37 protein-coding genes and 2 tRNA genes are annotated in these 48,966 nt (G+C 37.0%); 23 read left to right on the forward strand and 16 right to left on the reverse strand.

The genetic code is table 11. From position 1 onward, the window contains the following. Nucleotides 1-342: 342 nt before the first annotated feature. The 3 genes from ACP6PK_RS15075 to ACP6PK_RS15085 all read left to right on the forward strand — a co-directional run bounded on the left by ACP6PK_RS15075 (nt 343) and on the right by ACP6PK_RS15085 (nt 1,575). A complete protein-coding gene (locus ACP6PK_RS15075; protein WP_426560431.1) occupies nt 343-933 on the forward strand; it encodes a hypothetical protein in 591 nt (196 codons plus the stop codon). Nucleotides 934-1,071: 138 nt separating this feature from the next. Further along, entirely contained in the window at nt 1,072-1,227 is a 156-nt protein-coding gene (locus ACP6PK_RS15080) for a hypothetical protein (RefSeq protein ID WP_426560433.1), read from the forward strand. Between the two features lie 201 nt (nt 1,228-1,428). After that, nucleotides 1,429-1,575: a hypothetical protein gene (locus tag ACP6PK_RS15085; protein WP_168186409.1), complete on the forward strand. Its 147-nt coding sequence runs from the start codon at nt 1,429-1,431 to the stop codon at nt 1,573-1,575. Nucleotides 1,576-1,616: 41 nt separating this feature from the next. Here the strand turns inward: ACP6PK_RS15085 and ACP6PK_RS15090 are convergent, their stop codons facing one another. Then, nucleotides 1,617-3,362 (reverse strand): hypothetical protein, encoded by a 1,746-nt coding sequence (locus tag ACP6PK_RS15090; protein ID WP_426560435.1) that lies wholly within the window; start codon nt 3,360-3,362, stop codon nt 1,617-1,619. Between the two features lie 561 nt (nt 3,363-3,923). Here ACP6PK_RS15090 and ACP6PK_RS15095 point away from each other — a divergent pair. After that, nucleotides 3,924-5,015: a metallophosphoesterase family protein gene (locus tag ACP6PK_RS15095; RefSeq protein WP_426560437.1), complete on the forward strand. Its 1,092-nt coding sequence runs from the start codon at nt 3,924-3,926 to the stop codon at nt 5,013-5,015. Between the two features lie 468 nt (nt 5,016-5,483). Here the strand turns inward: ACP6PK_RS15095 and ACP6PK_RS15100 are convergent, their stop codons facing one another. Further along, nucleotides 5,484-6,728: an FIST signal transduction protein gene (locus ACP6PK_RS15100; protein ID WP_426560439.1), complete on the reverse strand. Its 1,245-nt coding sequence runs from the start codon at nt 6,726-6,728 to the stop codon at nt 5,484-5,486. A 1,034-nt stretch (nt 6,729-7,762) separates the two neighbouring features. Between ACP6PK_RS15100 and ACP6PK_RS15105 the strand changes: the two genes are divergently transcribed. The 3 genes from ACP6PK_RS15105 (at nt 7,763) to ACP6PK_RS15115 (ending at nt 9,780) form a co-directional block, all read left to right on the forward strand. Beyond that, entirely contained in the window at nt 7,763-7,990 is a 228-nt protein-coding gene (locus tag ACP6PK_RS15105; protein WP_426560441.1) for a Calvin cycle protein CP12, read from the forward strand. A gap of 179 nt (nt 7,991-8,169) precedes the next feature. Continuing rightward, nucleotides 8,170-8,790: a DUF3177 family protein gene (locus ACP6PK_RS15110; protein ID WP_426560443.1), complete on the forward strand. Its 621-nt coding sequence runs from the start codon at nt 8,170-8,172 to the stop codon at nt 8,788-8,790. 690 nt (nt 8,791-9,480) lie between these two features. Then, nucleotides 9,481-9,780, forward strand: coding sequence for a DUF7734 family protein (locus ACP6PK_RS15115; protein WP_426560445.1), 300 nt, complete (start codon nt 9,481-9,483; stop codon nt 9,778-9,780). Here the strand turns inward: ACP6PK_RS15115 and atpC are convergent. After that, nucleotides 9,777-10,187 (reverse strand): ATP synthase F1 subunit epsilon, encoded by a 411-nt coding sequence (gene atpC, locus ACP6PK_RS15120; protein WP_426560447.1) that lies wholly within the window; start codon nt 10,185-10,187, stop codon nt 9,777-9,779. The genes ACP6PK_RS15115 and atpC overlap by 4 nt on opposite strands. A gap of 183 nt (nt 10,188-10,370) precedes the next feature. After that, nucleotides 10,371-11,825 carry a F0F1 ATP synthase subunit beta gene (gene atpD, locus ACP6PK_RS15125; RefSeq protein WP_426560449.1) on the reverse strand — a complete coding sequence of 485 codons (1,455 nt, stop codon included), beginning with the start codon at nt 11,823-11,825 and terminating at the stop codon, nt 10,371-10,373. A 98-nt stretch (nt 11,826-11,923) separates the two neighbouring features. Here atpD and ACP6PK_RS15130 point away from each other — a divergent pair, with 98 nt between their 5' ends. Then, nucleotides 11,924-12,049 (forward strand): hypothetical protein, encoded by a 126-nt coding sequence (locus ACP6PK_RS15130; RefSeq protein ID WP_256386615.1) that lies wholly within the window; start codon nt 11,924-11,926, stop codon nt 12,047-12,049. A gap of 558 nt (nt 12,050-12,607) precedes the next feature. Here the strand turns inward: ACP6PK_RS15130 and minE are convergent. The 3 genes from minE to minC form a co-directional block, all read right to left on the reverse strand. After that, nucleotides 12,608-12,892 carry a cell division topological specificity factor MinE gene (gene minE, locus ACP6PK_RS15135; protein WP_426560451.1) on the reverse strand — a complete coding sequence of 95 codons (285 nt, stop codon included), beginning with the start codon at nt 12,890-12,892 and terminating at the stop codon, nt 12,608-12,610. A 60-nt stretch (nt 12,893-12,952) separates the two neighbouring features. Beyond that, complete coding sequence (minD, locus tag ACP6PK_RS15140; protein WP_094674676.1) at nt 12,953-13,759, reverse strand: septum site-determining protein MinD; 807 nt, start codon at nt 13,757-13,759, stop codon at nt 12,953-12,955. A 497-nt stretch (nt 13,760-14,256) separates the two neighbouring features. Further along, a complete protein-coding gene (gene minC, locus ACP6PK_RS15145; protein WP_094674674.1) occupies nt 14,257-15,048 on the reverse strand; it encodes a septum site-determining protein MinC in 792 nt (263 codons plus the stop codon). Between the two features lie 447 nt (nt 15,049-15,495). Between minC and ACP6PK_RS15150 the strand changes: the two genes are divergently transcribed. Then, nucleotides 15,496-16,353, forward strand: a complete 858-nt coding sequence (locus ACP6PK_RS15150; RefSeq protein WP_426560454.1) for a GNAT family N-acetyltransferase — start codon at nt 15,496-15,498, stop codon at nt 16,351-16,353. Between the two features lie 219 nt (nt 16,354-16,572). Here ACP6PK_RS15150 and ACP6PK_RS15155 read toward each other — a convergent pair whose 3' ends face one another. From ACP6PK_RS15155 to ACP6PK_RS15165, 3 genes are all read right to left on the reverse strand, one after another. After that, nucleotides 16,573-17,145 carry a hypothetical protein gene (locus ACP6PK_RS15155; protein WP_426560456.1) on the reverse strand — a complete coding sequence of 191 codons (573 nt, stop codon included), beginning with the start codon at nt 17,143-17,145 and terminating at the stop codon, nt 16,573-16,575. Nucleotides 17,146-17,282: 137 nt separating this feature from the next. Then, on the reverse strand, nt 17,283-18,428 hold the full coding sequence (locus tag ACP6PK_RS15160; protein ID WP_426560458.1) for an AAA family ATPase: 1,146 nt from the start codon (nt 18,426-18,428) through the stop codon (nt 17,283-17,285). Nucleotides 18,429-18,754: 326 nt separating this feature from the next. Continuing rightward, a complete protein-coding gene (locus ACP6PK_RS15165) occupies nt 18,755-19,489 on the reverse strand; it encodes an SDR family NAD(P)-dependent oxidoreductase (protein WP_426560460.1) in 735 nt (244 codons plus the stop codon). Nucleotides 19,490-20,231: 742 nt separating this feature from the next. Between ACP6PK_RS15165 and ACP6PK_RS15170 the strand changes: the two genes are divergently transcribed. The 8 genes from ACP6PK_RS15170 to ACP6PK_RS15205 all read left to right on the forward strand — a co-directional run bounded on the left by ACP6PK_RS15170 (nt 20,232) and on the right by ACP6PK_RS15205 (nt 31,962). Next, complete coding sequence (locus ACP6PK_RS15170) at nt 20,232-20,432, forward strand: hypothetical protein (RefSeq protein WP_426560462.1); 201 nt, start codon at nt 20,232-20,234, stop codon at nt 20,430-20,432. A 759-nt stretch (nt 20,433-21,191) separates the two neighbouring features. Then, nucleotides 21,192-21,262: transfer RNA gene (locus tag ACP6PK_RS15175), tRNA-Ala, on the forward strand. A gap of 4 nt (nt 21,263-21,266) precedes the next feature. Beyond that, nucleotides 21,267-21,340 (forward strand) — tRNA-His (locus ACP6PK_RS15180). Nucleotides 21,341-21,442: 102 nt separating this feature from the next. Then, on the forward strand, nt 21,443-22,387 hold the full coding sequence (locus ACP6PK_RS15185; RefSeq protein WP_426560464.1) for a GNAT family N-acetyltransferase: 945 nt from the start codon (nt 21,443-21,445) through the stop codon (nt 22,385-22,387). Nucleotides 22,388-23,353: 966 nt separating this feature from the next. Beyond that, on the forward strand, nt 23,354-24,862 hold the full coding sequence (locus ACP6PK_RS15190) for a hypothetical protein (protein ID WP_426560466.1): 1,509 nt from the start codon (nt 23,354-23,356) through the stop codon (nt 24,860-24,862). Nucleotides 24,863-25,263: 401 nt separating this feature from the next. Then, on the forward strand, nt 25,264-25,575 hold the full coding sequence (locus ACP6PK_RS15195; RefSeq protein WP_426560468.1) for a hypothetical protein: 312 nt from the start codon (nt 25,264-25,266) through the stop codon (nt 25,573-25,575). A 375-nt stretch (nt 25,576-25,950) separates the two neighbouring features. Beyond that, a complete protein-coding gene (locus tag ACP6PK_RS15200; RefSeq protein ID WP_426560470.1) occupies nt 25,951-29,487 on the forward strand; it encodes an extracellular solute-binding protein in 3,537 nt (1,178 codons plus the stop codon). 921 nt (nt 29,488-30,408) lie between these two features. Next, nucleotides 30,409-31,962, forward strand: coding sequence for a gamma-glutamyltransferase (locus tag ACP6PK_RS15205; RefSeq protein WP_426560472.1), 1,554 nt, complete (start codon nt 30,409-30,411; stop codon nt 31,960-31,962). A 908-nt stretch (nt 31,963-32,870) separates the two neighbouring features. On the opposite strand, the gene gcvP is transcribed toward ACP6PK_RS15205, so the two are convergent. Both gcvP and gcvH read right to left on the reverse strand, forming a co-directional pair. Continuing rightward, nucleotides 32,871-35,717: an aminomethyl-transferring glycine dehydrogenase gene (gcvP, locus tag ACP6PK_RS15210; protein ID WP_426560538.1), complete on the reverse strand. Its 2,847-nt coding sequence runs from the start codon at nt 35,715-35,717 to the stop codon at nt 32,871-32,873. Nucleotides 35,718-36,461: 744 nt separating this feature from the next. Continuing rightward, complete coding sequence (gcvH, locus tag ACP6PK_RS15215) at nt 36,462-36,860, reverse strand: glycine cleavage system protein GcvH (protein ID WP_426560474.1); 399 nt, start codon at nt 36,858-36,860, stop codon at nt 36,462-36,464. Between the two features lie 106 nt (nt 36,861-36,966). Between gcvH and ACP6PK_RS15220 the strand changes: the two genes are divergently transcribed. Continuing rightward, nucleotides 36,967-37,788, forward strand: a complete 822-nt coding sequence (locus ACP6PK_RS15220) for an alpha/beta hydrolase (RefSeq protein ID WP_426560476.1) — start codon at nt 36,967-36,969, stop codon at nt 37,786-37,788. Between the two features lie 185 nt (nt 37,789-37,973). On the opposite strand, the gene mazG is transcribed toward ACP6PK_RS15220, so the two are convergent. After that, on the reverse strand, nt 37,974-38,771 hold the full coding sequence (gene mazG, locus ACP6PK_RS15225; protein WP_094671561.1) for a nucleoside triphosphate pyrophosphohydrolase: 798 nt from the start codon (nt 38,769-38,771) through the stop codon (nt 37,974-37,976). Between the two features lie 322 nt (nt 38,772-39,093). On the opposite strand from mazG, the gene ACP6PK_RS15230 reads away from it, so the two are divergent. After that, nucleotides 39,094-40,428, forward strand: a complete 1,335-nt coding sequence (locus ACP6PK_RS15230; RefSeq protein WP_426560478.1) for a sensor histidine kinase — start codon at nt 39,094-39,096, stop codon at nt 40,426-40,428. Nucleotides 40,429-40,821: 393 nt separating this feature from the next. Further along, complete coding sequence (locus ACP6PK_RS15235; RefSeq protein WP_426560480.1) at nt 40,822-41,694, forward strand: tetratricopeptide repeat protein; 873 nt, start codon at nt 40,822-40,824, stop codon at nt 41,692-41,694. 61 nt (nt 41,695-41,755) lie between these two features. Here ACP6PK_RS15235 and ACP6PK_RS15240 read toward each other — a convergent pair whose 3' ends face one another. Beyond that, complete coding sequence (locus tag ACP6PK_RS15240) at nt 41,756-41,845, reverse strand: DUF4896 domain-containing protein (protein WP_371357695.1); 90 nt, start codon at nt 41,843-41,845, stop codon at nt 41,756-41,758. 175 nt (nt 41,846-42,020) lie between these two features. Here ACP6PK_RS15240 and ACP6PK_RS15245 point away from each other — a divergent pair, with 175 nt between their 5' ends. After that, complete coding sequence (locus ACP6PK_RS15245) at nt 42,021-43,250, forward strand: NupC/NupG family nucleoside CNT transporter (protein ID WP_426560482.1); 1,230 nt, start codon at nt 42,021-42,023, stop codon at nt 43,248-43,250. Between the two features lie 187 nt (nt 43,251-43,437). Here ACP6PK_RS15245 and ACP6PK_RS15250 read toward each other — a convergent pair whose 3' ends face one another. Beyond that, nucleotides 43,438-44,964: an adenylate/guanylate cyclase domain-containing protein gene (locus ACP6PK_RS15250; RefSeq protein WP_426560484.1), complete on the reverse strand. Its 1,527-nt coding sequence runs from the start codon at nt 44,962-44,964 to the stop codon at nt 43,438-43,440. Nucleotides 44,965-45,578: 614 nt separating this feature from the next. On the opposite strand from ACP6PK_RS15250, the gene ACP6PK_RS15255 reads away from it, so the two are divergent. After that, nucleotides 45,579-47,273, forward strand: a complete 1,695-nt coding sequence (locus ACP6PK_RS15255) for an ABC transporter ATP-binding protein/permease (RefSeq protein WP_426560486.1) — start codon at nt 45,579-45,581, stop codon at nt 47,271-47,273. A 203-nt stretch (nt 47,274-47,476) separates the two neighbouring features. Here the strand turns inward: ACP6PK_RS15255 and ACP6PK_RS15260 are convergent, their stop codons facing one another. After that, nucleotides 47,477-48,445: a calcium-binding protein gene (locus ACP6PK_RS15260; RefSeq protein ID WP_426560488.1), complete on the reverse strand. Its 969-nt coding sequence runs from the start codon at nt 48,443-48,445 to the stop codon at nt 47,477-47,479. Between ACP6PK_RS15260 and ACP6PK_RS15265 the strand changes: the two genes are divergently transcribed. Further along, on the forward strand, nt 48,396-48,966 hold a 571-nt coding region (locus tag ACP6PK_RS15265; RefSeq protein ID WP_426560490.1), incomplete at its 3' end, for a hypothetical protein. The two genes, ACP6PK_RS15260 and ACP6PK_RS15265, sit on opposite strands and share 50 nt — an antisense overlap.

Genomic DNA, 48,966 nt, shown 5'->3' on the forward strand with positions numbered 1-48,966 from the left:
GATAATGGATAATGGATAATGGATAATGGATAATGGATAATGGATAATTACCTCTGGTTAAAAATCTAAGGGAATTGAATATTAAGGAAATAGTATTACTTGATAATGGATAGTGGATAATGAAATAACTCTCTAAATCTCTAACTTTCTAACTCTTTAATTATCAATTATCCATTGATAAAGGGAGACTTTTAACCAATATATTTAATGATTAATTATTCGGTAAGAGCTGTCTTGATAGGAACTCGTGAATAGGATGAATTTATAACTGGATTTCGGCTCAAACCTATTACCTAAAACTTGCTTCAATATTCAGTTTAATATTTTGCTAGGATTTTAATTATGTCTATAGTTGCTCTTTTTAAAAGCACATTTTTACTCAGCAGTCTAATAGTATTTGGGAATTATTCACAACCAATGCTTAAAGCATTTAATCATCCAATTAATCCCCAAAATAATAATGTATTACTCGCTGAAAAATCTACACCAGTCGCAACAGAATTACAGGAAATTTTGCCGAAAATAAAAGAACAAACTCAAGTGCCAATTTTGCTGCCTAGTAAATTATTAATTACAGGTACAGATAAAAAGATTTATATTGAGGGTAAAGGTACAACTAATGGTTATAAAATTACTTTAGCTTTTGAACCTAATTGTACTGGTAATGCTTGTTCAATTGGTTATTTTAGTGCTGAAAAGGGAGGTAAATCTTTAGAAGATGAATTTAGTAGAGAATTGAGTTTAGTACAAAATATTAAAGGATATTTTAGACCCTTAACTTGTGCTGCATCTTGTGCGCCTCCAATTATTGGCTGGGAGTATAAAGGAGTCTTTTATCGCATTTCTTTAAAAGGTGTTGGTCAAAGTCCTGAAATTGAAGGGGAAACTTTAGCAAAAATGGCTAATTCTGCAATTGAAGCGGGGGGAAGATAAGAGGTGTGGGAACTGTGGGAAGTGTGGGGAGAGCGAATATTGTATTCTCAAAATACCAACTTTTTGCAGCTCTAGTGACTGAAAAACTTACACTGTAATCTTTCCATTACTCAGACAAATAAGTAAAAAAAATTACTAATGAAACAACTTAGTCTATTTCCAGAATGGGAAGATGAAACTGCTAAAAGCTCTATCAATAACTACAATGAAAGAAAGCGCATAGAAACTAAATTTTCACATCTCATTCAAGAGGAACTAAAGTTAGGTAAACTGGTATCTTACTATTGGCAATAAATCTCTACCAATTCTAGGTTTATATAGATACAAAGAAGCCTTTGCATTTTCATTTGTTGCGGAATTTATAAAGATGAAAAAATTATAGCTGCTGTTGAAATAAAAGGAGGTATTGACCAAGCTGGTATTTTAGAGAGAATAGGTGCTGCAATTAAAAGTTTAAGTCGAGCGAAAACAATTAATGCTAAATCAAGAACACTTTTGATTTTACAAAGTTTTTCTATTATTCAAAAAGCAATAGATGACCTGAATAACCATCAACTTATTGTCAATCATTGGTTCACTGTTGAAGAAGTATTGGAAAATAACCAAAAGCAAAAAGAATTATTTGCAATACTAGATATTTAATCTTAAAAAAGCAAAACGCTACAATTTTTCTCAACTAAATTTTACCCATTAACTGCCGATGGTTGTTCATCAATAGGAATTCTAGGAAAGTTAGGTAAATCTATTGCTCCTAGTGAAAAGCCCTGTTTTTGTGGCACTTCTGATACTACATCTTCTTCTTCAAAAGGTTCAGACTCAAATACAGGTGGGTTCCAAGTTGGTAAATCTAGCTTACTACTGAATGGTTTTGTTTCTTCAACACTTTGCTCCACTTCCTCTCCAACTTCAGAAAACTCTTCTGCATTTATTTCGGGATCTATTTCTATTTCTGGTTCAGGTTGATACTCGCAAACATTCCACTTTCCTGTAGATATATTCCATGATATCCGTTCATGTTTAATTTCTGTGTTTGCTTCCTCTGCAAAAGTATCTACTTTTTTAGTTTCTGCTATGACCTTATTTTCTTCGAATCTTTCTACTTCCTGATATTGACTTTGTGCTTCAGCTAAATCATTTTCTATAACTACATACTCTCCTACTTCTGTATTTTCTAAAATATCTTTTTGGGATGCTTCGTCTACTAATTCATAATTAGGAACTTCACCTATTCTACTAAATGAGGGTAGAGTAGGATTTAATGTACTTTCGCTGACCTCAGCAAAAAAGTGATTCTCAGAAGTATTTTCTTCTGATGATGATACTTGTTGTGGTCTTGTCAAACCTTCAGGTAAATCTACTTTTTTGCCTAAATTAATCTTAGCAATAGTTGTTTCTTTCTTGTCAAGAATATATTCTTCTTCTTGTTGATTTTGTATCTGTGGAGACCAAGGTTGAACTGGTTCCGAATTTGTCAGAGGTAATATTTTCGTGTTAGTTTTAATAAAAGGATTCTCTTGTTTAGAAGGTTCTGATTGAGAACTTACCTCAGATGTTGTAACTGGAGATGTTTCTCCCTTTAAAGTTTCAGATTCAGAACTTACTTGAGATGCTACAATTGGAGATAGTTCTGTAGGTTTTTCTGTTGGTTGATTTGTGGTATCCATTCTCCCCGGCATTTCCAAGCATCTTTCTAAAGCTGCTTTAAACTGTAGAGTTTGCTGTTGCTGTCGGTATAATCTTGAGCGCAACTCTCGGCAACTATTTTCTAATTCCTGAAGATGATAACTTTGTTGGTTATAAGATTGTTTAGTTAAAGCACATTCTCTTTCCATTTGTGCCTGTTGTTGCTGACTATTTTCCCACCTATCTGTTAGAGACTCTACTAAAACTTCCTGGCGCTGAATAATTTGATTACACAATTCTAGTTTGTAGAATAGACGAGTTACCTGCTGTTGAGTTGCTGCTAATTCTCTAGTTCTTTCTTCTAGTAACTTTTCTTGATTTTCTAGAGTTTGCTGACATTCTTCTAAGGATGTTTCTAGTTCTGTAACTCGATTTACCAGTTCACGGTTACATTCATGCAAAGCTTCCATAAGATTTGCAGATTCTAGTTCTTCGGTAGAATCTTTTGTCAAAACTACTTCAACTCCTGGAACTTCCTGGGACTTTATTTGGGGTTGATTTTGATTAGCTAATATTAAATCTTGTTGTTCTTCTGAGGTTGTTTCTAATACTGGAATTGAATCTACACCAATAGCACCAGGGAAATTAACAGTCTCCCACTCATCATTCTCTGAAGATGTTTGTTTTTCTGGTGCTAGATGTTGTTCAATTTTGTCGGCTTCATAATTTTGGTCCAGATTTTTGTAATTTACTGGATCGTTTGTTTCTGATAAGTGCTGGTTTCCAGGAAGTTCAGCTTCTGGCATTGCTTTCACCTAGAGTTTACAGATTGCCTTTTTGTTTCTATATTATAGTATATAATAATGTTATTATATCTAACCGTCAACTTATAGCAGAAGTCACAAGTAGGGGCAAATGGCTAGTACCGCTACGCGGAAGTCAGAAGTCGTACGGGCGAATGGCCATTAGCTACGCACAACTTTCCTATCGGAATGCTCCGCAAACGTTAACGCCCGTACAGAAGTCATAAGTTTTGATTGGTAAGGCTTTGAGTATTTTGTCACTGGTAACATATTTCCGCCATCCTGCACTAGGAGCCTAGCAACAGCTATACCGCGAATGTTGTAGAAAAGAAAATTAGGATATCTAAAGATAGAAAATGAGTTCTATAGAATTGAGCATTTCCGTGCTAGGATTTTGCACAAACAGCACTCAGCACTCAGCCTCGATCAAAGTTTACAGGTAATAGCTTTGAATTTTTCTAGTTGTCCACATCCTATTTATTTCTCACTAATTGTGAAATACAATAGAAATCTAGAGAAATAATTAAAATATTAATTTAGCCTAACTTCCAGAGGACTTTTTCCATGGCTTTAAATTTTAGATTTGCTGTTGCTAGTGACTTACATATTGCAGTTCCTCATACTATTGCTGAACAAGCACATCGTTTTCATTTAGTAGAAGTTAGTATTCCTGCTTTAGAACTGGTACTAGAACATTTAAGTAAGTTAGATATTGATTTTTTACTACTACCCGGAGACTTAACTCAAGATGGTGAACCAGAAAATCATACCTGGTTAAGCAAAAGATTAGCTGCACTTCCTTACCCTGTTTATGTAGTTCCTGGTAATCACGATGTACCTATCAAATTTGCCAATGATTATTCTATTGGTTTAGCAGATTTTCCTAGTTATTATCATCATTGCGGATATGATTATCAACAACAATTATATTATACCGAACAAGTATTACCTGGACTGCGGATAATTGGGCTGAATTCTAATCAATTTGATAATTCAGGAAAACAAGAATATATTGGTGGTTTAGACACAGAACAATTAGATTGGTTACAACAAGTTTTAACCACTGCTGAAGAGGAATTAGTATTGGTAATGATACATCATAATGTGATTGAACATTTGCCAGACCAATATAATAACCCTCTTGGTCGTCGTTATATGTTAGAAAATAAGTCTGTATTGTTAGATATTCTCCAATCTTATGATGTAAAACTTATATTTACTGGTCATCTTCATGTTCAGGATATTGCTGAATATGAAGGAATTTATGAAATTACAACTGGTTCTTTAGTTAGTTATCCTCATCCTTATCGGATAATTGATTTTACTACTAATGCCGATGGTCAACAGTCTTTAAAAATTGAGAGTCATCGCGTTAATTCTTTGCCTAACTTACCTAATCTAAGTGATATTTCTAGGGACTGGATCGGCGAGCGCTCTTTTCATTTTATGTCTAAACTTTTGACTAACCATCCTTTAAATTTATCCCCAGAAGTTGCCAAAAAACTTGCTCCTAGTCTGCGTTATTTTTGGGCTGATATTGCTGCTGGAGATGCTGTGTTAGACTTTCCTAATTTTCCACCTGATGTCCGGCAATATTTTCAACGTTTTAGTGCTACTAATAATATTGATAATAATGCCACATTAATGTTGCAATAAAATTCGTCTATTTGCCTAAGTCAGTTATTCAACCTATGACAAAAATAAACTTTTTCTGACTTTTTTATAATGTCGATCTTTCTTATTTTCTATTATTTCTAACGTTTGCAAGAAGTGTTTTGATTTTAGACTTTATTTTATTTTCAATAGGTAATAATTTTTACTTGTCAAAAGTAGTTAAGTCAAAAGTTCATATTTAATCGCTTTTGACTTTTAAATTATTATTCAGTTATATCATGTCCACTGGTATTGTTTGTGTAAACCTAACTGTTAATATCTATGGGAAATTTCAAGTTTTTTTGTGCTTTTAACCCTTCTCTCCTAGATAATTAAAGCCTTCTTCCTTACAAGACCGATGCTACCGGACATGATATTAAGCCAGTTGCTATTACTATTAAGGCATTCTCAAACTTTCAAATTTAGTTCGTGCTGCGAATTTAACTTCTGACTTCAGGTATATCAATTCTATCAAGAAGGTTGACGACAAATACCAAATACAGAGGTATAACCATGTAAAAATGTATTACTACCTACAGGGCCAATTTCACCATTACAGAAAAACCCACTTATGGGAATATTCAAATAACTACTAAATAATCTAGAATCAAAGTTAGGCTTACCATATAGTCCCTCCCCGCGTCCGAAACAAGAGAACATTAGAGCAGCAGCATTGTTCGTAGTTGTAGTGTCCAAAGCAACATCTCTTTGATAGCGTTCTAGTAACATTTCTAAATCTTCTGCTGAAGTATTGGCATCCCGTAAATGAAATTGAATACGTTGTCCAGTTCTCACTTTATCACCTATAGCGATCGCTCCTGCTTTAGGGTCTACCCCAATTAAATTACGGATTAAAAAGTCTCCCTGTTCTAAATTTTGCTTAAATTCGTCTCTGACTATACCGACAAATAGAGAATTTTCGGCTAGTCTGCGGTCTTGTTCATTGAGATTTTGTACTAAATTTTGTAGTGCTTCTAATGGAGATTGTCTAACACCATCACTAACAATTTCATCGGAATTAGCTAATTCTTCCAGTTCTAGAACAATATTACGCTCTCCTTGTGTAACCCGATAAGGTTTGCCAATAGGGCGACAACCCTGAGCTACTATTGTTTCTAAGATAATATTGCCAGAAAGAGAGACTCCTACAACTCCTTTTTGATAGAGTCGATTTTCACAAAAGAGTCCAGAATTTTGGCCATTTAGTCCACTACTAGCTAATCCTCCCACCTTGGGGGAATGAGGATAAGCATAATCTAGTCCTTGAAGCAAGTCATTAATTCTACCAGAAAATGGATCGGCAAAAATAACAAATTGAGGTTGGTCTGAAGTAGGTACTCCGATTAGATTACACCAATCATCGGGAGAACTGTCTAAGTCTGGTAGTTGTTCGGCTGATATGTGAAAAGCTTTTACCGTTACTTCTGGCAAATGTGCCAAACTAAGGCTAATGGCTGTCTGTTGTTCTACTTCCTCTGGTTTTCCGTACTCATTCATACCAACAATACCGCCACCACCACAGCCTATGATAATTGTTTCTGGTAGATGTTCTTTCAGCAAGGGCATTAGTCGTGGATATTCACTGGTAAAAGCTGATGAGATAAATACCAGTCCTAAATTTGCTGTAGTTCCTAATGATTCTAAACTTTTTTCTGCTACTTCTTTAACTGCTGCTTCTAATGAAGGACGGGTTGATAGAGAGTTTGACCACCGCATCTGTTTGACGCTCCTTATGAATTATAATTGTATTTCTAATATTAATATTTCAGTTAAATAATTGCGAATAGGAAATCACGAATAGGGTTAAAAGCGAAAATCAGGCAGAAGACTAGAGGATGGAGTTAATTTTTTGACTCCTAATTTAGAAAGACATGATTTACATTATTTAAGAATTTGCCGGAAAGTTCCTCCCTTCCCTGGCGATCCCCTCAAAAACCTATATAAATAATTAGATGAGAAATAGTATCTTGTTTAATAGACATCTAGATGGTGAATGATAAATACTTGGAAGCAAACTATCCTCATCTTTGTCTAATGAAAAATAAACCCACAATTTATAGATATTTCCAGATCGATATTAATCATTTAACCACACCAACTGTATTTGATTTTTATTTCCTACAAATCAGCAGATTTAATTATATTTAATTCTGATTTTTCGTGACTTTTTTTGTGCATTTACAGGAGTTTTCTAGTCTTGGAGGTACAAAATTTTGTAGCAGTAGGGAAAAACCAAAGCGCCAACAAACTAAGAGGAAATATTAAAGATAGTTTTCAAGTATATCTCACCATCCCTGACAAGTGTGCCATCTCCTGAAAAACCTCACATCTTCTTAATTTATTGAAATAATTGTGACTATTGAATTGAATTTATCAATAAGCTTATAAGTTCTAACTAAATATATTAAAGACCTATAGAAATACTCTGAGATTTACGATAATTTTTGATTTTATTTAGATAATTTTTACTTATAGAACAACTTGTTATTTTAGCTATGTTAGTATATTAAATGTTGTTTGGCAGCCTGGACATTTGACAATCTGATGCTTTGATTCTTGGCGGGCAAATCTTAAAAGATCAAGATCATTTGGTTAGGAACCTCTGGAAACCTATATAACTAGGAATAGAGAAATAATTTTAGCTGATTTCTTGGCCTGTTTTTCAATTCCTAGCCCTTGTTCTAGTGTTCTAGTTTAGTTAGGAATTAGATCCTAAAATCTGTAGGTAGTAAGTAAAAATTAAGAAAACTATGACTAATAATAACATTGAGGAAAAAATTGAACAAGAGCGCGAGGTAGCTCGTAACGCTTGTGATGTTTCTGGCGCTAACTCTAAAGAATGTGCAGCAGCTTGGGATGCAGTGGAAGAACTCCAAGCTGAGGCTTCTCATCAAAAGGAAAAACAACCTAAAAATTCCTTTGAAAATTATTGCGATGATAATCCTGACGCTGCTGAGTGCCGAGTATACGATAACTAGAATTAACTAATAATAGGCTGCATCAGAATGTAGTTTATTGAGTACATATGTTCAGTAAGTAAGCAACTGAGGTCCTTCACTTTGTGACTCAGTTGCTTACTATTAAATTAGTATAATACCATAAATAACTTTTTATTGTTAATAATGATGTTTAAATAATTTTGATAAATTACTAAATTATGTTGAATTTTTTACCCTTAGCTATTACATCTGGATTAGAAATTTTTGTCTGGATGGACTATAGGTTAGCAGTGTTATTTACTGTGGTATTACCCCTATTTCTATTGATTTGGGCTTTTGTCAAAAAATCTGAAGCTATTCAACACTTATTGATTATTTATTGGCGAGTTGCTAGTTTATTGGCAATCACAGTTTACTTAATGATTGCTGCAGTACCAATCGGTTTTTTAACATCATTAATAGCTAGATTGTTAATTCCTGTAGCTTTGTGGTTTTGGGTAGATTTGAATGAGGAAATCAGAGAACTACGAAATTCTCCTCTCAAGGCAAGTTTTACCTCTTGGCGTTGGGCTGCTACTATTTATAATTTGATAGGAATAATATCACAAATTCCTTTTGCTATTTGTGCTTTTAAATCCCGCAACGATCTACTGAATGAACCTTTTTGTAATGTTTGGTTAGACCCACCTTGGTTATTTAAACAAATTTTTCACCCAGATTGGCCTGAAGAATTTATAGGTTTTTTGGGATTCTCTGGATTAATAATTTATACAATTTTTCTTTGCTATTTTGTTTTGGTGAAATTACAGAGACAAGGGCGATCTGCTACAGGAAATTAATTCTATATTATCAAGGACTTCCCAATCAAAAATATCAAATCACCCTGAATTTAGGGAGTAGAGAAATTAAGCAGGGAAACAAATAGGTCTAGTGCAAAAATTTGATAATTTCTTTTTTTTTTGCTATTCTCTTAGAGACCGTCTATAAACAAAACATCAAGCGGTTGTAGGGTGCTTTAGGCAGGCATAAGGCTTTATTTTTTTTCTGGTTTAAGTCACGCCCTAACCCACCAAATAGGACAAATAGCAAGATTTGTTCCTTAAGACATACTTGATAAATGCTTTCTAACTACCTAGAGAAAATTAATTTAACATTTTATTGAGGTATTCAAGAGGCAAAATAAATATAGCTGATTATAAATATATAAATTATATAAATTATATAAATAAATAATTTTACACTACTACTACTTTTAGTTATAAATATCTATCTATAGTAATTCTCATATTAATGAAGTACAGCATTTTTTTCTTCCGTGGTTCCAATTCCCTAAAATCAAAAATTTTATACCTAACTCCTGATGGGAATTACTATATTGTCAACACAATGTTTGACCGAAAAAACAAGGTTTAAAGGCTCTCTTTTGAAGGATAAAAAAATAATTTTTCTTTTTAAGCAATCCTCTTTTTTTTAAGAAAAAGTAATGATTAATTATTAATTGTTAATTATTAATTATTGAACTGTAAAAAATGAATCAGAATATTGCTCATCGTTTGGAACAATACACAATTAAACGACCAAATCAAGTATTAATAGTTAAAGTAGTAATTGATGAACAACCAGATGAAATAGCTATCTTCAAAGGTTTTTCTAGTTCTCTGATGCGACCTACTGCTTTTGACCCAGATATACCTGTCTTGCCAGAAACAGCTATAATTATAGGTGTCGATCTACTTGCTAGTCCCTACAATCCAGAAGCACCCATTTATATTCAACAGGGACTGGCCTGGGAGCAAATGCAGTCCCTGTTAACAGAAGTAGGACTTTAGTTAACCATTCCACCAGCAGCTTGTAGACGTGCTCTGGCTCGCTTCAAAGCTTGTTTAGCTTGAATTTGTTCTTGCAGATCGGCACTTTCAGCTTTTTGCAGACGTGCTTCAGCTTCCTGATATGCTAAACGAGCTTCTTCTTTGTCAATAGCATCTCCTCTTTCAGCACCATTAACAAGTATAGTTACTTCATCTGCTTCTACTTCAGCAAAACCACCCATCAGAGCGATCGGCATCCAGTCTTTTTCAGCACGAACTCGCATTACACCTGTATCGAGGGCGGTTAACAGTGGAGCGTGTCCACCTAAAATTCCTAATTGACCTGTTGTACTAGGTAGAATTACTTCTTGAGCTTCTGAGTCCCAAACTGTTTTGTCGGGAGCTATTACACGCACAGTTAATGTCATTTCAGTTATCAGTTATCATTTATCAGTTATCAGTACCTCTGGCTGTTAGCTCCGCATTCCGCAGGAAAGCCAGAGGTTTAAAATACTGAAGTTTATTTTTTTCGAGCCCCTGCAAGGGGTAGGAGACCTTATTTTTTGGTCAACATTTATTTCCTAGCTGAGGACGAACAGAGCAAATTATGACTATGCTTCTGCCTTAAGTTTTTCAGCTTTAGCAATTACTTGGTCAATACCACCCACCATATAGAAAGCTTGCTCTGGTAAATCATCAAGTTCACCAGATAAAATCATTTTGAAGCCTTTCATGGTATCTTCCAACTTCACATATTGACCAGGAGAACCTGTAAATACTTCAGCTACAAAGAATGGCTGTGATAAGAAGCGCTCAATCTTACGAGCACGAGCTACAACTAGACGGTCATCTTCTGATAATTCATCTAAACCAAGAATGGCGATAATATCTTGAAGTTCCTTGTATCTTTGTAGAGTAGATTGTACTGAACGAGCAACATTATAGTGGTCATCACCAACTACGCTTGGTTGCAACATAGTAGATGTAGAATTCAATGGGTCAACTGCTGGATAAATACCCTTAGAAGCAAGACCCCTTGATAATACTGTAGTAGCATCTAGGTGAGCAAAAGTAGTAGCAGGTGCAGGGTCTGTCAAGTCATCCGCAGGTACATATACTGCTTGAATAGAAGTAATTGAACCTTCTTTTGTGGATGTAATACGTTCTTGTAATTCACCCATCTCTGTACCAAGAGTAGGCTGATATCCCACCGCAGATGGCATTCTTCCTAAAAGAGCAGATACTTCAGAACCAGCTTGTACAAATCGGAAGATATTGTCAATGAATAGCAGTACGTCTTGCTTACTAACATCCCGGAAATATTCTGCCATTGTCAAAGCTGACAGACCAACACGCATCCTAGCTCCTGGTGGTTCGTTCATCTGACCATAGACCAAGGCCACTTTAGATTCACCGAGGTTTTCTGGGTTAATTACTCCAGACTCAACCATCTCATTGTAAAGGTCATTACCTTCACGAGTCCGCTCTCCCACACCACCAAAAACGGATACTCCACCGTGAGCTTTAGCGATGTTGTTAATTAATTCCATGATGATAACGGTTTTACCTACACCTGCACCACCAAATAGACCAATTTTTCCACCACGACGATAAGGCGCAAGTAGGTCTACAACTTTAATACCAGTTTCAAAAACGGAAGGCTTAGTTTCTAACTCTACAAGTTTAGGAGCTTGACGGTGAATAGGGGATGTGTCCTCGGTTCCAACTGGACCTAATTCGTCTACAGGTTCACCGACAACATTAAAGATTCTACCTAGAGTAGCAGTTCCTACAGGCACACTAATTGCAGCACGGGAATCTACTACTTCCATGCCACGCACTAGGCCATCTGTAGCACTCATGGCCACAGCTCGAACTTGGTTGTCACCTAGAAGTTGTTGTACTTCACAAGTTACAGAAATATCTTGTCCTGCTTCGTTTTGGCCTGTAATTGTTAAGGCGTTGTAGATTTCTGGAAGATTTCCACTAGGGAATTTAGCATCTACTACTGGACCAATAATTTGAGTAATATATCCTACGTTTGTTTTTTCTGCGGTGCTTACCATTCTACTTATCTGTAATTATTGACTTATCCGAAATTGTTCGGAAAGGTGTTTGTTTGAAGATTAATATTTGACATCCTGCTTCATAAAACTTATATAAAATGGCACAATTAGTGACATTTCAATGTTTACTTCCTGCTTCTACGGTAACTGTCGGCAGCACAACCTCCACAGGCATTCACGGTCAAGCCAACCGCATCTCTCGCTCTTTATACTTGCATCTCTAAATAGGCAGTCTATTAAGATATACCACACTCTAGGCCATTAAAGGTGATCGTAATTTAATAGCATATCCATTACATGAGCCCAACTAGAAACAAGTCCTAGAAAAACGTTCGAGTAAATGCTGCTAACTTTGAAGCTAGTCTTATGCTTTCCTCGACGTCCGTTTTTAGTCTCCAAGTGTCCCCTGGCGACAATTTAACAACCTTTTCCCCCTAAAAATCTTGGTTAGGGGGAATTGACATTTTGAAATTGTGCTTCAAGACATGAGTTTCTCATTGACTTTCCGCTTTTCCCGGACAAATACGGGACATTTCAATTCTTAAGAAAAACCTTAGTTGTCCTAAAAGGGCTAGGGTTGAAACCCAATTTTCCGGTCATTTTTTAGATTATCACTGAAGCGTTCATCCAGGATAATATTAATTATTTTGCTCGCTAATTTTCTATATGATACAGGAGGATAAGTAGGCACATATATCACTTTATGTCAATATTGTCAAATTAAAAAAAATAAATTATGTCAACAATAATGTTACAATTATCCGTCGTCGTTATATTATTACTTAACTATTATCAGTATCTGGGTTGGCCCTAATACGTTTTATAGGTAAATTGGCTACTAAAGCTGTAGCTCTTTGATTATTTTCTAACAAAAATTCTGAATCGCTATCATCTATTTCGACATAACGAGATACTACTTCCATAATTTCTTTTCTCATTGCTTCAATTAATTCTGGATTGAGATCGGCACGGTCATGGGCAATAACCAATTTTAGACGACGCTTAACCTCGTCACGACTCTTAGGAGTATTTTTAGAAAAAAGTTTTTCTAGAATTTCGTTTAGCATTAGCTTATCTTTGAACTAAGATAATTCATAAATGAATTAGGTTTAGTAAATTTTCAAGGGTCAAATAACTTTAGATGACAATAGTTTACGCAGCCAAGTAAAAAAGTTTTCCTGTGGGGGGTTTAAGTCTATAAACTCTACTTTTTCTCCATCCAAACGACGAGCAATATTATTAAATTCTGAACCTGCCTGAGAAAGATTTTCTGATAATACTAAAGGTTCTCCTCGGTTAGTAGATACAATTACTTTTTCATCATCTGGAATAATTCCCATCAGTGGAATAGCAAGTATTTCCTCTACATCTTGTACAGACATCATTTCATCAGCTTGCACCATCAGGGGTCTAATCCGATTAACTATTAGATGGATATTCCTGACGTTATTTGCTTCTAGGAGTCCAATTACTCTGTCTGCATCACGGACAGCAGATATTTCTGGGGTTGTAATAATTATAGCTTCTTGGGCTGGCGCGATCGCATTCTGGAAACCCTGTTCAATTCCAGCAGGAGAGTCGATTAAAATATAGTCATATTTTGGCATCAACATATTTACTAATTCCTGCATTTGTTGAGGAGTAACTACCTCTTTCATCCGGTTTTGGGCAGCAGGTAGAAGAGATAAACGGGGTTGTCGCTTATCCCTAACTATTGCTTGCTCAAGGCGACAGTCTCCTGCTAAAACTTCCACTGCTGTATAGACAATTCTATTTTCCAAACCCAGAAGTAAGTCCAAATTTCTCAAACCGAAATCTGCATCAATTACTGCGACTCGGCGACCTTGTTGAGCTAAAGCCATGCCCAAGTTGGCTGTGCAGGTAGTTTTTCCCACTCCACCTTTACCAGAAGTAATCACAATAATTCTGCTCATAAGCTATTAGACATTAAGTAATTGTATATAGTCAATTTTTGTTACAATACAAAGGGTTATTTTGTCAATAAAATTTTGTTTTTGCCAAATTAAGTTAGTTAGCAAAGACTTCAAAACTGATATATTCTAAACCTTGTATGAGTATTTTTCCCGCTTAAATTTTAACTGTTTATCTTGAGGCCATTAATTGCCAGAGGTTAAAAATATAATTTTTGGAGATTTCTCATCTATAAATTCCTAAATAAATTTATCAAAATAATGGGGTAGCACAACCCTGCCTTAATTGGCAAAATGTTTTTGGAAGGTTACTTACCGAATAATTAAGGTTTAAAGCCTCTCACTCGCCGTGGAGAAACAATGAATTTTTTTCCTTTTATTCAATCCTATCCGTTTTAGGGAGAGGTAATTATCAATTATCCATTATCAATTATCAATTATTGAAGCATCCCCATTATAAAAACAACTTCTGACTTATGAATTCTGACTTCTGACTTCATTTAACGATATATCTTAGCAAAATCTTTAACTCTGCTAATCCGAATCCCTTGGTCTACCACATAAGCCACTTCAGGATAAAATTGAGCTGGTGGTTTTTCTGGCCCTCTAGCAACTTGCTCGGCAATTCTAATGAGAGTTGGTTCCATTTGCAAAGTCATAATTACGCTCTTAGAATTTCCTTTAGCACCTGCATGGACTACTCCCCGTAAACGACCCCATACAAGAATATCCCCATCTGCAATAACAGAGCCACCGGGATTTATGTCTCCTACAATTATTATGGTACCTGGATGCCGAATTTCTACTCCAGAACGTACAGTCATTTGTAGATAAAGTGGTTCAGCTAAGGGTTGAACTTTTTTTGTAGGAGTTTGACTTAGGGTAGTCAAGGCAGATTTTTGTTCCACAGAATAGCCTACTGTAGCAGCAGCTACAGCAGTCTGACGACGTGATGTGCTAACTCTTTCCAATTTTAGTTCTACTTCTAAAAGAGCTTCGGCAATTTCTTGGAGTTGACGAGTATCTAATAGACGGTCAAATGCAATTAGCTCTACTTCTGTTTTTGGCTGCCAAAATCTCTCTCCCGCCTTGAGGCGTTGCTTTAACTGTTGCCAAATTTCTGTCCAGGTCATAGCTGTTGGACTTTCTATCTCACCACTATTAGATTCTGGTGGCAATAGTAATAACAACTTTCCTTCCTCTGTTTTGAACCTAACTTGTAAGTTGGTACTTACTTCTTGTGTTGAGGTGGAAGTAGTTGAGACGGAGGCATCAGAAGCATCAGAAGACATAGAGTATGGAATGTTTTTTATCTTTTTCCTATAGGCAAACTATCCTATCATATCAGTTATAGCGCTAGGGAATAGGGAATAGGGAATAGGGAATAGGGAACAGGGAATAGGGAACAGGAAACAGCAGACTGCCAAGGGGTTTCAGGATTTAGAAAATGTCAAATACCTTAATGGGTAGCGCTATATTAGTTCAGAATTGTGCTGATAGAGTCAGAAGTCAGGATTCAGGAGTCAGGAGTCGGGAGCTAATTTCAAGATGCTCTCTACTCAAGTCGTAACTACTAAAATAAATCAGATAATTATGAGCATTAAAACAGTAATACCTCGTTTTTATAGAGGTGAAACAGAATTAGAGGCGTTCGCGCAGCGGTGCGGAGCACTATCGCTAGATTACTCAACAATAGTAAATCAGCTAATCAATTCCATGAATGGCCATCTCCCGCAGAAATGCTAATGCAATTTGAAAATCCTTTTGTAGATAAGCAGCGGGATATTTGTCTATGGGAAGATGGCAACAGTCAACTTGTAGCTATTGCGGGACTGATGATTCTTGAACTGGGAGAAGATATAGCAGGTATTTTGTGGTTCCGAGTCGCTCCTCAAACTCAAAATAATTTAGAAACTCAAATTCTGGAGTGGGGAGAGAAACGGATGGGGGAAGTTGGTAGGGAAAGAAATGTCAAAGTTAAAGTGTTGTCTGGAGGACATAGTGATAATGTTGAACGCATAGCTTTATTAGAAAGTTGTGGTTTTAAAATTGAGCGGTATCTTCTGACGATGGAGCGATCGCTTACCGAACCCATTCCAGAAGCTAAATTTCCTGAAGGTTTCACCCTCAAAAATATAGATAATGAAGCAGATGCAGCAGCTTGGGCAGAAATGTTTAATCAAACTTTTATTGATCATTGGAATCATCAAGATATAACTGTTGAATTTGTTAAGAATAAACTCAACAATTCTAAATATCAACCAGAGTTAAGTTTAGTTGCGGTTGCGCCTGATGGTACTTTTGCTGCTTTTTGTGATTGTCAGATTCACCCTGAAAATAATGAATTAAAAGGACGGAAAGATGGTATAATTTATATGCTGGGTACTCGACGTGGTTTTCGGAAACAGGGGTTGGGACGTGGTATTTTGCTGTCAGGGTTGAAATTGTTGAAAATCAAAGGGATGGAAACGGCAATATTGTATGTTGATGCGGATAACCTTTCAGGTGCGACGCGACTTTATGAGTCGGTGTGTTTCAAGAGAGTTAATACTCAGATAGCTTATGTGAAAGAAGTTTCTTCAATAATTGATAATTGATAATGGATAATTGATAATTACGTCTCCCTAAAAACGGATAGGATTGAATAAAAGGAAAATAAATTCATTGTTTCTCTTGATCTAGTTGGCTTTAAATCTTAATTATTCGGTAAAGTATATTATTATAGCTTTAAGCATTCAGCATTCAGCTCAAGTCAAAACTATTAATTGTAAAGGAATTCAATTTGATAATAGAATAGTTTTTGAATGAAAAAATCTCTAATCTAATTGTAATCGTTGCAGTTCATTACAAGCATGATGTAGGGAATATGGAGCATTTTCATCAAGTCCTTGAGGACAAATATCCGATGCTAATTTTGTTGCTGAAGCTTCAGCTAATGTAATTCTTTCCGTTGTATTTAGAGTTTTCTTTTTGTAGTCATCTTGTTCATTGCAATCTTGATTACCGTTAATATAAGAAAACCAAGTTTCTATATTTCTGGCAGGTACAAAAATAGCTATTTTTTCATTAGGTAAACGCATATCTTTGTTTCGCTCTCTTTCTTCTTTATTCACAGCCATATTCAGAGAACGAATTCTTTCATCTATAGTTTTATCGTCAGCATCAATCATTACTATTACTGCAATATCTTGAGAATTTTTTGTTCTTCTATAACTTTTTAAAATTTGAGGATAATACTTTAAAATCGAAGCATTATTATTTTCAACTTTCATCCCTGTCGTTTTTGGGAAACAGGTAATATCTCTAGATGATAAACCTCGGCAAATTAAATATTTTCTAATGAATCTTTCTTGGTCAATATCTTCACACAAAATTGTTACTTTAGTCATTTTTAGCAATATTAATTTAGAAGTAAATAGTTAGAATCAGGATTAAAATTATAGGAGTAAAATAATTGCTTTGATCGTCATATAATGGGTAGGGGCGAATGCCATTCGCCCCTACAATATTTGATATGATTTCTTATTCAATCATCATAAATCCATCTAAGTTCTATCAGTTTAGCAATTGATAAACCTTCTTCATCTTCTTCAACAATTTTCTGTACCCGCACAGGTTGATTTTCTTGTCTTTCAAACCAATAACCTGAATTACTAGCTAAATAGTTAATTAAAGATGGGTGATGGGAAATTAATATTGCTTGTTTTTGATTTGATTGACAATAATCAAAAAGTTTCATCAGCCAAGGTTGTATTTCTGGTAAAGCTAGAAAATTTTCTGGTTCATCAATACATAAAGTACAATCAGTTTCTGGAGTGCAAAATAGTAAGGTGTATAGGGCTATTAATGTTTTTTGACCTTCTGATAATTCGTTGAGTTTATAAGATGTTTTACTAGGAAGATTAAAAATTGCCGAAAGAATTCTGACTTCTCCTGATTTTTGATTTTGGAAAGAATTAAAACCTTTGATTATTTTTTGTAATTCTACTGTAAGTTCAAATATTTGATTCAGAAATTCTTGAGATAAATGACTATACCAAGCGGCATAGTTTGAAATATTTCTATTAGGATGTTTTTCCTCTTGACGGCTTTCTGTTGTCATGGCAAAAGGATTTATTTGAACAATAAAAAAATTGGCAATTAGTTTTTTAAAGGAAGTAAGTTTTTGTTGGTCTGGTCTTTCAGGAACAAAACCTACTCCTGAGCGTGAGAAATCAAAATATTCAAGCATAGCTCCTTCCGTGCTAGAGTAATCATTAAATAGTCTTGCAAAAGGAATTTCTCCGAAAGTCTGCTCGATATTAAACTCAAATAGAAGTTTTTTATTGAAGGTCAATTTTTCATAACTCATTTTGGGAAAAGAATTATATGGATATTCGATTTCTAGAACATATAAATATGTGCCTCCATTTCCTGCAATTTCTAATTCAAATTTCTGGATAGGTGAGTTTTGCCATCTAGTTAAATCTTGCTGATGAAAAATTTCTGAGACTTGATAATATTTTCCAGTAGTTTCAAATTCTCCTAATATAAATTTTTGGAGTTTATGCAAAACTTCAAAAACTGTTGTTTTTCCCGAACCATTTCCTCCTAGTAGTAAATTTATATTTGAGAATTTAATTTCAAAGTTAACTAGACATTTAAAGTTGTTGACATAAAGTTTTTTTAGCATTGGCAAAATTAATAATTTGGAAAAAATAAGAAAGCACTTTTAGTATCTTGCCATTATCCAATACTACACAAGATGGAAAAATGCTTTTTTTAAGGTAAAAAAGTTATTTATCTAAAACTATTTATCTTAATTTTTGAATTTTTATTTTAGACTTAATTACTGGAGAGTACAAGGTGCTTCTAAAAACGGTTTACTTTCAAGACTGAAAGTATTACTGGTAAAGCCTTATAACATTTATAGCTGTGAAATAGAGAAGGAGTGGTGATAGCCATAGCTAGCAATGGCTATTTTAAGAACTTTGCACTGTCTAATTAATTCTCTAGCCTTTAAAAAGACTCTTTAAATGGTCTTAGATCGAGTTCGTGAGTCCATGCACTCGAATGTTGTTGGTGAATAGCCCAATAGGTTTCCGCGATCGCTTCAAGTTGTAATAAACCCTCCTTACCTTTTTGGGAAACAAAATTTGGGAACCTTGTACGAGACTTTTCTCCATCAATAACACCATCAATAATGACATGAGCAACATGAATACCTTCGGGACCAAATTCTCGCGCCATCCCTTGAGCTAAAGCTCTCAAACCTGCTTTTGCTACTCCAAAAGCTGTAAAAGGTGGTTTTCCTCTTAAGGAAGCAGTCGCTCCCGTAAAAATAAGAGTACCTTGTTGTCGCTTTTTCATAGTAGCGATCGCTTGTTTGCCAAATAAAAATCCACCAAAACAATTTTGTTGCCAAAGGTTGATAAAAGTTTCGCTATCTGTTTCTAATAAGGGTGCGCGAATATTTTTACCAGCGTTGTAGACAGCAATATCAAGAGGATAACCTGCTTTTTCCACAACTGCAAATAGTTGTTCGACATCCTGTTCGACTGTTGCATCAGTAACAACAGCAGTTGCGCTCCCACCTTGTTGTGCGATATTTTCCACAATTAACTGTAGTTTATCTCCGCTACGGCCAGCAACAAAAACGTGCAAACCCTGGTTAGCAAAATATTTAGCAAGTGTTGCACCTAAGCCTTCTTCTGAACCAACACCCATCACAACTGCTGCAGATTTTTCGCTCATTTTATTCTTCCTAAAACTATTAGATATCTCTAAGAAAGTCATTATCTCACAGAAATCATCAATTATTTCCCTCTACTCTGTACGGACGTTGCATAACAAAAATGCGAATGTCCCTGCTCCCTCTTTTATTGTAAATTTAGATTTTAGATTTTATGGAGGCTTTTTGGCAGAATATCTATATTTTAAGAACTGTAATTTCCTTATATCTATTGATATAGTTTACTTTCAATATCCTGAGAAAAAAATTTTTCTACCCCCTTGACACTTTATGTATTATTTATGTAGTATATAAATGTGGCAGTTAAAGGAGAGGCGAACAACCTCTAGAGAAACAAGCCATATTTGCACCTTGAAAACTAAATAATTAATCAGAATTTTCACAAATACAGCAGATTTCGGATTAATGATGTACAAGTTTAAATGGTAAAATTCATGTAGCACAGGCATCTTGCCTGTTAGCTTTGTACGTCACGGGCAACGGAAAGTGCTGTATCTATTAGATAACTAAGGAAGTTAGAAGTCAGAAGTCAAAAGTTAAATTATTTCTGTGACTAATATTGAGAATTTTTGGATATTTCTAATAGTAATAGCAGACTACTATATTATACAAAACCTGAAATTTGAGGTTCTTTTAAATTTGATAGACTGCAATATTATCAGTCTTTTATCAACTAGCAAGAAGTAGAAAATTAACTAGGAAAATATTCTGTTTTCTTCAGATAAAAAATTAGGAGGTGTTGATATGGTTCATATTAGATTTGAAGGGCGTTCTTATGATGTAACAGAAAATCAACTAGGCATCACAGAAAATATGAAAGAAAATGCTATTAAAGAACGCCTATCTCAATATTTTGATGTGGGTAAAGAACGCTTTAATTCCTACGTTTTAGACCATCGTCCAAATGGGGATTTAATTGTTCGTCCTGAAGCAGTTTATGGTTAAATAAAATGTAAGCCAGCAGTTATCAGTAGCTATCAGCATAAAAACTTTATTAATATTGTAGAGAGCTGACAGCTAATAGCTGTTTGCGCAGCAGTCCGTAGGAAATGCTTAAAGCTATAATGTTCCGCACCCTAACTTGTAAAGCGTACATACATTTTGGTCTGCTAAACCAAAGGTTATAGGTTCGACTCCTATCATTCCCACTATTTTTAGGGAATGTAGCTCAACGGATAGAGCGTTAGTGTCAAGCGCTTTATTGACTTGTGCGGAACATAATAATAATAGTTAAAATTCACTTCGTCCCCTAACAAAAAAAGCTTACATACTAGCTCATTTGGTTAGAGCATTTGTTTCATCACAAATTGTAGCAGGTACCCTCCGGGAACGCCTTCGGCGAACAAATCCTGCGTATGAATCAACAGCTTTTTTGACTTGTACGAAGTGACTTTTTAACTATTTGAATAAGAATAAAAAAATACAAAATTAAATCTTAACTAGATAATTGATAACTAAAATAACTTCGCACCCCAACTGATAAAGTATACATACATTTTCTAACAGTCCTAAAGTAGCGATATTCGGGCAACCGAAATAGCGAAGCTTTCTAAATCTTTCTGAGATAAAGATTAGCGCGTTCACTGTCAGGTTAAAAACTGATAAGAACGGCTGTATTGTATTCATTACTTTTTCGACTTGTGTGAAGTGTTTGACTAAAAGTTAATACATTTTTTTGCATACAAAATTGCTTATCAAATATTTGGGGACTTGGTGTAATGGGAGCATACAACTCTTGCGAAGTTGTGGTAGGGGTTCAACCCCCCTAGTCTCCATTTGGTGTCTGAGGTTGAAGTAGTCGAAACGTCGGTTTGTGACGCCGAAGGAAACGAGTGCAAGTCTCGTCGGACGCCCTGTTATTTCAGTTATCAGTTATTATTTATGAAATTATATATGAAAACCTTAGCAACTCGCTCTTATCAGGGAGAAAATGATTTAGAGGCGATCGCGCAGCGGTGCGGAGCACTATCGCAGAACTTTTCCAAGCTTGTGAAGAAGTCGATCACTTAGATCAATGGATATCTATTTCCTCTCTGCAACGTGAATTTAATAGTCCAGCTCCAGACATAAAGCGTGAAATTAGTCTTTGGGAAGATGGAGATGGTAAGCTTATTGCTTTTGGGCAATTATCAATCCCAGAATTATCAGTTGATGCTCATCTTTCTTTCAAAGTTCATCCTACTTTCAGAGGCGAAGGTATAGAACAAGAAATCATTAAATGGAGTGAACAACGAATACGGGAAGTCGCTACAGATAGAAATACTTCTGTAAAGTTGCGCTCAGGTAGTCGCGACACTCAAACTCAACGTATCGCATTATTAGAAAGTTGTGGTTTTACCCCATGTCGTTATTTTTTGCGCATGGAGCGATCGCTCACCGAACCTTTTCCCAAACCAGAGTTACCCAAAGGTTTTACATTGGAGTCTGCTCTATCTCAGCAATTTTCTAGTGAAATTGGGCAGCGACATTTCCTAGAAGCATGGGTGGAGATGTTTAACCAAACGTTTATAGATCATTGGAACCACCATGATTTGACAGTTGAGCAGTTGGAACATGAAGTAAGTCACCCTCACTACAGACAAGATTTAGATTTAGTTGCAATTAGTGCTAGTGATGGTACATTTGCTGGTTTTTGTTGCTGTTTTATTAACCCAGAAAAAAACCAGGACAAAGGAACAAAAGAAGGTGGAATAGTTATTCTCGGTACTCGTCGTGGTTTTCGGAAGCGTGGGTTAGGAAAGGCTATGTTACTTTCTGGAATGCAACGGTTACGAGATGTTGGTATGGATAAGGCGTTACTTGGTGTTGATGCTGAGAACCCGTCGGGAGCAACTCGACTTTATGAGTCTGTGGGTTTCCGTAAAGTTCATACTAATATTTTCTATGTCAAAGAATTTTAAATATGAATATTTCTGACTTTTAGATTCTTCAAAAAATATTTTCTTACCCCCTTGACAGTTATGTATTATTTATGTAGTATAAAAAATATAAGGTAAATAAAGAGGCAAAGCTGCCTAATCACTGAACCTAGAAAATTCAATATTCAATTTATGTTTTTAGAGAAATTTTCAAATTAGTAAAAACCTATCTCTTAAGATGCTATTTATACTTTTAATACTCACGTTTAAACAGCTTTAATAGCTTAAATAAAGCATAGAGAATTTCACTTCGCGCCCTAACAATGAAAGCTTACATACTAGCTCATTTGGTAGAGCATTTGCCTTTAATGCAAGTGGTAGCAGGTTCAATTCCTGCGTATGAAACAACAGCTTTCTTAACTTGCGCGAAGTGATTTTAATTCCTAATTTAAAAAAACATATAACAATAGGAAATCATTCGTGAGAAAAAACTGTAGGGGTTTGGTCTCCAAACCCAAGCTTCAAGGGATTTGGAGACCAAACCCCTATGAGAAAATCTTACCCAATTATTAATTATTAATAATTAATAATTAAATAATTCGCGCCTTGAAGCCTCCCCTTGGATAGGGGAAAAAAAGTGCTAGGATATTTCCCGATATTCAATTCCGTAACGGTTTTAACCAGAGGTAATTATCAATTATCCATTATCAATTATCAATTATTGAACGTAGGGGTTTGCTCTCCAAACCTAAAGGAGGGATTTGGAAACCAAACCCCTACAGTTTTTTTCACCAATCATTTCATATTTCTATAGCTGAATATTTATTTCATTAGCAGTTGTCGTCGCGCCCCAAACTAGAGAGATTACATACAGCTTATGGGTAGCAAAACTCTCTTAACTTGCGCGGTATATTTAATCATAAATATTAATACCAAAACACCGCAAAACTGCCGACGATAATTGCCTCCGAAAAAAGTTATTTTGGTTTGAATAAGGAGGTAGTTAAAATGAATAAAACTAAGATGAATAACGATGAACGCGACTTACGTTTAGAAATGCTCAATAGTCTGCTCACAACTCCTCACCGTCAATTAGAAAAAGTAGCAGAAATTCATCAATTAATTGTTGAGTTAGACCCTATTTTTTACGGACATTTAGCAGTTTGGTATCAAAATAACGGTGATGTGCGAGACCATGAAGAAGTATTCTTAGGAAACTTGCTAACAAGTAATCTTACAGAACACCGAGATGCAGGTTTCATAATGCTACAAAATTTCCCTCCTTACCAGGTGTCACGCATTGTATACTTTATGAAACAACAGCAAAATAAAATGCCACGTTCAGCGCGTACTGCTGTTACTCGTTATTTGCGCAAGCGCGAAAAAAATGCAGAATTTTTTGACCGCGCAGCTATCCGTAACCGCAAAGCAATGAAGCACTTATATGCGACTTTGCACATTAAACCTAATTCTCGCGCTGATGCCATCTTATTTAAAGAAAGACCTCCAGAAGATAGTCTAGCTTTCATGTTGAAGCAGTTGGCAAAAACAGAAACAGCAGCAGAGCAAGCAGCTTTAATAGTGGAACACAACATTCCCTATACTATTGCTGTGGGAGCAGTCAAAAAATTAACACCTACTGTATTAGTAGCTTTGATTAATTCTATGTCTCCCCAGGAAATTATCAATAACCTGAAATCTCTGACTGCTCGTGGTGCAATGGAACACCCAGAAGTAAAAGCGTTAATAGATGAGAAACTGACTGAAGCGCAAAATAGCGATCGCGTATCTGCTTATAAAGCTAAAGTTGCTGCTGATGCTTCCCAGGTTGATGCGGAAACTGCTGCCAAGTTGGAGAAGGTGACTAACGAGCAAGTCAAAAAGCGCGGTAAAATTTCTCTACCAACTGCTTTACTTGTGGATAAGTCTGGTTCCATGCACCAGGCGATCGAAGTTGGTAAGCGTCTTGCTTCCCTAATTTCAGGTATTACTGAAGCGGAACTATTTGTCTACGCTTTCGATACTATGCCTTATCCTGTTACTGCCGAAGGTACAGAGTTGAGTGACTGGGAACGTGGTTTCCAAAATATTCGCGCGGGTGGAGGTACAAGTTGCGGTTGTGCTGTAGCAGCAATGCGACGCAAAAAGCAAGTTGTCGAACAGTTTATTCTGGTGACAGATGAAGGAGAAAATACTGCACCTTATTTTGCTGATGCTTACACTGCTTATTGTCGTGACTTGGCGGTGATGCCAAATGTGGTTATTGTGCGTTTGGGTAACTATGCTTCTAATTATGTAGAAAGTCAACTGAAGCGGAAGCAAGTGCCAGTGGAAACTTTGAGTTTTAAAGGTGACTACTACTCTTTGCCTAATTTGGTGCCAATGTTGTCTCACGCTTCACGACTAGAATTGTTGATGGAAATTATGGAGACTTCTTTGCCAGTGCGCAATGATCGAGAAATTCAAAAGTCAAAAGTCAGAAAAAATAGGAGTTGCGCAGAAACCGGGTTTATCTAGAAAATTTCGTGATTTGAAAATAATCATGGCAATAAACCCGGTTTCTTGTTTGAGTGTGTAATATAAAATCCTGATAATTACTGTATCCAAGTCATTGCGACGGCCATACCAAATCCGGTAGTATCAATATAATTCAAGACCGTAGGGGTTTGGTCTCCAAACCCTCTAAAAACTAGGAATTTTAGCCAATACTGATGGTGGAACCTTATTCTCCAAAGCAAGCAGATTTGATATCAGGAAGCAATCTTCGCGCATCCCTGAGATTTCTTCCTATCGTCGCAATGACAACTGTTCAACCAGATTTTAGACAAACTGCAACGTTATAGTTATGGAGAATAATTGTGACAACTGTTCAAGCAGATTTTAGACAAACTGCAACGTTATAGTTATGGAGAATAATTGTGACAAAAAAATACAAGTCAAAAAAGCCTAATCTTCTTTATCAAAGATTAACAGAAGCACTAGAAAATGGTAGTAAAGTCCGCATTGAAGCAGAGGAAACTTATTATGGTCTTCCTGTTAGTGTGACTGATAACTTTGTGGAAATTATGGTATTAGTTCCACCAGATGAATTTGATGAAGAAGATGATACTTTTAAACAAGTGATATGGTTAATTCGACTTGACTCTATTTTTGCGATCGCATACCTTACAGAATACTGGTCAAGTGCAAGATTAGAAAAATTACTGGAGATAGGTGTTAATCAGGTTTAATATCATGTCCGGATCAGAGCGTGATAGAACTCCGTTCCGCTTACGCGACCAAAAAACATTCTCCTTTTTGTACTTTCTTTCTCCCCTCTTCCCTCCTGACTCCTGTACGGGCGTTAACGATAGTTATGCGAAGCTAACGGCCGTTTCGCTGCGCGACATGAAACGCCCCTACGACTCCTGACTCCTCCCTTCTTATTTATAACTATTCAACCGGACATAATATAACTTGTTTGAGGTCAAACAATACAGAGTCTGTTAGTGTTAACTTTTGTTTAGTAGTAGCTATTTCCTACAAGGAGCGATGTAAAAATGAATTGTGAAATCTAGCATCTATTTAGTTTACGAACAGACTCTTATTAACAGGAACAATCCTTAATGAAACTCAAGTTACCAAAAAAATATCGATTATTAGTATTTTTTTTCCTCTTGATCTTTTATTTGGCGATCCTGATCATTTTGCCTAGAGAAGACCATGCCATTTATCTCGCAGTTGTCGGTCCCATGAAGGGACAGCACAAATTAGAGGGACAGGAGATGGTTAGGGGAATCAACTTGTATCTCGACCAGGTTAACCAAGAGGGGGGAATTGGGGGAAAGCAGGTCAAATTGCTAGAGTTTGATCACCAAAGAGAACCTAAATTGGCTCGACAGAAAGCTTTGGAGATTGCCAAACAAAATAAAGCCCTCGTCGTCTTGGGACATCTTTCCAGTTCTACTTCTGTCGAAGGGAGTCAAGTTTACAAAGAATATGGCATTCCAGCGATTACTGCTTCTGCAACTAATCAAGCTGTTACACAAGGAAATGATTGGTACTTTAGAGTAGTTGTTGATACTTCTTTTCAAGGCATTTATTTAGCCAATTATGTTAAGAGAATTTTGCATCAGCAAACGGCGAGTATCATAATTCAAGAGGATGATATTTATAACAAATTTCTAGCCAAAGCTTTTGAAAATGAATTCATAGCTTTGGGAGGAACAGTCAAATATAAATGGAATATCGAGCCAAAATCCGAAAATGTGGAGAAGATGCGCGATCAAATTATCCTAGATTTATCCAAGACAAAGAAGGATGAAACTGGGATTATTTTTTTGACAACAACTACCAGCGAGGTGGCAAAACTAATCCCCAAAATGATGCGCAGGGGCTTAGAATATCCCATGATAGGCGGTGACATCCTTAGTACGGGATTTATAGATCTAATAAAAGATTATTCAGAGGAACAGGCAATACCGGGGTATTTCTCTGATGATATCTATGCCATATCTCATATTATTTTTAATACTGCAGGAGAAAAAGCTCAACAGTTCAGAAATAAGTATCTTAAAAAGTACGATCAAGAACCAAGTCCGATAGCAGCTACCTATTATGATGCTACCTTAGTAGCTATTAAGGCGATGGAAAGGGGAAACGTTCAAGGTGAACGGAAAAACCTAGGAGCAGAACGCCAGAAAATTAAAGATGCTCTCGCCCAAATTAATGAGATTAAAAATGGTATTAAAGGCACAACAGGTCTCATTTACTTTGATCGGCAAGGTAATGCTTTTAAAGAGGTTTATATTGGCAAATTTCAGCAGCAGAAATTCATTTCAAGCTGGACTCAGCTTTCTCCTGTGACTGACCTCAAGAAGATTGAGGATATTGAGCAAGAATTAAAAGCAGAAAATATTTTACTCGTTAATGGTAGATATATGCAAAAAACCCAGGTAGTATATACTGGGATAGATATTAATGAAGTGAGTGATATCGATCAGAAACAATCAACTTATACCGTCGATTTTTATCTTTGGTTTCGCGGTCCAAATCGGATTAAATTTGATGAAATTGAGTTTATTAATTCAGCAGAAACTATCAAATTAGGTCGGCCTCTAGCTGATGAAGAAATAGACAACGATATCACCTACCGACTTTATCGAATCAAAGCCAAATTTAAGGTGAATTTTGCTTTTCATGAATATCCCTTTGATACCCAAAGTTTGCAGCTAAAATTCCGCCATTCCTCCTTAAATAGAGAAAAATTGCTCTATGTGCAGGACTTATTAGGGATGCGCAATCAAACTAATCAAGCGACTTTAAAGAAGTTTGAAAGATCCCAGGTTTTTAGTTCGACTCCTAACTGGGAAGTAAAAAACGCTAATTTTTTTGTGGATATAATTAGAGATAGCTCTACCCTAGGTAATCCCCAATTTTTTAACTCAGATACTGATATAGAATATTCTAGGTTTAATGCTGTTATTTCAATTCAAAGAGATGGAGTCAGCTTTGCTATTAAGAACTTGCTGCCTCTGTTTCTAATTATCTGTGTATCGTACCTACTTTTCTTTATCCCTGCAGAACAAATAAGTCCGCGGGTTAGTATCGGTGTAAGTACCTTATTAACTTCATCATTTTTCCACCAGAGACTTTCCAGTGATTTACCACAAATTGGCTATTTAATTGCGATTGAATATATCTTCTATTGCGTTTACCTGTTAGTATTGTTGGGACTAGCGATCACGATCGCTAGTTATATAGAATCGAAAAAAGACAACCAGAAATTAGTCAAACGTTTAGCCAGAGTTAGCAAGGTAGTTTATCCATTACTAATTTTGACGGTTGGGGTCATATTTGTCTTCCGCTATGTCATTACTTTATCACTTTCTCCACATTCTGATCAGCAACGCCCTTTCTCCCCACAAGAGTCCGCAGCAACTGATGCTAATCTAGGAAACGCAACCGACGAACAAGTAACCTTAACTTTGAGTTCGTGGTTGACGAACCATGATGTAGAACAGATTAACCAGATACTAGCAGTGTTTAACAGTAAGTATCCTCACATCAATGTAGAATTTGTTCCCAGTGAAGAATATGACTCAATTCTAACGAGCCAGTTAGAAAAAGGTGTAGCTCCTGATTTGTTCTATCTACGTTCTTTTTCCTTCTCACGACCATTGTTTGAAGAAGGTTATCTGGAACCCTTACAAGATTTACCCAGATTGAAGGACAATTTTACGCCAGAGAATTTAGATCCTTGGGCAACAGATGATGGTAAATCTTATGGTGTACCTTTTATGGCGGTTTCCCACGGCATATACTATAATGTTGACCTGTTTGAGCAACTGAATCTAAAAGTGCCTACTACTTGGGAGGAGTTGCTCTATACGGCAGAAGTCATAAAATATTTCGGTTATATACCCTTTGCCAATGGGTCGAAAGACAAGTGGGCGATCGCCGAGGTTGTCTTTATGAACTTGGCACCCAACTTTATTGGCGGACGGGAAGGAAGACTCAAGTATAGCTCTGGCGATCGCTGCTTCAACGACAAGCATACTGTAGCAGCATTTCAAGCAGTTGCAGACATTGCCCCATTTCTGCCAGAAGGTCAAGCAACACTGGGCTACTATGAGAGCCAACAATTATTCCTACAAGGTAAAGCTGCTATGTGGATGGGAGGTTCCTGGGATATTCCTATCTTTGAATCTGAAGCGCCTAATCTTACTTGGAGTGTTTTTGCCGTGCCACCCCCAGCGGGAAAACCAGCTTATATAACGTTACATCCAGATTTTGCCATAGGATTGAATGCTGCCTCAAAGCATAAGCAGGAAGCGAAAATCTTTTTGCAATGGTTGACGACACCCGAAGCAGCAGAATTCTTCAGTAATGAACTGCCCGGTTTTTTTCCCATGCACAAAGCAGTGCCAGAAATTCGTAATCAGTATGCTAATACTTTTCTGAAGCTGAGTGAGGGGCGTGGCACTGATGTGCGTTGGGCATATCCGCAGTTACAGGATGGGTTGCCTGATGGCTACTCTTTAATGCAGAATGGGGCACTGAAAGTCATTAACGGTGAAATGACTCCCCAAGAAGCTGCTGATGCCTTGCAAAATGGATTGGCTCAATGGTTTGAACCAGCTCGAAGATGTACCATTGATTAACCCTTTGGTGTCTTTACTACGGACTCTTGACTCCTGATCTCAAATCCGCTCTGGTTCGGTATAAAAAAATGTTCCATCTTCAGCTATTGCCAAATCTTTCTAGATATCCCACACTTGGAGATAGGTGTTATAGGGGTTTTCACAAAAGTAGACAACAAACCTTCTTCCTTCTTAATTCTTCCTTTAAACCCAAATCTCTGTACTCTATATTAATGAAAACCGCTGTAATCAGAATTAATTAAATCCAGTAGTAGACTGGCACACCTTAAATAGTGCAATAGTAGGGGCGGGTTTCCCCGTTAAATTAACGCGAGCTTTCACCTAATGTTAGATAAACCCGCCCCCCAATGATGTAACGCCCAATTGAATATGTGTCAGTCCAGTAGGGTGCGTTAACGTTTGCGCAGTATTCCGCACCGAACATTACGGAAGAGACGGTGCGTTAGGACGGATTACCAAATCTTGTTCAGAGTCTAAATTTACGCCGTCTAACGCACCCTAGAAATTTTGTTTTAGTCCAGTAGGGTGTGTTAGCGCAGCGTAACGCACCGAAAGCTTAACGCACCGATAATATTAGACATCTTCAATAATAAAAAGTTGAATCAATTATCCCAAAGTTGGGGACAAGCGGTGCGTTACATTTCATTAACGCACCCTACTGGACTTCTTTCTTTTCCCTGTTCCCTATTCCCTGTTCCCTGTTCCCTGTTCCCTACTAAGCGCAAAAAGTCTATATCTTTTTTACCAGATGTCTAATGATACCGGACTTGATCTTATCAGGAGAAGGTGGACTTCCGGAGCCGTGTAAAAATAACTTGAACAAATTATCCCAAAACTAAATAATCAAGGTATAATCTTTATTATCAGGTAGTATATCTGATAACAACCTAGTCAAAACTATTGCCTACAAATAGACTAACTATGTCGCAGGTTGCTATTTCCTCTGGGTCTCAAATATCAGCAGATGCAGGTGCTACCATTGCCTCTCTTGGAGGGAATGCTGTTGATGCTGCTGTGGCATCCACCTTGGTTTCCATGTGTACTGACTTAGGAGTAATGGCTCCTGGAGCAGGTGGTTTTATTACGATTTGGTCGCCAGACAAACAACCAATTGCGATGGATGCCTATGGGGAAATGCCTGGCCGAGGATTACCACCAGAACGGGTCGGCAAAGAAATGAGAGAAGTTGTCTTCGACTATGGTGGTCAGATGAGTACCATCATTGGTTATGGCTCGGTGGCGACCCCTGGGATATTAAAGGGTTTAGCCATGGCAGCCGAGCAATATGGTAATCTTCCCTGGAAAACTCTGGTAGAGCCAGCTCGCCGATGGGTTCAAGAAGGATTTCCTCTGACTGGAGCCGCTGCTGAATATTTGGCTTATACTCACGAAGCTATCTTTAGTTGGCATCCAGACAGTTATCGAGTTTTACATCACCCTGATGGTAGTTACCTTCAGCCAGGAGAAATTGTGCGCATCCCTGAATTAGCTGATAGTCTAGGAATAATTGCCGAGGAGGGAGTAAGCACTTTTTACACGGGAGAAATTGGACAACGGATAGCGAAGGAAATTCAAGCAAATAATGGTCTACTAACAGCTCTCGATCTCCAGAATTACCAGGTGCAGACAAGGAGGCCGATTTCTATCCGTCTTGGTGATTGGGAGGTAATTACTAATCCACCTCCTGCCATTGGTGGAGTTTGTGTAGCAGCAATGCTCTGGCTCCTTGAACGCCAGCCTTTTTTGACGGATAATCTAGCAGCACTCAGGCAAATGGCCCAAATTCAGAAAGCTGTTTTAGACTATCGCTGCCATCACTTTGACGAGTCTGGTGACAACTTCGGCGAAGGCCAAGTTCCTCCTTGGCTAAAATGGGTAAGTAACTTAGACTTTAAGACTGCGCTAACATCTCCTTCTACGATTCACACCTCCGCCGTTGACAGTCAGGGGGTGGCTTGTGCTATTACTGCCTCTGCTGGTTATGGTTCTGGAGTAATGATTGAGGGGACTGGCTTATGGCTCAACAATTCTCTTGGAGAAATAGAACTTCATCCTCAAGGGTTACGGGGTTTGACCCCAGGAACCCGTCTGATTTCTAATATGGCTCCAAGTATAGCACGGCATAACGACGGCACAGTTATAGCAATTGGCTCTCCAGGGGCTTCTCGTATTACTACTGCCATTGTTCAAGTCTTGCACAATTTCCTGCACTTGGAAATGTCACTCGCTGAAGCCATAAATCATCCTCGGCTTCATGTAGAAATTTTTGAAGGTTTATCTACCATAGCTTTTGAAACTGGGGTTCCGGTGGAGTCTATAGAAGGTTTTGTTACTCGTAAGTTCCCCGAAATGTCTATGTATTTTGGAGGCGTGCAAGCTGCTTTGTGGAATCCCGATCGGGGATTAGTTGCCGCCGCTGATCCTCGTCGATCTGGTGGGATAGCTTATAGTAGTGGACCGACACAGCTAATTTAGTGCATTAGGGAGTAGGGGAGTGGGGGAGTAAGGTAGGGACGTTGCATGCAACGTCCGTAGGGGAGCAAAATTTTTGTTGGGTTTTTCCGTTGGAAATGCTCCGCAAACGGTTCCATGCTGCGCAATGCTAACGCAAACAACCCAAGCTACATCTATTGCACCATTTAAGGTGTGTCAGTCCAGTAGATAGGCGGTAGTTTAAAACGAAGGTAGTCCTGCATTGTAATGGTGAAGATATATATTTTTTAATTTCTTCTGACGCTCCCACACTCCCCACACTCTCCACACTCCCTCTACCATTACTATGCACCACCACCAAAACGAAATATTTAGGCAGGCTGAATTTTTTATGTAAAGTCATTACGACTGGAACGGAATGGAGGGAAGTAATCCCAAGGTGTTATATCATGTCCGGTAGCATCGGTATTGTATAGCAAAGGTAGGGAACACTTAACTGGGAACACTTAACTGGGAACAGGGAGGAAGAAGCTTTAAGAGAAGGAAAAACTTTATATGGCGGTAGATATTTTCCCAACTTTTACACGCTCCGATACCAACGGACATGATATTATATCTGATTCATCAACTAAATATTAAACTAGCTTCTCACTCTATTACTGTCCGAAGCAAGGGGGTACAAAAAGCAATTATTTGGGTTTACTAAATCATTATCACCTCTGGCAATCTTAGCATAATAGTAAAATTAGGAGATTGCGTCGGCTGAGTTAATGGTTTTTTTCAAGAGATTAACTTGTTTGAGCAACGCCTCGCAATGACAACATCAGACTCTCTATCAAACTAGAAACAAGATTTTTCCCTCTTTTGACTTTGAGATTGAAAAAAGGGGAAGCAAAGCCAGCCCCCTTTTTTCACTTTAATCTCAGATCAAGTCACTCCTAAGGTGACAATTAACTGTAAGCTTCTATCGGCAAACAAGAACAGACAAAATTGCGATCGCCAAAAGCATTATCAACTCGCCCTACACTCGGCCAAAACTTATGCTCTCGCGTCCAAGGTGCAGGATAAGCAGCACGTTGGCGAGAATAACTATGTTTCCACTCATCCACCATTAAACTCTCAGCAGTGTGAGGCGCATTTTTCAACAAATTATCCTCTTTATCTGCTTTACCAGTTTCAATTTCTTCTATTTCCTGACGAATGGAAATCATCGCATCGCAAAAACGATCTAACTCCTCTTTCGATTCACTCTCCGTCGGTTCTACCATGATTGTACCCGCTACAGGCCAAGAAACCGTTGGTGCGTGAAAACCGTAATCCATCAAGCGTTTGGCAATATCTTCTACTTCAATACCTGCCGACTTTTTCAACGGACGCAAATCTAGAATGCACTCGTGAGCAATAAACCCATACTTACCTTTGTACAAGACTGGATAATAATCATCCAACCGTTGCGCAATATAATTAGCATTCAAAATCGCTATCTTAGTTGCTTCAGTCAAACCATCCGCACCCATCATCGCAATATACATCCAAGAAATTGGCAGAATACTCGCACTACCCCAAGGTGCAGCAGATACCGCTCCACTAGAATTTTCTCCACCAATACTAATCACAGAATGCCCTGGTAAAAACGGTGCTAAATGAGACTTAACCCCAATCGGACCCATTCCTGGACCTCCGCCACCGTGAGGAATGCAGAAAGTTTTGTGCAAATTCAAATGACAAACATCAGCACCAATTTCCGCTGGACGACATAACCCTACTTGAGCATTCATATTTGCTCCATCCATATAAACTTGCCCACCGAAACCGTGGATAATTTCACAGATATCAACAATGTCTTCCTCAAATACACCGTGAGTAGAAGGATAAGTAATCATCATGGCAGCTAAATTATCCTTATGCTTTTCTGCCTTTTTCTGCAAATCTGCAATATCTATATTTCCTTGTTTATCGCATTTCACTACCACAACCTTTAACCCACTCATCACCGCCGAAGCAGGGTTTGTACCATGAGCAGAGTCAGGAATCAAACAAACATTGCGATGTGCTTCCCCACGGTTAGCATGATATTCGCGAATTACTAATAAACCAGTATATTCACCTTGGGAACCTGCATTTGGTTGGAGAGAAATTGCTGCAAAACCTGTGATTTCTGCTAACCATTCCTCTAGTTGCTCAAACATTATTTGATAACCTTTGGTTTGAGAAGTGGGAGCAAAAGGATGAATTTTGGCAAATTCCGGCCAAGTTACAGGTATCATTTCTGCTGTAGCATTGAGTTTCATTGTACAGGAACCCAAGGGTATCATTGATGTTATCAAAGATAAATCTTTTGACTGCAAACGATGAATGTAACGCAAGAGTTCTGTTTCAGAATGATAACTGTTAAATACTGGGTGAGTTAAATAACTGCTAGTACGAGCATAAGTACTTTGAGAAATGGGGGAAATATTTTCATTTTCGATATCTGGTAATGCTTTTCCACCAGCAAAAATTTGCCACAGATTTTGTACATCTCTCTCAGTGGTAGTTTCATCTAGAGAAATACCAACCGTTTGTTCGTCAAAAGTTCGGAAATTAATACCTACATTTTCAGCAGCATCAATAATTTCTTTTGCAGTTTTTACAGGAGAGTCAGCGCCTACTGTTATCCGAATAGTATCGAAAAATGGTTCTGCACCAATTTGATAACCAAGCTGTTTTAAACCTGTTGCCAACTTAACAGTCAAGTTATGGATATTTTCCGCAATTTCTTTTAAACCATCCGGACCGTGATAAACCGCATACATACCTGCCATCACCGCTAGCAAAACTTGAGCAGTACAAATATTGCTAGTTGCCTTCTCCCGGCGAATATGTTGTTCCCGCGTTTGTAGTGCCAACCGTAACGCTGAGTTGCCATTAGCATCTTGAGAAACTCCCACAATACGTCCTGGAGTTTGTCGTTTATAAGCTTCTTTAGTGGCAAAGTAAGCAGCATGGGGACCGCCATATCCTAGAGACACGCCAAAACGTTGAGTATTTCCCACCACAATATCAGCACCAAATTCTCCAGGGGGTGTCAGTAAGGTTAAACTGAGTAAGTCAGCAGCAACAGTTACTAAACCTCCTAACTCGTGAACTTTGGCCACAAAGTCGCCGTAGTCATAAATTGCTCCGTCAGTAGCAGGATATTGAAGGAGTGCGCCAAAAATTGGTTTGTCAAAAGTGAAAGTCCGGAAGTCGCCGACTATTACTTCTATTCCTAATGGTTGTGCCCTAGTTTTGACAACTTCAATATTCTGAGGATGGCAGTTAGAGTCAACAAAGAAAGCTTCTGCTTTGGTTTTGCATAAACCGTAACTCATACTCATCGCTTCTGCTGCTGCTGTAGCTTCATCAAGGAGAGAAGCGTTAGCTATTTCTAAACCAGTTAAGTCTGTAACCATAGTTTGGAAATTTAGCAATGCTTCCATCCTTCCTTGAGCTATTTCTGCTTGATAGGGAGTATAAGCGGTGTACCAACCAGGATTTTCTAGGATATTGCGGAGGATAACTGGTGGGGTAATACAGTCGTAATAACCCATACCAATAAAAGAACGAAATACCTGATTTTTAGAGATTATTTCTTTAATTTGGGCAAGAGCAGCACTTTCACTCAGAGACTTGGGCAAATTGAGGGGTTGCTGGTATCTAATTTTTTGGGGAACTGTTTTGTCAATTAAGTCATTTAGGGACGAAATACCTAATACGGCCAACATTTGTTCAATTTTCTCAGAGGTGGGGCCAATATGTCGTTGGGAAAAGTCTATTGACTTTTGGCCTTGGTTAGTTAGTTGTAGTTGATTGCTTGACTTTGTATTAGATTGCTGTATTGCTACCACTTTGATGTTCCTTGGAATCAATGTCTTATTTAGTTGTAACAAAAATTCATACCTTAATGCTAGGAAGATGGATAATTAGGCTTTGCTGAAAAACTCTTTTTTAAGGAGTAGGGGAGCGGAGGAGTAGGGGAGTAGGGGAGCGGGGGAGTAGGGGAGCGGGGGAGTAGGGGAGTAATTTTTTTGCTCAACTATGTGCCCAAAATCCTAACTTTTTGAGTATAAAGCAGCTCAAAACTAGGTACTTTTTCCCGAACTAAAAATGCTAAAGCCTTGACAGATAAAGGCTTTAGCATTTAATCAGCAGAGCAATAATTAATAATGAACTGGACAGTGCAAATTTCTACAAATAACTATTGCTAGCTAAGGCTTTCAGCTATCTAAAAGTTATAAACTTTCTATTCACAACTTTAGGTGCTGTAAACCTTTTCCAGCAATAATTTCAGCCTTAAAAGCAAATTATTTTTTAGGATAATTTTGTACTCTCCAGTAATAATGAAAACTATCTCTAATTATGAATTATCCATTTGTAAACAGGGTTGAATAATTATCAATTATCCATTATCCATTATCAATTATCAATTATCAATTATCAATTATCCATTATCCATTATCCATTATCAATTATCAATTATCCATTATCAATTATCCATTATCAATTATCCATTATCCATACTATTCTCCCTCTACCATCTCACGATACTGGTCAGCAGAGTAAACATCATCTCCCTCTAATTCATCAGGGTCTTTAACACGCACCTTGAGGAGCCAACCCTCTATATATGGGTCTTCTTCTGATAACTTTTCTGGACTTTCTAATACTTCTTCATTACGCTCTACTACCGTACCAGTAATAGGAGCTTTCAGGTCTTCAACTGCCTTTACAGACTCAATGCTGCCACAAGACCCTTCTTTTTCTATTTGGTCTCCCTCCTCTGGAAGTTCCAGAAATACAATATCCCCCAATTGCTCAATAGCAAAAGCGCTAATACCAATAGTGGCAATTTCGCCATCCATTCTTACATACTCGTGGGTTTCAAGATACTTGAGGTCGTCTGGAAATTCTAGTGTCATTTAGTTCCTCACTAAAAATAGTACAAATTATGTCAGTTAAAGCAAGACTGGACTTGCATTAAAAATTATTCTGTAAAGAATAATATAAGGTAAAGAGCCAATTCTTATGGACAAGAAAAATATTATAGGATTACTGGTAGGAAAATTTTCTATTCTTAGATTAATTCGCTCTACAGTAATTATTTATATCCTTATTGGTTTGTATGCTCTCTTTTTCTCAGATCGGTTAATTTTTTTACCTCGTCCATCTAGCTATCAGGAAAACCAGGATTTTGTCAAGCTTGAGTCTGGCGATGGAGTCCAAATTACAGGAATTTATTTACCATTACCCAAGGCAAAATATACTATTCTCTACAGTCATGGTAATGCTGAAAACCTGGGGCGAATTTTACCCCGGTTACGAGATTTGCGAGATATTGGATTTAATATATTTTCCTATGACTATCAGGGTTATGGTACAAGTCAAGGAAAACCTTCAGTTGAGGGCGCTTATGAAGATATTAATGCTGCTTATGAATATTTGACCCAAAAATTAGGGATACCTGCAAATCAAATTATTGTTTATGGACGTTCAGTCGGTGGGGGGCCTTCTGTAGATTTGGCATCCCGTAAACCTGTAGCTGGTTTGGTCATAGAAAGTTCATTTACAACTGCCTTTCGGGTAGTGACGCGTATCCCTATTTATCCCTTTGACAAATTTCCCAGTATTGACAAGATTAAAAATGTTAATTGTCTGGTGTTGGTAATGCACGGAAATGTTGACCGAGTAATTCCTTTTTCTCATGGGCAAAAACTTTTTGCTACAGCTAATCAACCTAAGCTTTCTTTATGGGTTAATGGTGCTGGTCATAATAATTTATTAGAAGTGGCGGGTGAGGAATATGTCAAGGTTATGGGTGAGTTTGTTAAGTTGATAGAACAAAACTAAAGTGTAGAAACCGGGTTTGTATTTAGATACTTTACCATACTGAAATTTTTTTCTAACAAACCCGGTTTCTGGCAGAAGTCAATTAGTCAAGAGAATCCAATATTTTTGGAAAAAGTCGAATTTAAGGTAATCTCTGTTCCCTACTTTTAGCCTGAAAACTTTCTCTAATTATCAATTATCCATTATCAATTATCCATTGCTAATTCTGCTTTTGCCTTTTGCCACATTTGTTCAAACTCTGCCAAACTATATTCCGAAATAGGTCGCTCACACATTTCTTCTAGCAAAGCAAATCGTTTCAAAAACCGATGATTTGTTCCTTGTAATGCTTGCTCTGGGTTTAAATTGTACCACCTTGCCAACTGCACCAAAACAAACAAAATATCTCCCATTTCTGCTTGTTGATGTTCCTTATCTTCTGACTTTAAAGCTTCTTCAAATTCTCCTACTTCTTCGTGAAACTTCTCCCAAACTCCATCAACATTTTCCCATTCAAAACCAACAGCAGCAGCTTTTTTAGAAATCTTCATTGCTGCCAAAAGTGGAGGTAACTGCCGAGCATATCTGCCTAATTTTTTACTAAGTAAATCATTAGTTTCCCCATTTTCTGCTGCCTTAATTTCTTCCCAATTTTGTTTAACTTCTTCAGTGCTATTTACTTTCACATCTCCAAATACATGGGGATGCCTTCTAATCATTTTTTTGCTAATATTTTCAGCAACTTCAGCTAAAGTAAAATCATTGGTTTCACTAGCTATTTGTGCTTGCAAAACTACCTGTAATAATAAATCTCCTAACTCATCAACAATTGCTTCTTTATTCCCACCTTTTATGGCATCTACAACTTCATAAGCTTCTTCAACAATATAAGGAGTTAAAGTTTCTGGAGTTTGAGCTAAATCCCACGGACATCCCCCCTCTGGAGAACGTAATTTAGCTACTATTTCTATTAGTTCTTGTAATGCAGATAATGTCGAATTCATGTTAAATAAATAAGTTTTTTAATATTGATATAGTATGATATTGAAATCAACTCTCTATTTTACATATTTCTGACTTCTGACTTATAAATTATGACTTATGACTTAGAGGACAGATGCTCAATCTGCTGTTTTCTTTGTATAAAATAAACAAATAAGCTTACAGATAAAATTAAGTAATTTTTATATTTTCTGATGCTCCTCTTGGGGTTATGCTAAAAAGGTGAAAGCTAATCATAATATATTCCTAGGATTAAGGCAAATTATCTGGAATATTTTTTAAATATGTATCTCTTGATACTAAAATACTAGGAACTTCCTTAATATGTTTGCTTTGTATGAGTCAAATTCAGATTCATTTACAGTGCCTAATTTAGAGGTTAAAAGTCAAATTCTATCTTTAGAATCAACTATACAGGAATTACCACTGCAAGACTTTCTGATTGAATCTAGCTACTTTGGTAAAGATGTTGCACCTGTGTTTGAGGCGAATCCCTTACTATCAGGTGTAATTTTGCTCGATCAGCAAGGTAAGTTTGTCGGTATGATTTCCCGACGATTATTTTTTGAAAGAATGGGAAGTCGTTATGGTATGGAGATGTTTTATAAGCGACCTATAGAAGCTTTGTATCGCTTCTCTCAAATAGATATTTCTATTCTTCCTGGTAATACATTGATAGTAGAGGCGGCGCAAAAATCTTTACACAGACGGCCTGAATTACTTTACGATCCAATTGTTGTAGAAGTAGAAACTAATGTTTATAAACTTTTAGATGTACATCAATTATTAGTAGCTCAGTCAAAAATTCACGAACTTACAAGTAGTCTACTGCAAAAACAAACTCAGGCAAAAGCTATTCAAACAGAGAAAATGGCTAGCTTGGGCAGAATGGTGGCTGAGGTTGCCCATGAAATTAGAAATCCTGTTAACTGTATTTGGAACAATTTAATATTTCTCTGTTCTTATCTAGAAGAAATTAGTAAACTTTTATCTACTTATGACGAAATATCAGAGCCATCCCCAATTATAAGTCAAATTAAGGAACAAATAGAATATGATTCCTTACAAGAAGAATTAGCTGAGACAACTCAAGGTATTAGATTTGGCTCAGAACAATTACTGAAGATTGTAAATAGTCTTCGTAACTTTTCCCACATGGATGAATCTCAAAAGAAACCAGCAGATATTCATGAATGTATAGATAGTAGCTTACTAATTTTAAATAATCGTCTTAAATACGGTATTAAAGTTATTAAAAATTATTGTACTAACTTGCCATTGGTTAGTTGCTATTCTGGTCAACTTAGCCAGGTATTTATGAATTTAATTAGTAATAGCATTGATGCACTAAATGAAAAATCAGCAGAAATAGAGATTTCAAATTGGCAACCTGAAATTAAGATTACTACGGAAATTATAGTAGGTAAAGGGTATGATTGGGTGAGTATTAGGATGGCTGATAATGGTTTGGGTATCCCTTTAGAGATACAAGATAAAATTTTTGAGAACTTTTTTACAACTAAACCTGTGGGTAAAGGAACAGGTATGGGTTTGGCTATTAGTCACCAAATTATTAATGAAAAACATGGTGGAAAACTTCAACTAAAATCTTTACCAGGTAAGGGGACTGAATTTGAAATTATTTTACCAATATTTTAATTAATTGAATATACGATATTTATTCTAAGCTTAAAACTATAAAAAAATAATCTTAAGTAAAGTATACTACAAATTATAAAATTTTTAGGCTAGTATATAGCAATCCTAAAAAGGTCGCGGGTAATCAAAAAGTAGATAAAAACCTTGAAACTCCAGCCTGTTCCCAGTTAAGTGTTCCCTGTTCCCTAAAAGCGGTAAGGTTTTTATACACATAGGACTTACGCACGCGAAACCCGGTTTCTAGGATAAATCGTTGTTTTGAGCAATAGAAGTCTAGGAGAAACCGGGTTTCTGGGTTCTCATGGCTTTAGTCCTGACACAAATCAAATAAGACTGCTATATAATACTAGATACTTTAAACTTAACTTCTTAATCATAATATACTTTATTACTGTGCAAAATCGAAATTTATTAGTTTGTTTATTAATTACCCTAGGTCTGTGGGGTAGTAATGTTAAACCTATACTAGGACAGGCATTAGTTCCTCATATATTACAACTAGACTCAGCTCAACTAGAACAGACGGGTTTAAGTTTAGCTGAAGAAGCTTTACAATTAGCAAGATTTCAACAGTTTGATTTGGCTTTATCTAGAGCCGAACTGGCGACTGAATTAGCCCCAAATAATCAACGAACTTGGGCATTATTAGGCAGTCTTTACATTCAAGCTGAAGAATTAGAAGAAGGTATTGCTGCCTTGCAACAAGCTCAAGAACTAAACCCAAGAAATGCAGAAATTCGATTTGTTCTTGGTAGAGCTTATTTTCAAACATCTGATTATAAAAATGCTATCGAACAATTAAGAAAAGGTTTGAAATTTAAACCTGAGAACCCCGGAGCTTTATTTGATTTGGGTAATGCTTATTACAAACATGGTAAATTTAAAAGAGCGATCGCACAATATGAACAAGCTTATGACCTAGAAGAAAATTTATGGCCTGCAATTAATAACATTGGTTTAGTTCAATATGAGATGGGAAAAGTAGATGATGCGATCGCACAATGGCGTGAAGCTGTCTCTATTGATAGTAAAGCAGCAGAACCACTTCTAGCGCTAGCAGTAGCTCTCTACACTCAAGGTGATAAAGAACAAAGTCTAGCGATGGGAGAAGAAGCGCTACGATTAGATAGCAAATATGCAGACCTTGACTATCTCGAAAAACATCTGTGGGGAAAACGGCTAATTGAAGATGCGAAAAGATTTCTGGCAACTCCCCGTATTCAAGAAACTCTGGCTCAAATAGAAGATTTACCACAGTCTCCCTAGGTTTCTCCTTGATGTTAGGTAGTGAGTTAATCTTCTGACTCAAGTTTTCTGAACTTAAAATCTAGTTCAATAATTGATAATTGATAATGGATAATTGATAATTACCTCTCCCTAAAAGGAAGAGGATTGAATAAAAGGAAAATAAATTCATTGTTTCTCCTTGATCATGAGAGGCTTTAAACCTTAATTATTAGGTAAAAATTGATTATATCTATTATTTTAGAGACTGATTTAATCTAAAGTTTTTTTTTAGCATTATTTTAGTAAAACCTCGTCTTTAAGGGCGGGGTTTTAAATAGAATCAATTAGAGGAAATATAAGCGATTGTGGAAAGATTAATATCAGCACTAGGATTAATAGTTTTTGTGGGTTTAGCGACTCTTTTATCTGCTAAAAGAGAGAAAATTCAGTGGCAACCTGTTTTCTGGGGAATAGGTTTACAACTATTATTTGCACTGCTAATTTTAAAAACTAAAACAGGTTTAGTAGTGTTTAAATTTCTTGCAGATGTAGTTAGTCAGTTACTCAAATTTTCTGATGCAGGGGCAAAATTTGTCTTTGGAGAAAGCTATCTCGACCACTTTTTTGCTTTCCAGATACTCCCAACAATTATCTTTTTCTCTTCATTAATTACTATCTTGTATCACTATGGAATTTTGCAACAAGTAGTCAAAGCATTTGCATGGATAATGCTGAAAACCATGAAAACTTCCGGCGCAGAATCTCTTTCTTGTTCCGCTAATATTTTTGTGGGTTCAACAGAAGCACCGTTGATGATTAAACCTTATGTGGAAACTATGACTAATTCAGAATTACACGCGGTGATGACGGGTGGTTTTGCTACAGTTGCTGGAGGAGTATTAGCAGCTTATATTTCTTTTGGAGTACCCGCCGAACATTTGATTGCAGCATCGGTAATGTCAGCACCCGCAGCATTGGCAATATCAAAAATATTGTTGCCAGAAACAGAAGAGTCTCCAACTGCGGGAACGGTGAAGGTAGAGGTTAAGCAGACTTATGCTAATGTTATTGATGCAGCAGCAATAGGTGCTAAAGATGGAGTAAAATTAGCAGTCAATGTGGGAGCAATGTTGATTGCTTTTATCGGGTTGATAGCAATGGTAAATGCACTATTGGGATGGATAGGTGCTGGTGTGGGTTTGCCTCAGTTATCCTTGGAGTGGATTTTTTCGTTATTATTTGCTCCTGTTGCTTGGTTGATGGGAGTACCTTGGGCTGACTGTGCTGAAGTGGGGGTTTTGCTAGGAAAGAAAACAATTTTGAATGAATTTATTGCTTATTTAGATTTAAAGACACTGATTGAAAATGCTCAAAAAGGTGAAACAGTAAATGTTATTTCCGAGCGATCACAAATTATTGCTACTTATGCTTTATGTGGATTTTCTAATATTGGTTCCATTGCTGTACAGATAGGTGGAATTAGTGCTATTGCACCATCACGACAGCACGATCTAGCAAAATTGGGAGTTAGGGCAATGATTGGTGGAGCTATTGCTTGTTTTATGACTGCTTGTATTGCGGGTATTTTGTTGTAGTTGACTGTTGCAGCTAATTTAGTACGTTAGAATTGTCATTGCGTTAGCGAAGCTTTGCGATAGCAAACGATAGTGTTTGCGGAGCAGTCCGTCAGGATAGCAATCTTATGACAATTTTCTATCGCAACATTTGAGTTTAAACAGTCCAAATTAGATCGCTAGTTGGTGTTAATTATTCTTATGTTTACTACTCCCCTAATCCCTTAATATCTCGTGGATTGATTTTTGATTCTGAAATATCTATTTTTCTGTCAATTCTCTTGCTAATTTCTTGTGTTGTACTGATTTTTCTCCTAACCAATAAATAAGTTTTCATTTCCCCTTTACCTTTAACGGATATAACACCACGCTCCTGAAAAATATACTTATTCTGTAATAAATGATAAGTGCTAGTCGTAACTTGAATTGCACCAGGAATTCCATGAGATTCCATACGACTGGCAGTATTTACTGCATCACCCCACAGATCGTAAATGAACTTTTTGGTGCCAATAACTCCAGCAATAACAGGTCCAGAATTAATGCCAATACGGATGCTTAGTTGACAATTATGCTCTAGATTAAATTCAGCGATCGCTTGCTGCATATCAAGTGCCATTTCTGCTACTGCCTCAACATGATCTGTCCGTGGGATAGGTAAACCACTAGCAACCATGTAAGCATCTCCAATAGTTTTAATTTTTTCTAGTCCGTGGCGATCGCTCAAGCGATCGAATTCTGAAAATATTTTATTGAGTAATATGACTAACTCTTCAGGGGGAATTTTTTCTGAAAGTAGAGTAAAACCGACAATATCAGCAAACAGAATTGTCACTTCTGCAAAGCCATCAGCAATTTGCTGATGTCCTTGCTTTAATCTTTCTGCTATTTGTTCTGGTAAAATATTCAGTAGTAGAGATTCTGACTTTTCCTTTTCCTCTGCTAGTTCAGCAGTTCGTTCAACTACACGTCGCTCTAATTCTGTTGAAGTCCGTCGGAGTTTAGAAATGACCAAAGTTAGTCCGGCAACTCCCAGAACAGATAATCCTGCTAAAGTAAAAAATGTATCTCGCAATCCAGCATTAGTCATCTTAATGGTACTATCTAGAGGTTGAGTAATTTCCAAAACACCCCGTACATCCCCAACTTTCCAATCCTTTTTTGGACTATCTGGGTGATTATTATGACAACTAACGCAACTGGGTTTCATAATGTCTGCTTGAGTGTATCGGAATGAAGGACGCCCCTGAAATTCAACAAACTTATAGAATGGTAAGTCTGGGTTTTTTTCCAAATGGCGGATAGCTTTGAGTTCAAAATCGTCTCTAGGGCCACCTTCTGCTTGACGCCAAGGAAAAGGATAGTTACTGTAAAGACGGACTGACATTCCTGGATTTTTTAACTGGATACGCTCACCTAGTTCAATTAAAAATGTTGCTGGTAGGGGAATTGCTTCTTCTTTCGTTTTGTAGTCGTGAGTAATACTAAGACCTTCAATTGTCATAGCATGGGCGACTACTTCTGAACTGTATAGTGTACGAGCTTCTTTGATGGTCTCAGCGTAGTCAGTGACATGTTGAATTGCCTGTGATTTAATCAGCTTAGATGAGAGATGATAAGTATTCGATAGGCTAACTATAATACCTATACAGAACATTAAGCTTAATACTAATACTGTACGTTTGTAGAGTTGGTGGATGAATAAAGTTGTTACCCTATAAATGAGTTTATCCATAAATGAAATACCCCAGACTCAAAATAATTTTTTGCTTCATCTTGACCAACACTATTGAAGTATGTAATATTATATCAAATCCGCTACCATCGTTATAGTTATACCCTTTCACGGAAGTCATAAGTCAAAATTCAGAAGTCATAAGTTAGATTTGATAGCCTAAAAACTTTGATAATACAACAGTTTCAGGCAATTATTTGACATTTAAAGTTTGAAACTACTTGTGACATTTTTAAAGTGAATTGGTATTAGTTATAAGTTAGGAGTCAGGAGGGAAGAGAAGTGGGAAAGATTTGGTAATTATTGCGCTCGGACAATTTTTTTATACCGAATTCAACGGATTTGATATTATTTGATTATAGCTTTTTTTCAATGATTTGATTCCATAGTGCTTTTTGTACTCAAAGACAGCGATCGCATCACTTAGGAACTGAGTCAGAACCTGTTACACAAATATCCTTAACTAGACTTATAGGTAATCAAATGGAGTATTTTTTTCTATTACCTATTCTCTAAAATCAAAAACTTATATATCTCACTAATTTTATCAATAGTATTGATTGACAATTGATTAATATTATGCTACATTACCTATGGTAAATTAAGGTAAAAATATGCCGAATAAAAAAAGATTTAACTTAGATTTATTAAACGATTTTTGGTCAATTGCTAAACTTTATTGGTTCTCAGAACAGAAATGGCGAGCTAGAGGTCTATTGTTACTGGTAATTGTTTTACTGGGAACATTTACTGTCTTTAATTTATTACTTACAAATCAACGAGCAGAATTTATTTCTGCACTATCTGCTCAAGAATCTGATAGATTTTGGCGCTCAATTCTAGAGTTTTTTGGCACAGTTGTAGTGGCTGTACCTTTTGTGTCTTCCTATTCTTTTGTCCGACAAAAACTTAGTATATTTTGGCGCAGGTGGATGACTCATAGTTTTATGAAAAGTTATTTAGGCGATCGCTCTTTCTATAAAATTAGTTACCACCCAGAAATTGATAATCCAGACCAACGTATTTCTCAGGATATTAAAAGTTTTACAGACCAATCTTTGAGTTTTCTTATAACTATCTTGAATGCTATATTTCAGTTATTTGGTTTTAGTGCTTTGTTATGGTCAATTTCTAAACCATTAGTATTTTTTGTAATTTTTTATGCGGTTGCTGGCACAGTAATTACAACAGGGGTATTTGGCAAAGTTTTGGTAGGGATTAATTTTGAACAACTGAAGCGAGAAGCTAACTTTCGTTTTGGTTTAATTAGAGTTCGGGAAAATGCTGAATCTATAGCTTTTTATGGAGGAGAAAAACAGGAGTTACAACAGGCAAATAACCTATTTAATGATGTTTTTGATAATTTTAATCGGTTAATTAAATGGCAACTATATTTGGATATTTTCAGAAACAGTTATGAGTTTATTACTTTTGCATTACCATCTATAATTATTGGTCCGCGCGTGCTTTCGGGTGAATTAGAAATAGGGGTAATTACTCAAGCAGCAACAGCTTTTGCTATTATCTTAAGTTCCTTAACAGTTATTGTTAGTCAATTGGATAGATTGACAGAATTTGCTGCTGGAATTAATCGTTTATCTACTTTTTCTGCTGCTATTGAATCATCTCCTGAAGTTCCTGAAGGTGAATCAACAATTGATACAATAACAAATTCTGGTCTAGCTTTAGAACATTTAACATTAAAAACTCCCAATTATCAAAGAACTTTAGTTAGAGATATTTCTGTGGAAATAACATCAGGAAATGGATTATTAATTATGGGAGCTAGTGGCAGTGGTAAGAGTTCAATTTTAAGAGCGATCGCTGGTTTATGGAACTCTGGAACAGGAGCTATTTATCGACCTAAATTGAATGAAATATTATTCTTACCTCAGAAACCTTATATGGTTTTAGGTTCTTTACGTCAACAACTTTTATATCCCCAGACTAATCTAGATATTTCTGATGTAGAAATACAGCAAGTATTAGAAAGAGTAAATCTGCCCAAATTAGCAGAAAGATTTGGTGGTTTAGATGCAGTAGAAAATTGGAGTCAAGTTTTGTCAGTAGGAGAACAACAAAGGGTTGCTTTTGCCAGATTATTATTAACTAAACCTAACTATGTAATTCTTGATGAAGCAACCAGTGCTTTAGATGTGCCAAGTGAGGAACTTTTATATCAACAATTGCAAGGAAAATCTACAACATTTATTAGTGTTGGGCATCGTCCGACTTTAAAAAATTATCACCAACAATTATTAGAAATTACTACTGATGAATCTTGGGAACTTAAACCTATTGTAACCTAAAAAAAAGGTAAGCATTCAGCAGTCAACTAATAGCCGAGTAAACGTACAGGACTGATTAAAATGGCGTTTCTGAATCAAGGTATGAAAATAAAAATTGAACAATCTGAAATAGTTATTATTCAATAGTTTAGCAATTACCAAAAAATACAAATCATACCCAAAATTAGCAACGCCTGTAATTTCATTTTTTGCGTAAGTCCTGATTATAATTCCTCAATTGATTGATATTCTATGAAATTTAAGTCAGTCGTATCAATAATTTGAGTATTTTCGAGAATAGCTATAGTTTCACCATTGAGAAGAATATTTGTGGTATTTTCCCCAATATTGGGAACAAACTCTATTTCTTCAAAGCTAAAGCCAACTAAAGCTAAAGTATCCTCATTGTTAAAGTCAGTTATTGTATTAACTCCTGCATTTGCAGGAGTTAATACAAAGACATTGCTACCTTGACCGCCAGTGAGAATATTATTACCCAGGCCACCATAGAGTATATCGTCTCCCTGAGCGCCATCTAGTAAGTCATAGCCTTCCCCACCTATTAGAGTATCTTGTCCGTTCTCACCATTGATGGTATCGTTGCCTGTTCCTCCGTAGAGAAGATCCTCACCCTTACCACCATTGATGTTATCGTTACCTATACTTCCTGATAGTATGTCATTACCTTGGTTCCCATTGAGGTAGTCATCTCCTTCACCACCGTTGAGTTGGTCGTTTCCATCACCACCATTGATGTTATCGTTACCTTTGCCTCCCATCAAAATGTCATCATCGTTGTCTCCAAATATAATATCATTACCTTTACCTCCATAGACAGTATCTTTGTCTTTCCCTCCGTAGATAGTATCTTCGCCTTGAGTCGCACTAATTAAATCATCTTGACTTCCACCAAAGATTCGATCGTTATCATTATCATTAGTGGAAGTGTTAATTTGACTTGCTTGACGTTGCTCTGAAATGTTTGTGCCATCACCAATAACAATATCGCTACCACCTAAAGCTATGAGGATATTAGAGCTACTATTACCATAGATGGCATCAGCATTTTCGGTGCCGATGTAGTTATCTGAGTCTGAAGTTCCCGTAAAGGTGTTTTCTTGCGTAATCTCAGTGATAGCAGCGTTGAAATCTACTATTGGTAGTATAGGTTCAGCAGGTAGAACAAGAGTCAAAGTTGCTTCTGGCGCAGGAGTTACTTCTGGCTCTGGTTCTGGTTCGGGAGTTGGTTCTGGTTCGGGAGTTGGTTCTGGTTCGGGAGTTGGTTCGGGAACTGGTTCGGGAGTTGGTGCTGGTGCTGGTGCTGGTTCTGGTGCTAGTTCCGGTGCTGGTTCGGGTGCTGCTTCGGGAACTGGTTCCGGTAGAGGTTCCGGTGCTGGTGCTGGTGCTGGTGCTGGTTCGGGAACTGGTTCCGGTAGAGGTTCCGGTGCTGGTTCGGGAGTTGGTACAGGTTCCGCCTCCGGTAGAGGTTCCGGTGCTGGTGCTGGTGCTGGTTCGGGAGTTGGTACAGGTTGGGGAGTTGGTTCCGGTGCTGGTGTTGGTGCAGTTTCTGGTGCTGGTGCTGATACAGGTTCCGCCTCCGGTAAAGGTTCCGGTGCTGGTGCTGGTGCTGGTTCGGGAACTGGTTCGGGAGTTGGTGCTGGTGCTGGTTCGGGAGTTGGTACAGGTTCCGCCTCCGGTAGAGGTTCCGGTGCTG

It is taken from the genome of Dapis hubbardiae BLCC-M172, assembly GCF_050016015.1.
Taxonomy (GTDB): domain Bacteria; phylum Cyanobacteriota; class Cyanobacteriia; order Cyanobacteriales; family Microcoleaceae; genus Trichodesmium.

Bases quoted from the DNA above. Each gene is read 5' to 3' on its own strand.
- ACP6PK_RS15075 (WP_426560431.1), top strand. From the start codon at position 343: ATGTCTATAGTTGCTCTTTTTAAAAGCACATTTTTACTCAGCAGTCTA.
- ACP6PK_RS15080 (WP_426560433.1), top strand. From the start codon at position 1,072: ATGAAACAACTTAGTCTATTTCCAGAATGGGAAGATGAAACTGCTAAA.
- ACP6PK_RS15090 (WP_426560435.1), bottom strand. From the start codon at position 3,362: ATGCCAGAAGCTGAACTTCCTGGAAACCAGCACTTATCAGAAACAAAC.
- ACP6PK_RS15095 (WP_426560437.1), top strand. From the start codon at position 3,924: ATGGCTTTAAATTTTAGATTTGCTGTTGCTAGTGACTTACATATTGCA.
- ACP6PK_RS15100 (WP_426560439.1), bottom strand. From the start codon at position 6,728: ATGCGGTGGTCAAACTCTCTATCAACCCGTCCTTCATTAGAAGCAGCA.
- ACP6PK_RS15105 (WP_426560441.1), top strand. From the start codon at position 7,763: ATGACTAATAATAACATTGAGGAAAAAATTGAACAAGAGCGCGAGGTA.
- ACP6PK_RS15110 (WP_426560443.1), top strand. From the start codon at position 8,170: ATGTTGAATTTTTTACCCTTAGCTATTACATCTGGATTAGAAATTTTT.
- ACP6PK_RS15115 (WP_426560445.1), top strand. From the start codon at position 9,481: ATGAATCAGAATATTGCTCATCGTTTGGAACAATACACAATTAAACGA.
- atpC (WP_426560447.1), bottom strand. From the start codon at position 10,187: ATGACATTAACTGTGCGTGTAATAGCTCCCGACAAAACAGTTTGGGAC.
- atpD (WP_426560449.1), bottom strand. From the start codon at position 11,825: ATGGTAAGCACCGCAGAAAAAACAAACGTAGGATATATTACTCAAATT.
- ACP6PK_RS15130 (WP_256386615.1), top strand. From the start codon at position 11,924: ATGGCACAATTAGTGACATTTCAATGTTTACTTCCTGCTTCTACGGTA.
- minE (WP_426560451.1), bottom strand. From the start codon at position 12,892: ATGCTAAACGAAATTCTAGAAAAACTTTTTTCTAAAAATACTCCTAAG.
- minD (WP_094674676.1), bottom strand. From the start codon at position 13,759: ATGAGCAGAATTATTGTGATTACTTCTGGTAAAGGTGGAGTGGGAAAA.
- minC (WP_094674674.1), bottom strand. From the start codon at position 15,048: ATGTCTTCTGATGCTTCTGATGCCTCCGTCTCAACTACTTCCACCTCA.
- ACP6PK_RS15150 (WP_426560454.1), top strand. From the start codon at position 15,496: ATGCTAATGCAATTTGAAAATCCTTTTGTAGATAAGCAGCGGGATATT.
- ACP6PK_RS15155 (WP_426560456.1), bottom strand. From the start codon at position 17,145: ATGACTAAAGTAACAATTTTGTGTGAAGATATTGACCAAGAAAGATTC.
- ACP6PK_RS15160 (WP_426560458.1), bottom strand. From the start codon at position 18,428: ATGCTAAAAAAACTTTATGTCAACAACTTTAAATGTCTAGTTAACTTT.
- ACP6PK_RS15165 (WP_426560460.1), bottom strand. From the start codon at position 19,489: ATGAGCGAAAAATCTGCAGCAGTTGTGATGGGTGTTGGTTCAGAAGAA.
- ACP6PK_RS15170 (WP_426560462.1), top strand. From the start codon at position 20,232: ATGGTTCATATTAGATTTGAAGGGCGTTCTTATGATGTAACAGAAAAT.
- ACP6PK_RS15190 (WP_426560466.1), top strand. From the start codon at position 23,354: ATGAATAAAACTAAGATGAATAACGATGAACGCGACTTACGTTTAGAA.
- ACP6PK_RS15200 (WP_426560470.1), top strand. From the start codon at position 25,951: ATGAAACTCAAGTTACCAAAAAAATATCGATTATTAGTATTTTTTTTC.
- ACP6PK_RS15205 (WP_426560472.1), top strand. From the start codon at position 30,409: ATGTCGCAGGTTGCTATTTCCTCTGGGTCTCAAATATCAGCAGATGCA.
- gcvH (WP_426560474.1), bottom strand. From the start codon at position 36,860: ATGACACTAGAATTTCCAGACGACCTCAAGTATCTTGAAACCCACGAG.
- ACP6PK_RS15220 (WP_426560476.1), top strand. From the start codon at position 36,967: ATGGACAAGAAAAATATTATAGGATTACTGGTAGGAAAATTTTCTATT.
- mazG (WP_094671561.1), bottom strand. From the start codon at position 38,771: ATGAATTCGACATTATCTGCATTACAAGAACTAATAGAAATAGTAGCT.
- ACP6PK_RS15230 (WP_426560478.1), top strand. From the start codon at position 39,094: ATGTTTGCTTTGTATGAGTCAAATTCAGATTCATTTACAGTGCCTAAT.
- ACP6PK_RS15240 (WP_371357695.1), bottom strand. From the start codon at position 41,845: ATGAATTTATTTTCCTTTTATTCAATCCTCTTCCTTTTAGGGAGAGGT.
- ACP6PK_RS15250 (WP_426560484.1), bottom strand. From the start codon at position 44,964: ATGGATAAACTCATTTATAGGGTAACAACTTTATTCATCCACCAACTC.
- ACP6PK_RS15255 (WP_426560486.1), top strand. From the start codon at position 45,579: ATGCCGAATAAAAAAAGATTTAACTTAGATTTATTAAACGATTTTTGG.